Origin of the sequence: Caenimonas terrae, from assembly GCF_042655405.1 — a bacterium.
Taxonomy (GTDB): Bacteria; Pseudomonadota; Gammaproteobacteria; order Burkholderiales; family Burkholderiaceae_C; genus Ramlibacter; species Ramlibacter terrae_A.
On record NZ_JBHSMF010000009.1, the window covers coordinates 542,523 to 596,374 of the forward strand.

Below are 53,852 nucleotides of genomic sequence, written 5' to 3' on the forward strand. Positions count from 1 at the left end.
ACCGCCTCCCAGGGTGAAGTCCTTGGAGCGATCGTCCGCGCGCGAGTGTGTCGCAGCCGCGATCAACGCGCGGACTCCTGGTCCCAGGCTTTCTTCGTGGCGGATCGTGTCACTGTCGGTATCGCACCCCGCTGTGGCGCTGGGCAGGGATTGGGCGGCGGTACGGGTTCATGCGGGCAGTCAGGCGATTGCCGGCGCCCATGTTTCCGTTGGCCGGGGGCGCCCACCTAGTCTGCGCGGCGACGAGCGGTCCGGATGGCACAGCCGCATGCAAGCTGTGGGATGTGCATGCGCCGCGCGGGCTTACGAGGTTGAGCTGCTGCGCAGATGGCGCGCGTGTATCGGCTGATTCCGGCCGCGTGGCGTCCAGCAAGTTCCCCGTAATCGGTGCGCCCAACATTGATCGGCCAGAATGCCGGCACGTGCTCTCGCTTTCGAATGCGTCCGGCCCGACGAAGACCTTGGCAACAATCGTGCAGGATGTAGCGCAGACCACGTCTCGTTCACGCCAAGCCATGCCAAGGTATGTTTCGTTTGGTGCATACACGTCGGGCGGAAGGGCTCCGTGGCACCCGCTTATATCTCTGAACAGAGAGCGTGAACCGGCCGGCACATTGCCGGACAGCCCCTAAATCAGCGAGTTCACCGCGCTACGCCGCAGCTGCCCCGGCGGCGCGTTGAATGTCCGCACGAACGCGGAGGTCATGTGGCTCTGGCTCGCGAAGCCGCTCACGGATGCGATCACCGCAAGCGGCAGGTCACCGTTCAACACCAGCTCCTTGGCGTGCGCGAGGCGCTTCTTGAGCACGTATTGGTGAGGCGTGCATCCGGCCGTCTTCTTGAACAGCCGAACGAACTGCGGCGCGCTGAAGCCGGCGGCCGCGGCAAGTTCGGACAACGCGATGTCGCGGCCGATGTGGGAGCACACCAAATCTTCCACGCGTTGCATCTGGCTTGGCGTCAATTTGCCGCGCTCGCCGCCCGCGCAGCGCATACTGGCGCGTTGGTGGATCCGCATGGCAACCCCCAGCGACAAAGACTCCGCGAACAACCGCCCGTTCGGGCTACCCTGGGCGACCTCCGCTACGATGGTGCGCAAGACCGCGGTAAGCTCCGGATCGCGAAATTCGATCTCGGTGTGGCGCGGAAGGTAGCGTAGTGACTCCATGAGGTCATGGCCCCCTGGAATGTCGGTGTCGAGGTCCAGGTAGATGCGACGCGTCGACGTCCACCGCCACTGGCTCAGCTTCAGTTCGGTTCCTGCGGCGAAGAATCCGATCGAGCCCGGCGTGAATTCCCAGGACATCGACCGCTTGCCATACAGGAAGTCGGCCTGCGTCGAGCCGCAGTCGATCATCACCAGGCCATTGCGTTGCATTTCGATGTCGCTGCGCACCTGGTGAGGGCTGGCCTCGATGCACCCGACGCCGGCCCCGCTCCATCGCGCCAACTGATCGGCGGTGAGCAGGGAATGTTCATAGGACGGGTCGCCGCAAGCGTGTTCTTCCTGTTGCTGCATGCTGAATCCAAAAGAAACGAAGCGGATGGACAGGAACGTGGCTTCGTCCCGGCTCTCTCTGTGCGCAGCTTATCAGCGGCCACGACCGGTGTTCATGCCGGAACGGTATAGCTGATAGACGCAGGGATTGGTCATCGTTAACCCCAATAGGTCGTGGCGGGGTTGAAAAATGATCAGTTTCTGAAAGACCGGCGAAGCGCCATCCAGTGCAATGCAGGTCTTTACAGAGCAGAGGAGCAGTCTTGAATCAAAGTTCTTCATTCCAGAGAGCGCAGCAATCCATGCTGGGGTTGGCGACCGCTGCGATGCTGGTCGCTTGCGGCGGTGGCGGCGGCAATGACGCGGCGCAGTTGCCTCCCGTGGCCGAGAACGTGGCCATCGATCCGACCAGCGCGTGCACCATGCAGAGTTTCAGTGCCGCCAAGTTGACCGCGGACGCGGCGGTGACCGTGATGGACGTGAGCACGGGCACGACGACCGGGGCCAACCCCGTTTCCTACTGCCTGGTCAAGCTCAAGGTCGACCCGGCCATCAACATCAACGTCGCCATGCCGATGAAGGCGTGGAACGGCAGGTTCCGCGCCGAAGGCAACGGCGTGTACGCGGGCGGCGTGCCGGCGCTGCCGCAGGATTCGGTGCGCCAGAGCTTCGTCGGCGTCACGACCGACACGGGCCATTCGACGAACTTCCTGTCCGGTGCTTTCGGAATGGCCTCACCCGGCCAGCCGAACACGCAACTGCAGATCGATTTCGCCTACCGTTCCGAGCACCTGATGGCCGGCGTCGGCAAGCAGGTCGTCAAGGCCTTCTACAGCAAGGATCCGGTGCGCTCCTACTGGTACGGCTGCTCCACCGGCGGCCGCCAGGGCATGATGATGGCCCAGCGTTTCCCGGGCGACTACGACGCCATCCTCGCTGGCGCGCCCGCCATGCACTGGGACCGCTTCCAGGCCTACCAGATCTGGCCGCAGGTGGTCTACAAGGATGAGGGCGTCACGCCGCTGTCCGCCGGCAAGCGCACCCTGGTCACGAGTCGGGCGGTTGCCGCGTGCGACCCGGCCGACGGCGTCACCGACGGCGTCATCGACGATCCCCGTCAGTGCACTTACGACCCGCGCCGCGATACGACCATCACGAAGGCGGGATGCGCCGCGGCGGACGGCTCCTGCCTGAGCCCGAACGAGGCCAGTGCCGTGCAGCGCATCTGGGGCGGGGCCCGGACGGTGAACGGCAGCCTGCTGTGGCCCGGCGTGGAACGTGGTGCCGACCTGGGAGCGCTCGCGGGTTCGACGCCCACCGGTGGCGCCGCGCCCTTCCCGGTGCCGATCGAGCAGGCCCGCTACTGGGTTTACTTCGACCCGAACTGGGATTGGAACGTATTGACGGCGCAGAACTACGAAGGCTTCTTCAACGATAACATCCGCACGGTCGGGCCGTTGATGGCCACGGACACACCCGACATCTCCAGCTTCAAGGCACGCGGCGGCAAGCTGATCATGTACCACGGCTGGGCGGACATGCTGATCATGCCGCAGGGCACGGTCAACTACTACGACCGCATGACCAAGGCGGTGGCTGGCGCCGATGAGTTCTCGCGGCTGTATATGGTCCCGGGCATGGGCCACTGCAGCGGTGGTGCGGGAACGGATTCCTTCGGGCAGGGTGCGAGCGGGGCCGTTCCGCTCACGCCGGACCGCGACATCTTCCGCGCGCTGATGGCCTGGTCCGAGAAAGGGGTCGCGCCTGCGAGCATCACGGCGGCGCGCATCCAGAGTGGCGCGACGGTCCGCACCCGACCGCTGTGCCCCTACCCGCAGGTGGCTCGCTACAAGGGCGCCGGCAGCACCGACGACGCGGCGAACTTCAGCTGCGTCGCCGCGAACTAGCGGCGCCTGAAGGATGCGGTGGCCGCGCCACCGCATCTGTGCTCCGGCAGGAGCCTCCTCTTTCCGACTTGGATGCGCCCAATCGTGCGGATGCATCCTCCCCCTCTTCCAGCTCTGATAAAGAAGACCATGAAACGCAGAACCCTTATCGCGGTTGCAGTTGTCACCGCGTTCGGCATCACGGCGGCAGCGGCCCAGGACAACGCCTTCAAGATCGGGCTGATCCTGCCGATGACCGGCCAGCAGGCCACCACCGGCCGCCAGATCGAGGCGGCCGCCAAGCTCTACATGCAACTCAACGGCGACACGGTCGCCGGCAAGAAGGTGCAGCTGATCGTCAAGGACGACACCAGCCTGCCCGACGTGACCCGCCGCCTGGCGCAGGAACTGGTGGTCAACGAGAAGGTCAACGTGCTCGCCGGCTTCGGCATCACGCCGTCGGCCACCGCCACCGCGCCGATCGCCACCCAGTCCAAGACCCCCGAAGTGGTGATGGCCGCCGCGACCTCGAGCATCACCGAAGCCTCGCCCTACATCGTGCGCACCAGCTTCACGCTACCGCAGGCATCGGTGGCGCTGGCCGACTGGGCGCCCAAGAACGGCATCAAGAAGGTCGTGACGCTGGTCAGCGACTACGGCCCGGGCATCGACGCCGAGAAGTTCTTCAAGGAGCGCCTGCAGTTCAACGGCGGCCAGGTGGTGGAGTCGCTGCGGGTGCCGCTGCGCAACCCGGATTTCGCGCCCTTCCTGCAGAAGGTGCGCGACCTCAAGCCGGACGCGCTGTTCGTGTTCGTGCCCTCGGGCGCCGGCGCGGCCGTGATGAAGCAGTTCATCGAGCGCGGCATGGACAAGGCCGGCATCAAGATGATCGGCACCGGCGACGTGACCGACGACGACCAGCTCAACGACATCGGCGACGGCGCCCTGGGCGTGGTCACCTCGCACCACTATTCGGCGGCCCATCCGTCGGCGATGAACAAGAAGTTCGTGGCCGATTTCAAGAAGGCCAACAAGGGCCTGCGCCCCAACTTCATGGCCGTCGGCGGCTACGACGGCATGCGCGTGATCTACGAAGCGCTGAAGAAGACCGGCGGCAACGGCGGCGGCGACGCGCTGCTGGCCGCGATGAAGGGCCAGATCTTCGAGAGCCCGCGCGGCCCGGTCTACATCGACGCACAGACCCGCGACATCGTCCAGAACATCTACCTGCGCAAGGTGCAGCGCAAGGACGGCGAGCTGTACAACGTCGAGTTCGACGTCATCAAGGACGTCAAGGACCCCGGCAAGAGCAAGTGACAACGGCGTTGTCATCGCACGATGACAATGCGGTTGTCGTCCCGGCCTTGAGCCGGGAGCCATCGGTCGTACGAGACGTCGCCCGACGCTGCACATCTGTCCGGTGGGGTAGCTTATCGCTGCATAGAATGCGAGAATGATTCCTGAGTGACATGCGCGCGTGGCTATCGTTCGGTGAAGGGTGCGGCGACATCGGCCAGGGTCCGTAGTTGATCGTACCCAAATCGCACGGATGCGCGCCAAGCCGCAGCCGCACCAGTTAAGGGCCGCTCTCGGGTTCAATTCCCGCCAGCTCCGCCACACACCGGCGAAGGCTGCCAGCATCACAGCTGGCGGCCTTTTTCTTTTACGATGGGCCTCCGTTTCCCTGGAGCCCCCATGCGTTTTCCCCTTTGCCTGGCTGCCGCGGCCCTGCTGGCCGGATGTTCGACCGTCTCCGCCGTGCGGGACGCCTGGAACTGGGACCCGACCGTCGCGCAGCAGCGCCCGCGCGTCGCGCTCTCGCCCGAGCAGCTCGGGACACTGACCAACCGGCTGGCGGACCTGCAGATCCGCCGCAACGACATTCGCGCGCGCATCAGCGCCGAACCGGACGTGCGGGCACGCCAGGGCCTGTACGAGGAACTGCACGGGGTCGGGCGTCAGCTGTCGCCGCTGGAGCGCGAGCTGACCGCGGCGGGCGCCCGCTAGGCGCAGGGTCCCGGGCAGCGGGCAGCGGGCGGCGGGGGCGATTGCCGGGCCGTTTGCGATACTCGACCGGATGCAACTGCAGGACATCCTTTATTCCCAGGGCTTCGGCACCCGGCGGGTCTGCGCCGGGCTGGTCCAGCAGGGCCTGGTCGAGGTCGGCGGCGAGATTCGCCGCGATGCCAGTGCCGACTTCGACACCGCCGGCCTGCGCTTCCAGGTGCAGGGCCGCGACTGGGAGTTCCACGAGAAGGCCTACGTCATGCTGCACAAGCCGGCCGGCACCGAGTGCTCGCAGAAGCCTTCCACCTATCCCAGCATCTATACCTTGTTGCCGGCGCCCTTGCGCCAGCGGCCGCAGAAGGGGCCGGTGCAGGGCGTGCAGGCGGTTGGGCGGCTGGACCAGGACACGACCGGCCTGCTGTTGCTCACCGACGACGGGCAGTTCATCCACCGCATGAACTCGCCGCGGCACCACGTTCCCAAGGTCTACGAGGTGACGACCAAGCATCCGCTGGACGCCAGGCAGGTCGACAAGCTGCTGCAGGGAGTGGTGCTCGACGACGATCCGCAGCCGGTGCGCGCCGCCGCCTGCGAGATCGTGGACGACCATCACCTGCGGCTGACCCTGACCGAAGGCAAGTACCACCAGGTCAAGCGCATGCTGGCAGCGGTGAGCAACCGGGTGGAGGGGCTGCACCGCTCGCGCATCGGCGCGCTGGAGCTCCCCGCAGACCTGGCGCCGGGCCAGTGGCGCTGGCTGGGTGCGGGCGAGCTGGCGGCGCTGCGGGGCTGATCCTCAGGGCAGGGCCTGCAGGAACTGCGTCACCAGCCCGCAGGTGAGCTCGGGCTGGTCCTTGTGGGGCGAGTGGCCGCAGCCGGCGAGCTGTTCCATGCGGAAGCTGCCGCGGGTCGGGGCGATCTCCTCGATCTGCCGCATGCTGCCGTAGGGGTCGTCGCAGCCCTGGATCGCCAGCACCGGGGCCTCGATGCGGCGGCAGTCCTGGCGGATGTCGAAGGTGCGGAACGCAGGGCTGAGCCAGATGTCGTTCCATTGCCAGAACGCGACGTCGACGTCGGCGTGGTAGCGCTTCAGGCGCTCGCGCAGCGCCGCCGGGTAGGCGGCGCGCGCCGCTTCGATCGAGCGCACCGAGACGTCTTCGACGATCACGTGCGGCGCCATGACGACGCAGGCGGCCACCGGGTGCCGGCTGGCGTGGAGCAGGGCGATGCTGCCGCCGTCGGAGTGTCCCAGCAGCACCGGCCGCTCGATTCCCAGCGCCTGCAGCAATGCCGGCAGCACGTCCCAGGCTTCGCGATGCATGTAGTCGGGCGCCAGCCGGCCGGCACCGCGCACGTCCGGCACCGGATCGGAGTTGCCGTAGCCGCGGCGCGAATACACCACGCCGGCGCGCCCGGCCGCGTCGCACACCTGGCGCGGCCAGTCGCGCCACATGGCGACCGAGCCCAGGCCCTCGTGCAGGAACACGATGGGGGCGCGCTGTTGGCCTTCGGGGCCGGCCAGCCGCCGGACTTCGAGCGCGACGCCGTGGATCTGGATCGTTTCCATCGGCCCGATGTTACGCAAGCAGCGCCGCCGCCCGGCGGTCGCGCCGCGGGTAAGCTGCGCGCCATGAGCCTATTTCTCGACTCCTTCTGGCGCGCGGTCGCCTATTGCCTGCGGCCCCGCGTCATCGCGCTGTCGTTCCTGCCGCTGCTGATCATGGTCGTCCTGTCGCTGGCGATGGGCTACTTGTTCTGGGATGCCGCGGTCGACTGGGTGTTCCTGCGGCTGGAGTCCTGGGACCTGCTCAAGAGCGTCTGGGGCTGGCTGCAATCCATGGGCGCGGGCAACCTGAAGACGGTGGTCGCGCCGCTGGTCGTGATCTTCGCGGTCACGCCGGTCGTCGTCGTGCTCTCGCTGCTGGTCGTGGCCGTGCTGATGGCGCCGGCCCTGGTCCTGATGGTGGCCGAGCGCCGCTTCCCGCGGCTGGAGCGCAAGAAGGGCGGCTCGCTGCTGGCCAGCGCGCTGTGGTCGCTCGGCTCCGCGTTCTTGGCGCTGGTGGCATTGGTGATTTCGCTTCCGCTGTGGCTGGTGCCGCCGTTGATCCTGCTGCTGCCGCCGCTGATCTGGGGCTGGCTGACTTACCGCGTGATGGCCTTCGATGCGCTGGCCGCGCACGCCAGCACGCAGGAGCGGCGCGCGGTGTTCCGGCGCCACCGGATGTGGCTGCTCGGGATGGGAGTGGTCACCGGCTATCTCGGCGCCGCGCCGAGCCTGGTGTGGGCCTCCGGGGCTTTGTTCGCCGCGGCCTTCGTGCTGCTGGTGCCCGTGGCGATCTGGATCTACACGCTGGTCTTCGCGTTTTCGTCGCTCTGGTTCGCCCACTACTGCCTGGCGGCGCTGGAGCAGTTGCGCGCCGAGCAGGCCGCCGCCACGGCCGCGCCGCTCCCGGTAGCATCGGGGGATGGCCACATCCCCTCTCCCTGAGCGCCCTGCCTTCGGCCTCGTCATCGTCGGCGACGAGATCCTGTCGGGCAAGCGCGCCGACAAGCACATGCCCAAGCTGATCGAACTGCTGGCCGTGCGCGGCCTGCAGCTGGAATGGGCCGAATATGTCGGCGATTCGCCCGACCGCATCACCGCGACGCTCAAGCGGGCGTTCGCCTCGGGCGACGTCGTGTTTTCCTGCGGCGGCATCGGCGCCACGCCCGATGACCACACGCGCCAGTGCGCCGGGCGGGCGCTGGGCGTGGATATCGAACTGCATCCGCAGGCCGAAGCGCTGATCCGCGAGCGGATGCAGGACATGGCGAAGGAGCAGGGCATCCCCTACGAGCCGGACCGGCCCGACAACATCCACCGCCTGAACATGGGCGTGTTCCCCCGGGGCGCAGGGATCATCCCGAATCCGTACAACAAGATCCCGGGCTTCAGCGTCGGGCACGTCCATTTCGTCCCCGGCTTTCCGGTGATGGCCTGGCCGATGATGGAGTGGGTGCTGGACCACACCTATCCGCATCTCTTTCGCCAGCAGGCCTACCTCGAGAAATCGGTCATCGTGTTCGGTTCGATGGAAGCGACGCTGACGCCCCTGATGCAGGACATCGAGCAGGCGCACCCCGGGGTCAAGGTGTTCAGCCTGCCCAGCGTCGACCATCCGCAGTACGGCCGCCACATCGACCTGGGCGTCAAGGGCGAGCCGGCGGCGGTCGAGCCCGCCTACCTGGACCTGCTGGCCGGCCTGCGCCAGATCGGCGCCAAGCTGGGCCCCGAATTGGTGCGATAACGACAGCGCACCATTCAGGTGCAAAGGCTCCAGGCACTAAGCCGGGGCGTGCCTCATCATGCCGGGGCCGCGCCACCGCAGGAAAGGCCAAAATCTCGGCGACAATCGCCAGCTTTGCCGGCTTCGGCCATGCACCAGCTTTGGCACAAAAACTGCATTCAACGTTTCCGTTCAATTGATTCAACAACCATCCAACCAGGAGAACCTGATGGCAGCCAAGACCGTCGCCGACGTGATGAAGATGGTGAAGGAGAACGAAGTCAAGTTTGTCGACTTCCGCTTCACCGACACCCGCGGCAAGGAGCAACACGTCACCGTGCCGGTGTCGCATTTCGACGATGACAAGTTCAGCGCGGGCCACGCGTTCGACGGCTCGTCGATCGCCGGCTGGAAGGGCATCGAGGCGTCGGACATGCTGCTCATGCCCGATCCGAACACCGCCAACATCGACCCCTTCTTCGAGGAAACCACGCTGCTGCTGACATGCGACGTGCTCGAGCCGGGCGACGGCAAGGCCTATGACCGCGACCCGCGTTCGATCGCCCAGCGCGCCGAGGCGTACCTGAAGTCCTCGGGCCTGGGCGACACGGCCTACTTCGGCCCCGAGCCCGAGTTCTTCATCTTCGACGACGTGCGCTGGAACACCGACATGTCGGGCACGTTCTACAAGATCGACGAATACGAAGCGCCGTGGAACAGCGGCAAGAAGCTCGAAGGCGGCAACAAGGGCCACCGTCCCACGGTCAAGGGCGGCTACTTCCCGGTGCCCCCGGTGGACAGCATGCAGGACATGCGCGCCGAGATGTCGCTGATCCTGGAGTCGCTCGGCATCCCGGTGGAAGTGTTCCACCATGAGGTGGGCGGCGCCGGCCAGAACGAGATCGGCACCAAGTTCAGCACGCTGGTGCAGCGCGCCGACTGGACCCAGCTCCTGAAGTACGTGGTCCACAACGTCGCCAATGCGTACGGCAAGACGGCCACCTTCATGCCCAAGCCCCTGGTCGGCGACAACGGCTCCGGCATGCACGTGCACCAGTCGATCTGGAAAGACGGCAAGAACCTGTTCGCCGGCGACGGCTACGCCGGCCTGTCGGACTTCGCGCTGTACTACATCGGCGGCATCATCAAGCACGCCCGCGCGCTCAACGCCATCACCAACCCCGGCACCAACAGCTACAAGCGGCTGGTCCCGGGCTTCGAGGCGCCGGTCAAGCTGGCCTACTCGGCGAAGAACCGGTCGGCGTCGATCCGCATCCCGTACGTGGCCAACCCCAAGGGCCGCCGGATCGAGGCGCGCTTCCCGGATCCGCTGATGAACCCCTACATGGGCTTCGCGGCGCTGATGATGGCCGGCCTGGACGGCGTGGAAAACAAGATCCACCCGGGCGAAGCGGCCACCAAGGACCTGTACCACCTGCCGCCGGAAGAGGACGCGAAGGTGCCGACCGTCTGCCACAGCCTGGACCAGGCGCTGGACTACCTGGACAAGGGCCGCAGCTTCCTGACCAAGGGCGGCGTGTTCACCGACACCATGATCGATGCCTACATCGAGCTGAAGATGTCGGAAGTGACGCGTTTCCGCATGGCCACCCACCCCGTGGAATTCGACATGTACTACTCGCTGTAAGGCGGCTTCCCGGACTGTGATTTCCCACAGTCTGTGGCACGAAAAGGACGGCCCCGGCCGTCCTTTTCCTTTTTGAATCAATGGCTTAATTGGACTTTTGAAGGAAAAGCGCGATACTGCAAGGCCGTCCCTGCATCCCGATGCGAGGAGAACCAGTTCCCATGAAATACGCCTACCTCATTCCCCTCGCTGCCCTGGTGTTCGCTGCGAACAGCCACGCGCAGGCGCGGATCTTCCGCTGCGGCAACGCCTACACCAATGACGCCGCCGAAGCCAAGTCCAAGAACTGCAAGCTGGTCGAAGGCGGTTACATCACCGTCGTCGAAGGCACGCGCGTGCAGGGCGCACCCAGTGGCAGCGCCAGCAATGCGTCCACCAAGCTGGCGTCGGCCGGCACCCGGGTCGAGTCCGCAGACCAGAAGGCCCGCGATTCCGACGCCCGCCAGATCCTGGAATCCGAGCTGAAGAAGGCCGAGGTGCGCCAGGCCGAGCTGCTCAAGGAATTCAACAACGGCGAGCCGGACAAGCAGGGTTCCGAAGGCCGCAACTACCAGAAGTACCTGGACCGCGTGGCCGAACTGAAAGCCAGCATCGCCCGCAACCAGAACGACATCGCCGGCATCAAGCGCGAGCTCGATCGGGTTCCTGCGTCAAAATAGGCTGCTTGAGCAAGCCTCTTCCCCCGCACGCCCGCTTCCAGTCCTTCGATCTCCTGGCCACGCTGGTGGCCGTGGTCCGATCCGACGGCACCGTCCTGTTCGCCAACGCCGCCCTCGAGGACGCGCTTGGCACCTCGCGCCGCACCATCGAAGGTTCGGCCTTCGCGCATTGCTTCACCGAGCCGCACATCCTGCAGAACGCGCTCGAAGGCGCCGCCGGCAACGAGTTCGCCGCCCTGCGCTATGACGCGTTCCTCAACCGGCCGGCGCACGATCCGATTCCGGTCCATGTGATCGTGGCGCAGACCGACCAGGCCGGCGAGATCGTGGTGGAGCTGCTGCCGCTGGAGTCCCAGGCCAAGCAGGACCGGGAAGAGCGCCTGATCGACCAGGCGCAGGCCAACAAGGAACTGATCCGCAACCTCGCGCACGAGATCAAGAACCCGCTCGGCGGCATCCGCGGGGCGGCGCAGTTGCTGCAGATGGAGGTCGATTCGCGCGACCTGATCGAGTACACGCAGGTCATCATCCACGAGGCAGACCGGCTGCAGACGCTGGTGGACCGCCTGCTGGCGCCGCACCGGCGCCCGCATGTCGTCGGCGACGTCAACATCCACGAGGTGCTGGAGCGGGTCCGCTCGCTGATCCTGGCGGAGTTCCCCCGCGGCCTGCGGGTCGTACGCGAGTACGACACCTCGATTCCCGAATTCCGCGGCGACCGCGAGCAGCTGATCCAGGCCGTGTTGAACGTCGCGCACAACGCCTGCCAGGCGCTTGCGGACCGCATCGCGGCAGGCGATGCGCAGCTGGTTTTTCGCACGCGCATCGCCAGGCAGGTCACTTTCGGCAAGCAGCGCTACCGACTGGCACTGGAATTGCATGTCATCGACAACGGGCCCGGCGTGCCGGACTCGATCAGGGACCGCATCTTCTATCCCCTGGTATCAGGAAGGGAAGGCGGGTCGGGGCTGGGATTGACGCTGGCGCAAACCTTCGTGCAGCAGCATCATGGCCTGATCGAGTGCGACAGCGTTCCCGGCCGGACGGATTTCAAGATCCTGATTCCGTTGCCCTGATGTTCGTAGTCGATTGACCTGAGGTTGAAAAAATACATGAAGCCGATCTGGATCGTTGACGATGACCAATCCATCCGCTTCGTGCTGGAGAAGGCGCTGTTGCGCGAAGACCTTCCCACCCGCAGCTTCACCAACCCGCGCGAAGTCCTGGCCGCGCTGGACGACGCGGCCGACGACGAAGGCCCGCAGATCCTGGTCAGCGACATCCGAATGCCCGGCGGCTCGGGCCTGGACCTGCTGACCAAGGTCAAGGAGAAACATCCCGGCCTGCCGGTGATCATCATGACGGCGTTCTCCGACCTGGACAGCGCGGTCTCCGCCTTCCAGGGCGGCGCCTTCGAATACCTGCCCAAGCCCTTCGACCTGCCCAAGGCGGTGGAGCTGATCCGCCGCGCGGTGGAGGAGAGCCAGCGCGAGGAAGTGGCCGAAGAGCGGATGGCCGCGGCGCCCGAGATGCTCGGGCAGGCGCCGGCGATGCAGGACGTGTTCCGCGCCATCGGCCGCCTGTCGCAAAGCAACGTGACGGTGATGATCACCGGCGAATCGGGCTCGGGCAAGGAGCTGGTCGCGCGCGCCCTGCACAAGCATTCCCCGCGCGCCAGCGGCCCCTTCGTTGCGATCAACACCGCGGCGATTCCCAAGGACCTGCTCGAAAGCGAGTTGTTCGGCCACGAGCGCGGCGCCTTCACCGGCGCGCAGACGATGCGGCGCGGACGCTTCGAGCAGGCCGAGGGCGGCACGCTGTTCCTGGACGAGATCGGCGACATGCCCTTCGACCTGCAGACGCGGCTGCTGCGCGTGCTGTCGGACGGCCACTTCTACCGGGTGGGCGGCCACAACTCGGTCAAGGCCAACGTGCGCGTGATCGCCGCGACCCACCAGGACCTGGAACAGCGCGTCAAGGACGGCGCCTTCCGCGAAGACCTGTTCCACCGCCTGAACGTCATCCGCCTGCGGCTGCCGGCCCTGCGCGAGCGGCTGGAAGACATCCCGATGCTGACGCGCCATTTCCTGGGCGTCAGCGCCAAGCAGCTGGGGGTGGAGCCCAAGCGGATCTCGGATGCGTCGCTGGCCTACCTCACGCAGTTCGCCTTCCCGGGCAACGTGCGCCAGCTGGAGAACATCTGCCACTGGCTGACCGTGATGGCGCCGGCGCAGTTGATCGAGCCCAAGGACCTGCCGCCAGAGGTAGCGCCGCACCCGGCGGAAGCCGCGCGCAGCGCCGTGCCAGCGGGCGAACCCAAGGGCGTGGAAGCGGGCTCGGCCGAACCGCCAGCCGGCGTTGCTGCGCTGCCCGTGCGCGCGTCCGGCCCGCAGGCGTGGGAAGCAGGGCTGGAAGCCGAAGCGCTGGAACTGTTGGCCAGCGGCCGGCACGACGTGTGGGAAGAGCTGACCAGGCGCTTCGAATCCAGGCTGATCCTCACCGCGCTGTCCAACACCCGCGGCCGCCGGATCGAGGCGGCGCAGAAGCTGGGCATCGGCCGCAACACCATCACCCGCAAGATCCAGGAGCTGGGGCTGGAATAGGGCGGGAACGGATGGCCGGACGCAGAAGGCGCAGAAGAAGCGCAGCAGCCGCAGAAGGAAATCCTTCAGGTATTTTTCTGCGTCCTTGCCCCCGGTCCCGATTTCAGATTTCCACAGTCACCGGCGCATGGTCGCTGGGCTGCTTCCACTTGCGCGGAACCCGGTCGATGGTGCAGGCCTTGACGGCGGCGCGCAGCGGCTCGGTCACCAGGATGTGGTCGATGCGCAGGCCGCGGTTCTTCTGGTAGCCCAGCATGCGGTAGTCCCACCAGCTGAAGCTCTTCTCCGGCTGCTCGAACAGCCGGAAGCTGTCCACCAGGCCCAGCGCCAGCAACTGCCTGAAGTGGTCGCGTTCCTGGGTCGTGTGGTGGATGGTTTCCGCCAGGCCCACCGGGTCGAAGGAATCGCGGTCTTCCGGCGCGATGTTGAAGTCGCCCAGCAGCACCAGTCGGGGGTGGCTGGCGACTTCGTCGCGCAGGTAGGCCTGCAGGCCCCGCAGCCAGTTCATCTTGTAGTCGAACTTCTCCGTCCCCGGCGCCTGGCCGTTGACGAAGTAGCCGTTGACCAGGCGCAGCGCGCCGTCCGGCGTGTCCAGCGTGGCGGCGATCACGCGCGAATGGTCGTCCTCGAAGCCGGTGATGTTCTTCACCACGTCGCGCAGCGGCGTGCGGCTCATGATCGCCACGCCGTTGTAGGTCTTCTGGCCGAACACGGCGCAGTGGCCGTAGCCGATGCCGCGCAGCACGTCCAGCGGGAACTTGTCGTCGGTCAGCTTGAGTTCCTGCAGGCACAGCACGTCGACCGGATTGGCCGCCAGCCAGTCCTGCACGTGCTGCAGCCGCGCCGTCAGCGAGTTGACGTTCCAGGTCGTGATCTTCATCGGCCCCTCAGATGTGCAGCGCCGCCAGCACGCCGACCACCACGCCGGCGCCGGCCATCGCGAACATGCCGTATTCCAGCCACTTCTTGCGCGTGAGCAGCGCGATGGCCGCCAGCGCGATCGACACCTGCAGCACCGTGGTGGCCTGCGCCCAGCGGTGATGCTGGTGCATCTGCTCGTCGCTGCGCTTGTCCCAGTCCAGCGATTGCTTCTCGTAGCCCTCGGCCACGGTCTTGATCTCGTTCTTTTCCTTTTCGTAGCGGTCGATCTTGGCCTGGTAGACGCCCTTCTTGTCCTCCGGCGACAGGTCGCGCGAGACCTCGGCCAGCGACTGCTTGGTGCTCTTGGACTGGAAGTAGTTCCACTGGTTGGACGCCTCGGTCTTCTTGATCGCCGCGTTGTTCTTGAACAGGCTGGCGTTGGCCTGGGTCGCGCCGCCCATGTAGCCGAAGATGGCGCCGACGGTCGCGATGATGGCGGTGGACATCGCGATCTGGTTGATCATCCCGCCGCCGGCGCCGTGCGCGCCCTCGTGCGCACCCTGGGTGGCGTGCTCCAGTTCGTGCTCATGGGGTCCGTGCACGTGAAAGCCTGCTTCCGACATCTCAATCTCCTCGGGTTGTGTTCTCGTAGGTGACGAAGCTGAACGCCAGCCCGCTGGCCGCAGTATGGGGCTCGCGCGCGGCCTCGCGCCATTGCGGGCCGAACGACGGCGCGTGGGCGTCGCCTTCGAACTGCGCGTCGATCTCGGTGACGACGGCCGTGTGCGCCAGCGGCAGCGCCTGCCGGTAGATCTCGGCGCCGCCGATCACCCAGGCGTCGGCGCCGTCCGGACACAGGGCCACCGCATCGTCGAGCGAAGCGGCGCGCACGGCGCCCGCCGCTTGCCATTGCGGCTGGCGGGTGACCACGATGTTGGTGCGCCCGGGCAGCGGCCTGAACTTGGGCGGCAGCGAATCCCAGGTCTTGCGGCCCATGATGACCGGGTGGCCGCTGGTGAGGCGCCTGAAGTGCGCCATGTCTTCCGGCAGCTGCCACGGCAGGCCGCCGTCCTTGCCGATCACGCCGTTGGCGGCGCGGGCGAAGATCAGGTGCAGCCTCTTCACACCGCGACCGGCGCCTTGATCGCGCCGTGGGGGTCGTAGCCGTGCACCTCGAAGTCCTCGAACCTGTAGTCGGAGATCGAAGCGGGCTTGCGCTTGATCTCCAGCACCGGGTAGGGACGCGGCGCCCGGCTCAATTGCAGCTCCACCTGTTCATGGTGGTTGTTGTAGATGTGGCAATCGCCGCCGGTCCAGATGAAGTCGCCCACGCCCAGGTCGCATTGCTGCGCCATCATGTGCGTCAGCAGGGCATAACTGGCGATGTTGAACGGCACGCCCAGGAATATGTCGGCGCTGCGCTGGTACAGCTGGCACGAGAGCTTGCCGTCCGCCACGTAGAACTGGAAGAACGCGTGGCACGGGGCCAGCGCCATCTTCGGGATGTCCGCCACGTTCCAGGCGCTGACGATGATGCGGCGCGAATCCGGGTTGGTCCTGATGGTCCTGACCGCTTCCGCGATCTGGTCGATGGTGCCGCCGTCCGGTGTCGGCCAGCTGCGCCACTGGACGCCGTAGATCGGCCCGAGGTCGCCGTCCGGGCGCGCCCATTCGTCCCAGATGGTGACGCCGCGTTCGCGCAGCTTGTTGTTGTCGCTGGAGCCCTCCAGGAACCACAGCAGCTCGTGGATGATCGCCTTCAGGTGCACCTTCTTGGTCGTCACCAGCGGAAAACCCTCGTTCAGGTCGAAGCGCATCTGGTGGCCGAACACGCTGCGGGTGCCGGTGCCGGTGCGGTCGGTCTTGGGCGTGCCTTGCGTGTAGACATGGCGCATGAAGTCTTCGTACTGCGAGCGGATCGGGCGGTCGGCTGTCATGGGAAAGAATTATGCCGGGACGGAAAACAGGGACAAGGACACAGAAGAAGCAGAACCACACTGAAGACGCAGAAGGATTCAGGAATTCCTTTGAGGCTTTCCTTTCTGCGACTTCTGCGTTGTTTCTGCGTTGTTTCTGCGTATTCTGCGTCCGGCTGTCCGCTTCAGGCCTTCAACACCCGCCCGGGATTGAGCAGGTTGTGCGGATCGAGCGACTGCTTGATGGAGCGCATCAGGGCCAGGGCGACCGGGGACTTGTGCTTTTCCAGCTTCTCGCGCTTGAGCGTGCCGACGCCGTGCTCGGCGGAGATCGAGCCGTCGTAGCGCGACACGGCGTCGTAGACGATGGTATTGACCTGCGGCTCGCAATCGCGCAGGAAGGCCGCCATGTCGCCGCCTTCGGGCGCCTGCACGTTGTAGTGGAGGTTGCCGTCGCCCAGGTGGCCGAAATTGACCAGCCGCACCCCGGGGATGGCCTGCCGCAGCAAGGCGTCGGCTTCAGTGCAGAACTGGGGAATGCGCGAGACCGGAATCGAGATGTCGTGCTTGATGTTCAGCCCCTCTTCGGCCTGGGCCAGCGGGATGCTCTCGCGCACGTGCCACAGCTGGTGGGCCTGCGCGATGTTCTCGGCGACCACGGCGTCGGTGACGCAGCCGTCCTCCAGCGCGTTTTCCAGCAGCCGCTCGAACTGCGCGCGCGCATGCTCCTGCGACTCGTGGTCCGAGTTCTCCAGCAGCACACAGTACGGCGTCTGCTGGTAAAGCGGCACGCGCAGCTGCGGAAAATGCTTGGCCACCAGTTCCAGCGCGAACTGGCCCATCACCTCGAAGCCGGTGAGCCCGGCCCCCAGCCCCTTGTGGGCGAGCCCCAGCAGGGTGACGGCCGCTTCCAGCGAGGGCACGGCAGCCCACGCGGTCAGGCTGGCGGCCGGCAGCGGATACAGCTTCATCGTCGCGGCCGTGATGATGCCCAGCGTGCCCTCGCTGCCGATGAACAGGTCGCGCAGGTCGTAGCCGGTGTTGTCCTTGCGCAGTCCGCTCAGGCCTTCCCAGACCTCGCCCTGCGCCGTCACCACCTCCAGGCCCAGGCACAGCTCGCGCGCGTTGCCGTAGCGGACCACCTGCGTACCGCCGGCGTTGGTCCCGAGGTTGCCGCCGATGGTGCAGCTGCCTTCGGCCGCCAGGCTCAGGGGAAACAGCAGGCCCTGGCGCTCGGCCGTCTCCTGCAGCGTCTGCAGCACGCAGCCGGCTTCCACCGTCATCGTCAGGTTGGCCGCGTCGATGCCGCGCACCTTGTTCATCCGCTGCAGGCTCATGAGCACTTGCGTGCCCGAGCCGTCCGGCGTCGAGCCGCCGACCAGGCCGGTGTTGCCGCCCTGGGCGACGATGGCCGCGCCCGCTGCGGCGCAGGCCTTGACCACGGCGGCCACTTCGGCCGTCGAGCCGGGCCGCACCACCGCCAGCGCCTTGCCGCGTTCGCGCTTGCGCCAGTCCTGCTCCCAGGCGCTCAGGTCGCCTTCGGTCAGCACGTTGGCGGCGCCGACGGCGCCGCGCAGGGTTTCGATCAGGTTCACGACGCAGCGGCCTTTCCCAGCCGCGTGCGGACATGCATCACGCAGGCGGCGAACAACAGCAGGCAGAGGATCACTTCGGCGGCCGCCAGCCAGCGGCCCGGCCCGCGGTCGCTGGCGGCGCGCACCACGCCCTCGGTGAAATAGAGCCAGACCAGCAGGCTGACCCAGCGGTAGGTGTACATCCGGTTGCGCAGCAGGCCGGCGATGGGAAAGCACAGCGGCAGGACCTTCAGGGCCAGCCAGCTGCCGCCGCTGCGCACCGGGGCCAGCCACAGCTCCCACGCCAGGCCCAGCACGATCAGCGCCAGCACGCAGCCGACCGCCACCGCGCGCGTGATCGCGACAGCGGGGTTGGCGGGGGCGGGGGAGGCGGCGTCGGACGACAGCATGGGCGATGGCATCATAGCGGGCGATGAACCTGCGCCAACTTCTCACGGACCTGCGGCGTTTCCCCTGGATGTCCACGGCCCTGAAGCTGGCGGAGCGTTTTCGCGAAGACCGGCTCAGCCTGACGGCCAGCAGCCTGACCTTCACCACCACCATCGCGCTGGTGCCGTTCTTCACCGTGGCGCTTGCGGTCTTCACGGCCTTTCCGATGTTCAACAAGGTGCAGGGCGCGTTGCAGGCCTGGTTGATCCAGAGCCTGATCCCGGACACCATCGCGCAGCAGGTGCTGGGCTACCTCACGCAATTCGCCGGCAAGGCCAGCCGGCTCGGCACCGCGGGCCTGGTGGCGCTGTTCATTTCGGCCTTCGCGCTGATCCTGACCATCGACCGGACGCTGAACAACATCTGGCGGGTGCGGCGCCAGCGGCCGCTGGCGCGGCGGGTGCTGATCTACTGGACGGTGATGACCCTGGGGCCGCTGCTGCTCGGCGCCGTGCTGAGCATCTCGTCGTACGTGGTGCCGGGCTCGCGCGGCGTGTTCGGGCCGATGCCCGTCGGCGTGCGTGCCGGGCTTGGGCTGCTGGAATTCCTGCTGCTGGCGGCCGGCCTGGCCGCCCTTTACCGCTACGTGCCGCACACCCACGTGCGGCGCGGCCATGCCTGGGCCGGCGCGGTGTTCGCCGCCACCGGCATCGAGATCGCCAAGAAGCTGGTGACCGTCTACTTCGGCGTGGTGCCGACCTATTCGATGGTCTACGGCGTGTTCGCCGCGCTGCCCATCCTGCTGGTCTGGATCTACGTCGCCTGGCTGGTGGTGCTGCTTGGCGCAGTGATCGCCGCCTACCTGCCGGTGCTGATGATCGGCGGCGGCCGCGACGACGGCGGTCCCGGCTGGCCGCTGCAGCTGGCGCTCGAGGCGCTGCAGCAGTTGAACCGGGCTCGCACGTCGGGCAGCCATGGCCTCAGCCTGGCGGAGCTGGCGCAGCAACTGCGGATCGACCCGCTGCAACTGGAACCGGCGCTGGAGGTGCTGGTGGGCCTGGACTGGGTGGGCCGCATCAACGAGATCGAGGACGAGGAGCGCACCCGCTACGTGCTGCTGGCCGATCCTGCATCGACGCCGCTGGAGCCCTTGCTGCGCAAGCTGTTGCTGGGCGACAGCGCGGTGACGGCGCCGCTGTGGAAGGCCAGCAGGCTGTCGGCGCTGGCGCTGAAGGACGTCGTCTAGAACGGGATGCGGCCGGTCCAGATGTCCTTGTACATCACCCAGTCGCCCATGAAGCTGTAGAGCGGCCGCTTGAAGCTGGCCGGCTTGTTCTTCTCGAAGCCGAAATGGCCGATCCACGCGAAGCCGTAGCCCACCAGCAAGGCCGCCAGCAGCCACAGCGCGTTGCCGGTGGCCACCAGCAGGGCCAGGCAGGCCAGCGAGAGCGTGGAGCCGGCGAAGTGCAGCCGGCGGCAGGTGCGGTTGCCGTGCTCGCTCAGGTAGAAGGGATAGAACTGGGCGAAGCTCTGGAACGCCTTGGGGTCGCTCGCGGGTGCGATGTCCATGCTCATGCTCTTCTCCTGTGGTGATGCGGGCACTTTACGCCACGCTGAACGGCGCCTGCAAGAACCCGCGAAAGCGCGCGCGTCCGCCCCGGGTGGGACTGGCGCTCAGGCGGTAGGCCGGAAAGCGGCGCAGGAAGGCGCCGATCGCGATCCGTGCCTCCAGCCGGGCCAGGCTCAGGCCGGCGCACTGGTGGATGCCCAGGCCGAACGCGAGGTGGCGGTTGTCGGCGCGCGAGAAGTCCAGCCGGTCCGGATCGGCGAACTGCGCCGGATCGCGGTTGGCCGCGCCGATACCCAGCGTCACCAGCGCACCGTCGGGCAAGGCGACTCCGCCGATGGTCTGCGCACGGGTCGCGCGCCGGTTGCCCAGCTGGTTGGAGGATTCGAAGCGCAGGAACTCGTCCACCTCCGGCCCGAGGTCGGCACCCGGCTCCCGTTGCAGCTTGCCGAGCAGGGCCGCCCTGGCAGCGGGCCATTCCTGCAGGGCCACCAGGGCGTTGCCGATCAGGTTGGTGGTGGTCTCGTGGCCGGCGTTGAGGATGAACACGCAGTTGTGCAGCAGCTCCGATTCGCTCAATTGCTCGCCGGCTTCACCCTGAATCAGGCGGGTCAGCACGTCGTGGTCCGGATCGCCGGGAGCGCGGCGGCGCTGCGCCACCAGCTTGCGCAGATAGGCGGTGAACTCGGCGACGCTGCGGTTGCCCAGCGCCTCTTGCTGCGGCGTCAGCCTGGGTTCCAGCGCGCCAAGGATGGCCAGCGACCAGCCGCGCAGCGGTGCCCGGTCCGCGTGCGGGATGTCCAGCAGGTTGCCGATCACTTCCACCGGGATCGCGCAGGCGAAGTCCTCGATCAGGTCGCCGCCGCCGCGGCTGCCGATCGCATCGAGCAGCCGCTCCACCAGCGCCGCCAGGCCGGTTTCCATGCCCGCGATCGCGCGGCGGGTCAGCGCGCCCATGATCAGCTTGCGCACCCGCGTGTGCAGCGGCGGGTCGTTGAACACCAGGCTGGTCGTGTGGTGCTCCAGCAGGGGCGAGCACGGACCGCCGTTACCGTAAGGGCCATGGTTGTATTTGGGCGTGAACTCCACCTTCTTGTCGGAGCTGAAGGCAGTGGCGTCGCGGTACACGGCGACCAGGTCGGCGTAGCGGGTGAGGAAATACGAGCCGTCCGGCATGCGCCGCACCGGCTCGGTCTCGCGCAGCACCCGGTAGACCGGATAGGGGTTGGCGTAGAAGTCCGGCGGCAGCGCCCGCAGGTCGAAGCCGGCGGCGATCTCCTCGGCCCGCTGGCGCGTCATCGCCGGCGTGACGACCACGCTCATGGCTGCAGGAAGCCGACCAGCGCCGCCAGCACCGCATCGGGTGCTTCCACCATCATCTGGTGGCCCGCCTCGACCGTCACCACCTTCGCACCCGGCGCCTTGGCAATCAGCGGCTGCGCCATCCTCGGCAGCGTCATGGCGTCGCTCCGACCCAGGATGAACAGCACCGGGCACTTGACCTTCTCCATCGCCGCCTCGGCGCCGCGGTAGTCGTCGCAGGCCTTGAAGCCGCGGTGGAAGACATTGACCTCGCTGTTGCTGGCCAGCACCCGCTTCATCAGCGCCTTCGATCCGCCATAAAGCCAGGTGCCGGGGCCGAGCGCCGACGGCGGCGGCGCCAGCAGCGAGTGCGAGAACACGTTGACCATGTCGATGGCCTGCATCGGCGCATTCAGCGACGTGTCCAGCAGGGCCGGCGAGACCTTCATCGGGGATGCGGTGCCGAGCAGCGCCAGATGCGAGACGCGCCGCGGCGCCGTCGCCGCCGCCTGCAGGACGGCGAGCGAGCCGAAGCTGTGGCCCACCAGCGCCGCCTGCTGCACGCCGGCCGCATCGAGCAGGGCAAGCACGAAGGCGGCGGCGTCTTCCACCGTCCGCGGCGGGTCGCCGGCGCTGCGGCAATGGCCGGGAAGGTCGGGCGCCAGCACGTTCCAGCCATGGTGGGCGAAGTAGCGCGTCTGCAGGATCCAGACGCTGTGATCGTTCAGAACGCCGTGGATGAAGACCAGCGTCGGCTTGGCGGCGTCGAAGGGCTTGCCGCCGGTGTAGCAGAAGGTGTCGTGGCCGTTGACCGTGAGCTTCACGATGCCTTCTCCGCCGCCTTCAGTGCGCGCTTGAGGTCGTCGATCAGGTCGTCCGCATCCTCCAGCCCGATCGACAGCCGGATCGTGCCCTGGGTGATGCCGGCGCTGGCGAGCGCGTCGTCGGTCATGCGGAAGTGCGTGGTGCTGGCCGGGTGGATCACCAGCGAGCGGCAGTCGCCGACGTTGGCCAGGTGGCTGAACACCTTGAGCGTGTCGACGAACTTCTTGCCCTGCTCGCGGTTGCCCTTCATGTCGAAGCTGAACACCGAGCCGGCGCCCTTGGGCAGCAGCTTCTGAGCCAGCGCATGGCTGGGATGGGTTTCCAGCATCGGGTGGCCGACGCGCGAAACGAAGGAATGGGCGGCCAGGAACTCCACGATCCTGCGGGTATTGCCCATGTGCCGGTCCATCCGAAGCGACAGCGTCTCGATGCCTTGCAGGATCAGCCAGGCGGTGTGCGGGCTCATGCTGGCGCCGAAGTCGCGCAGGCCCTCGCGCCGCGCCCGCAGCAGGAAGGCGCCGACGGTGGATTCCTCGCTGAACACCATGTCGTGGAAGCCCTCGTAGGGCGCGGTGAGTTCGGTGAAACGGCCGGCGGCCTTCGGGCCGTCCCAGTCGAAGCTGCCGCCGTCCACCACCACGCCGCCGATGACGGTGCCGTGGCCGGACAGGAACTTGGTCGCCGAGTGATAGACCAGGTCGGCGCCCAGATCCAGCGGCTTCATCAGGTAGGGAGTTGTCAAAGTCGAATCCACCAGCAGCGGCACGCCGGCGTCGTGCGCGATGGCGCTCACCACCGGGATGTCCAGCACGTCGAGCCCCGGATTGCCGACGGTTTCGCCGAACAGCAGCTTGGTGTTAGGCCGGACGGCGGCGCGCCAGCCGTCGATGTCGCCCGGCTTGACGAAGGTGGTCTCGATGCCGAAGCGCCGCATCGTGTAATGCAGCAGATTCTGCGAGCCGCCGTACAGCGCGGTGGACGCGACGATGTGCGAGCCGGCGCCCATCAGCGTCGCGATCGACAGGTGCAGCGCCGCCTGGCCGCTGGCGGTGGCGATCGCGCCGATGCCGCCTTCCAGCGCCGCGACCCGCTGCTCGAACACCGCGTTGGTCGGGTTGCTGATGCGCGAATAGACGTGGCCGGCGCGCTCGAGATTGAACAGGGCGGCGGCGTGGTCGCTGGACTCGAACACGAACGACGTGGTCAGGTGGATCGGCACCGCGCGGGCCCCGGTGGCCGGGTCGGGCGCGGCGCCGGCATGCAGCGCCAGCGTGTCGAAACCGGGATCGGAATAGCCGGCCATGGAGCCTCCTCGGGGCCGGGCCCCTCGCGTTGTGACGCCCGTGATTGTGGGCTATATTCGTTCGACGGTACCCCCCAGCGGTGCCAGGGAGCATCCCATGAAAGTCAGCGACATCCTGCGCGTCAAGGGAAACACCTTGTACACCGTCACGCCGGACGAACCCCTGTCCCGGGCGATCGACGCGATGGCCGAGAAGGACATCGGCTCGCTGGTGGTGATGGAGCATGGCGACCTGGTGGGCATGCTCACCTTCCGCGAAGTGATCCTGTGCATCGTGAAGAACGGCGGCTCGGTCGGCAGCACGCTGGTGCGCAGCGCGATGGACGACCATCCGCTCACCTGCACCTCCGAAACCGACCTGGACGAGGTGCGCCGCATGATGCTGGACCGCCATGCGCGCTACATGCCGGTGATGGAGCGCCGCATGCTGATGGGCGTGATCAGCTTCTACGACGTCGCCAAGGCGGTGGTGGACAGCCAGAACTTCGAGAACAAGATGCTCAAGGCCTACATCCGCGACTGGCCCGGTGGCGAGGAAGAAGCGTCGCCCCCCTGAGGCGTCGCGGGACCGGGCTGACGGCCAGCGCCGGGTTGCCGGGCCGCCCTCTGGGATAATCGGCGCATGAGCGGAAACACCTTCGGCACCCTGTTCGCGGTCACCAATTTCGGCGAGTCGCACGGGCCGGCGATCGGCTGCGTGATCGACGGCTGCCCGCCTGGAATGGCGCTGTCCGAGGAGGACATCCAGCCCGACCTGGACCGCCGCCGCCCCGGCACCAGCCGCCACGTCACCCAGCGCCAGGAGGAAGACCGGGTCGAGATCCTGTCCGGCGTCTACGAGGGCCAGACCACCGGCACGCCGATCTGCCTGCTGATCCGCAACACCGACCAGCGCAGCAAGGACTACAGCGAGATCGCGCAGACCTTCCGGCCCGGCCACGCCGATTACAGCTACCTGCAGAAGTACGGCGTGCGCGATCCGCGCGGCGGCGGCCGTTCCTCGGCCCGGCTCACCGCGCCGATGGTGGCGGCTGGCGCGGTCGCCAAGAAGTGGCTGGCGCAGAAATACGGCATGCTGGTTCGCGGGTGCATGACGCAGATCGGCGAGATCGTCATCCCGTTCGAGAGCTGGGACCACGTGCCGAACAACCCGTTCTTCGCGCCGGTGGCGGACGTCTCGGCGCTGGAAAGCTACATGGACAGCCTGCGCAAGGCGGGCGACTCCTGCGGCGCCCGCATCCGCGTCACCGCGTCCGGCGTGCCGCCGGGCCTGGGCGAGCCGCTGTACGACAAGCTCGATGCCGACATCGCCTGGGCGATGATGGGCATCAATGCGGTCAAGGGTGTCGACATCGGCGCCGGCTTCGCCAGCGTGGCGCAGCGCGGCACCACCCACGGCGACTCGATGACCCCGCAGGGCTTTCGCAGCAACAACGCGGGCGGCGTGCTGGGCGGCATCAGCACCGGGCAGGACCTGGACGTCTCGATCGCGGTCAAGCCGACCAGTTCGATCATCAGCCCGCGCGAGACGATCAACATGCAGGGCCAGGCCACCGAGGTGGTGACCAAGGGCCGGCACGATCCCTGCGTCGGCATCCGCGCCACGCCGATCGCCGAGGCGATGCTGGCGCTGGTGGTGATGGAGCATGCCTTGCGCCAGCGCGCCCAGAACGCCGACGTCAATCCGCCGCTGGCGCCGATCCGGTCGTCATTCCTCTAGCCACCGCAACCGTCGCGCCGCGCCCCACAGTGACCAGCCGCAAGCAGGCGATCGCCATCGGGCTGTAGGCGGGTTCCCACGCCGCGCTTGCGCATTGGTGGACAGGGCAGGGCCGACGGCGCCGCGATAGTCGGGTCTTCACCAGAAGGAGGCCCCATGGCCAGACCGACCGCAAAGAACCCGCCGCGAGGCAGCGACGTTGAGGCCGTCGCCGACAAGCAGCGCGACCTGCAACTCGAACAGGACCGCAAGGACAAGGCCCAGCCGCCCAAGGCCAAGGAAAAGTCCACCAAGCCGGTGCAGGACGGCCCGCGCACCCATCCCGGCAACCCGCTGCCGGGCCAGCACCTGGCCAAGCCCGGCATCGAAGCGCAGATGGAGCTGCAGCCGCAGTACCAGGCGCCGCAGTACCGCGGCAGCGGCAAGCTCGAGGGCATGACGGCGCTGATCACGGGCGCCGACTCCGGCATCGGCCGCGCAGTGGCGGTGCTGTTCGCGCGCGAGGGCGCGGACGTCGCCATCGTGTATCTCAACGAGCACGAGGATGCCAAGCAGACCCAGCGCGACATCGAGAAGGAAGGGCGCAAGTGCCTGCTGATCTCCGGCGACGTCAAGGATTCGGCGTTCTGCAAGGCGGCGGTGGACCAGACCGTGGCCGGCTTCGGCAAGCTCGACGTGCTGGTCAACAATGCCGCCTTCCAGCTGCACGCCGAGTCGATCGAGGACATCACCGACGAGCGGATGGAAGAGACCTTCCACACCAACATCTTCGGCTACATGAAGATGGCGCGGGCGGCGGTGCCGCACCTGAAGAAGGGCTCCTGCATCATCAACACCGGCTCGGTCACCGGCCTGCAGGGCAGTGCCAAGCTGCTGGACTATTCGGCGACCAAGGGGGCGATCCACGCCTTCACGATGTCGCTGGCCAGCAATCTGGTCGACAAGGGCATCCGGGTCAATGCGGTGGCGCCGGGGCCGGTCTGGACGCCGCTGAACCCGGCCGACTCGCCGGCCGACAAGGTCAGGGACTTCGGCAAGGACACCGACATGAAGCGCCCGGCCCAGCCGGAAGAGCTGTCGCCGGCCTACGTCTTCCTGGCGTCGCCGGTCTGCTCCAGCTACATCACCGGCGTGATCCTGCCGGTGACGGGCAGCGTCGGCAGCTGAGCCCGGGTCCGCGACCAGGCCGGACGGCCCCGGCGGCACCATGGAAGCGGATTTGCGGAATATGATCGCCGGATGCGACTGCGCTTCGCATCCGGTGGGGATGTCCGAGGCCGCAGTGAAAGGCCATCCATGGAACCGAAGACCGCCCGGATCACCGTCCTGATCGATCCCGGAAAGAAGCTCGCGCTGGAAAAGCTCTGCGCCGAGCAGGACGTGACGCCATCGCAGGTGGTGCGCCGCCTGATCCGGGACTACCTGGTCGACAACGGGATTGCGGTGGCCAAGGCGCCGTCCGAGCAACCCCAGCAACGCACATGACGATGGAACCGGCTTCAATACCGCCGCCCGCTGCCGGCGCCCGCCTGTTCGGTGCCACCGGCCAGGAGTGGGTGGTGCTGCGCACGACCCACGCCGAGGAAGACCCCGAGATCTGGCTGGTCCACGTGATCAAGGCCGCCGACGCGCTGGCCGGCCAGCGCCACCTGTCGCTGGTGATGACGGGCGAGGAATTCTGCGAGTTCTGCCGCGCCGAAGGCATCACCTGAGCCGGCCCGCGCGTTTGCTAAGCTGGCGCGCCACAACCCTTTCCTTCCCATGAAAACTGCACTGGTCCTGAACGGCCCCAACCTCAACCTGCTGGGCATCCGCGAGCCGCAGGTCTACGGCTCGCAGACGCTGGCCGACGTCGAACGACTGTGCGCGGATGCCTGTGCGGCGCACGGCCTGAAGCTGGACTTCCGCCAGAGCAACCATGAAGGCGTGCTGGTGGACTGGATCCAGGAGGCCGGCCGCGGCCAGAAGGACGGCAGCGTCGCCGGCGTCGTCCTCAACGCCGGGGCGTACACCCACACCAGCGTCGCCTTGCACGACGCCATCAAGGGCGCCGGCGTGACGCTGATCGAACTGCACATCAGCAACGTCCACGCCCGCGAGGCGTTCCGCCACCACTCGTACATTTCTCCCGCAGCGCGCGCCGTGATGGCCGGCTTCGGCGTCCAGGGCTATTCCCTGGCCATTGCCGGCCTGGCCGGCTTCTGAAGGACCGGCGCATGGCATCCCGCCTCAAGATCGATTTCGTTTCCGACGTGTCCTGCCCCTGGTGCGCCATCGGGCTGGCGTCGCTGGAGCAGGCGCTGCGCAACCTGGACGGGGATGTGCAGGCGGAGCTGCACTTCCAGCCGTTCGAGCTCAATCCGCAGATGCCGCCCGGCGGCCAGGACGTGACCGAGCACCTCACGCAGAAATACGGCTCGACGCCGCAGCAGCAGGCCGGCTCGCGCGAAGCGATCCGCCAGCGCGGCGAGAGCGTGGGCTTCACCTTCCGGCCGGAAGGCCGCGGCCGCATCTACAACACCTTCAATGCGCACCGCCTGCTGCACTGGGCCGAGCTGCAGGACGCCGGCAGGCAGCACGCGCTGAAGAAGGCCTTGCTGCGCGCGTACTTCACGGACGGCAAGAGCATGGAAGACAAGGCCGTGCTGGTGGCTGCCGCGGCCGAGGCGGGGCTGGATGCCGGCGAGGCGGGCCGGATCCTGGAGGGCGACGACTACGCCAGCGAGGTGCGCGAGCGCGAGCAGTTCTACCTGGCCAACGGCATCCACGCGGTGCCGGCGGTCATCATCAACGAACGGCATTTGATCCAGGGCGGCCAGCCGGCCGAAGTGTTCGAGCAGGCGCTGCGGCAGATCGCCCAGGCCGCCTGAGCCGGCGGCTCAGACCGAGGAGCGGAAGCGCTCGTTGACGGTCACCCAGAAGTCGTGCACCTGGCGCATCTTGCGCCTGAGCTCGTCGTAGTCGGTTGCCTTGCGCACGTAGCTGTTGGCGCCGCTGGCGTAGCAGGCTGCGATGTCGGCCTTTTCGACCGAGGACGAATGCATGACCACCGGGATCGCCGAGGTGCGGGGGTCCTCCCGGATGGCGCGCAGCACCTGCACGCCGTTCAGGCGGATCAGTTTCATGTCCAGCAGCACCAGCGACGGCTGCTTGCGCACGTCCCGCCCCGCATGGATGCCGCGCCCGAACAGATAGTCCAGGGCGACGATGCCGTCGTCGGCGGTGGCGATCCGTTCCGGGTCGCAGCACTCGGCCAGCGCCATCACCGTCAGCTCGAGGTGATCGGGGTTGTCATCGACGACGAGAACTGCCGCGTCTTTCATGGTTTGGCCCAGGGTTGGCGCGATTTTCCCACACCGTCGGGCCAGGGGGCGATCAGCCGCCGCCTGACCGGCCCGGCAGGGCCTGGCAATACTCGATCAGGGCGTCGGTCTCGATCGATTTGTCGAACACGCCGTCGCTGCCGAGCGCCTCGCATTGCTTGCGCACGTCCGGGTTGGCGCTGCCGGTGAGCACCACCACCTTGCGTCCCGGCTTGCGGTTGCGGGTGGCGCTGAGCACGCCGAAGCCGCTGCCGCCGCGCTCCAGCGTCAGGTCCACGATGGCCACGTCCCATTCGTTGGCGGGGTTGCACAGCCATTCGATGGCGGACTTCTCGCTGCTGGCCACGCCGGCCGTGCCGACGTCGGCCAGTTCGGCCAGCGCCTCCACCAGGCTCTCGCGGATCGCCGCATTGTCCTCGACCACAAACGCCATCAACCTCAAACCAGTCTCCTCGCGCCGGTGGCGCCGGACGTGATGATCGCACGGCGAGGGGAGCCCCGGGCCGGCAGGGCCGCGCGGCGCGCCATTTCTCACAAAAAAAAAGGAGTTGACGTCGCGGCGACAATACCGGACCGCCGTGCCACCGGCTCTTCGCCCGCCTGCCTGCCGATGCTCCCTGACCGTCCGATCGACCGCACCAGCCGCCTGCTGCTGGCGGCCCTGCTGCTGCTGGGCCTGACGCGGCTGCTGTCGCTGGCCTTCTATCCCCTGATGGACATGACCGAGGCGCGCTATGCCGACATCGCCCGCCGGATGGCCGCGAGCGGCGACTGGGTGACGCCGACGCTGGTCGACCTGCGGGCCTTCTGGGGCAAGCCGGCGCTGTCGTTCTGGGCCACGGCCAGCGGCATCAAGCTGTTCGGCGCCACCGCCTGGGCAGCGCGCATGCCGCACTTCCTGATGGGCGTGGGCGTCGCCGTCCTGGTCTGGTTCCACGGGCGCGAACATTCGAGCCGGCTGGCCTGGCAGGCGGTCGCCTTGCTGGCGGGCTCGCTGCTGTTCCTGCTGTCGGCCGGGGCGGTGATGACCGACATGGCGCTGGCGCTGGGGACCACCATGGCGATGAGCGGCTTCTGGTGGTGCATGTCGGGCCGCGGCCGGCTGCTGCCGCCGGTGATCCTGTTCACCGGGCTGGCCATCGGGCTGCTGGCCAAGGGCCCGCTGACGCTGGTGCTGTGCGGCGCGCCGATCGGCGCATGGCTGCTATGGGAGCGGCAATGGGCGCAGGCGTGGCGGCGGGTGCCGTGGGTCTGGGGCCTGCTCGCCGTGGCGGTGATGGTGCTGCCCTGGTACCTGCTGGCGGAGAGCCGCAGCCCGGGCTTCCTCGAATACTTCATCGTCGGCGAGCACATCTACCGCTTCCTGGTGCGCGGCTGGAAGGGCGACCTGTACAGCAACGCCCACGGGATGCCGCTGGGCACGGTCTGGCTGTTCGCGCTGGCAGCGGCGCTGCCCTGGGTGCTGGTGCTGCCCGCGGCGCGGCTGGCCGGCGCGCTGCGGCATGGCAGCGTGCTGGAACGCCCGCATTTTCGCTACCTGCTGCTGTGGGCCTTGTGGCCCTGCGTGTTCTTCACGGTGGCGGGCAACATCCTGTGGACCTACGTGCTGCCTGCGATGCCGGCGCTGGCGCTGCTGGCCGCGGGCTGGACCGCGGCGGCCAGCCGTCCGCTGCGGATGGACCGGCTGCTGGCCACCGTGCTGCTGCTGCTGGCGCTGGCCGTTCCCGCGCTGCTGGCCGCCGGAACCCGGGCCGGCCTGTTCGACGAACATTCGCTGGTGCCGCTGGTGCGGGCCTACGAGCAAATGGCGCAGCCGGGCGACACGCTGATGGAAGTGCCCAGCGTGTCCTTTTCCACCGACTTCTACAGCCAGGGAAGGGCGCGTGGCCTGCGCTATGGCGAAGACCTGCCGGTGCTGGCCGGCAGCGGCGCAACCTACGTCATCATCGCCAACGACCGCTGGGAACTGCTGCCGCGGCAGCTGCGCGAGCAGGTAACTCAGGTGGCGGCCACGCCCTCGTACAAGCTGTTTCGCTGGAGCGGCGCCGGCGCTACGCCGGCAGGAAAGCCCAGCGACGACCCAGCAGGTAGGTGAGCACCGCGATGCCCACCAGCACCAGCGCCAGCGCCAGGTCGTAGCGCATGCCCGACAGGCGAAGCAGCAGGACGTAGGCGGCCTGGTTGGCCGCGAAGCCCAGCGCCGACACCGCGAAGAAGCGCCGCGCCGCCCGCCCCATCGGCGCCTGCGCGTCGCTGAAGGTGGTCAGGTGGTGGCCGAAGAAGGAGCAGACGAAGGCCACCAGCCAGCCCAGCACGTTGGCCAGTTCCGGCGCCCAGCCGCCCCAGCGCACCAGCGCGACGACGGTGCCCAGGTGGACAGCCGCCGCCGTGCTGCCGACCGCGATGAACCAGCCGATCCGGCGCACGCTCAAGGGCGGCTCCGGGCGGCGGAGGAGGCAGCGGACGGGGTGGTGGCGGGCAAGGTCATGCGCCGATTGTCCCCTGCCGGCAGGACAGTCTGTCGCGGCCATCCGCACTTTCGTTGGCCCGGACAGGCATCATCTGCAAGGCTGACGTCCTCCAGGAGCCAACATGCCCGGTCCCTCGCTTCCCGCGCTCTTTCTCTCGCACGGCGCACCGCTGTTCGCCATCGACGCCGGCACCAGCGGCCCCGCGCTGACCCGGCTGGGCCGGCAGCTGCGCGAGCTGGCCGGCCCCGGCCTGCGCGGCGTGGTGATCATGTCGCCGCACTGGATGGCCCGCACGCCCGCCGTCATGAGCAATCCCCAGCCCGAGACCTGGCACGACTTCGGCGGCTTTCCGCCGGAGCTGTACCGGCTGGCCTATCCGGCGCCGGGCGCGCCCGCGCTGGCGGCGGAGGTCGCGGGCCTGCTGCGCAAACAGGGGATCGAAGCGCAGGCCGACCCCAAGCGGCCGTTCGACCACGGCGCCTGGGTGCCGCTGATGCACCTGTTCCCCGAGGCGGACGTGCCGGTGGTGGAGCTGGCGCTGCCGGCCGGCTGGGGCCCGGCGCAGGTCTACGCGATGGGCCAGGCGCTGCAGCCGCTGCGCGAACGCGGCGTGCTGCTGGTGGGGACCGGCAGCATGACGCACAACCTGTCGGAGTTCTTCGGCGGCCAGCGCGAGCCCGCGCCCTATGTGGTGGAGTTCAGCCGCTGGGTCGAGGACGCATTGCAGCGCGGCGACCTCGACGCCCTGCTGGACTACCGCACGCGGGCCCCGCACGCGCAGCGCGCCCATCCCAGCGACGACCACTTCCTGCCGCTGTTCTTCGCGCTGGGCGCCGGCGGCCTGCGCCAGGGCGAGCCGGCCAGGGCCGGCTACGCCACGCGCGAAGTGATGTACGGCATCCTGGCGATGGATTCCTTCGCGCTGCCGGCGCTGGAACAAGCGGCCTAGGCTGCGGCGCGCACCTCGATGCGCCGTGGCCTGGCTTCCTCCGCCTTGGGAATCGCCAGGCGCAACACGCCGTCCTTCAGGCTGGCCTCGATCCGTCCCGGGTCCAGTTCGCGGCTGAGCGTGAACTGGCGCCGGTACGACGGGAACCGTGCCTCGCTGTAGATCAGCTCCATGTCCTTGGGCACGCTGATGCCGGTGGCGCTGGCCTCGATCACCAGCGTGTCGCCGTCCACCCGCACGCCGAGCTGCTCGCGCGAGACGCCCGGCAGGTCGGCCAGCACCGTGATGCTGGCGTCGTCTTCGTAGATGTCCACCGGCGGCACCACCTGCGGCTGCACGATGTCGGAGCGCGTGGCGGGGCTGGTCTGGGCAGTGGTCTGGAGTTCCGAGCTCATGATGATCCTCCTGGCGATTCAAGTGATCTCGATGCGGCGCGGCTTGGCCGACTCGCGCCGCGACAGGGTGACGCGCAGCACGCCGTCCTGGTAGCTGGCGTCCACCTTGGCCGGGTCGATGTCGTCCGGCAGGCTCAGCACCCGCCGGAAGGCGCCGGTGAAGCGCTCCTGCGCGTAGATGCCGGTCCGCTCGCTCGGTTCGGGCAGCGTGCTGAGCCGTTCGCCCGAAATGGTGAGCAGGCCGTGATCGATGGTCAGCTGGATGGCGGTCGGGTCGAGCCCCGGCGCCAGCGCCATCACCTCGACGGTGTCCGGCGTGCTGCCGACGTTGATGGCGGGAAAGTTGGCGCCGGCCAGCGCCCGGATGCTCGTTCCGGGGCTGAAGAACGCCTGGTCGAACTGGTTCTGCAGCCGGCTCAATTGCTCAAACAGGTCCGCAGAAGGTCTGAACAAACCATTCATGTCAGTCTCCTTTGCCATGGTTGAAGAAAATTGGCGAACCGCAAGTAGCGGCGGCCCGCGCCATTTCAAGAGGGCATGATCGAGAAAATTCCGGAACCGCCGCCATGACCCCATCCGAGCTGCCCTTGTCCTTCCTGCACCGCCCGGCCGCGGCCGGCACCGAGCCGAGCTGGCTGCTGGTGCTCATGCACGGCGTGGGGAGCAACGAGCAGGACCTGTTCGCTCTTGCCCCACAGGTGCCGCCGCAGTACCACGTGCTCAGCCTGCGCGGGCCGTTCGCGCTGGGCCCCGGCGCCTACGCCTGGTTCACCTTCGGCGTCGGCGCCGGCGGCGGCCGCGTGATCGATGCGGCGCAGGAGGCGGCCAGCCGGCCGCTGGTGGCGCAGGCGGTGCTGGCGGCGGCGGCCCGGCTTGGCGTGCCGGCGGAGCGGGTGGTGGTGGGCGGCTTCAGCCAGGGCGGGATCATGTCGCTGTCGCTGCTGCTGACCCGGCCGGAGCTGCTGCACGCGGCGATGGTGATGCACAGCAGGCTGCTGCCGGAGGTGCTGCCGCTGGTGGCGCCCGCGCAGCAGCTGCACGGCCGCGAGCTGTGGGTGAGCCATGGCACGCAGGACGGGGTGATCCCGCTGGCCAGCGCGCACCACGTCCGGGACGCCGTCGCGGCCTGGCCGATCGCGCTGACCTACAAGGAGTACCCCGGCGGCCACGAGCTGCGGCCGGCCGAACTGCGCGACGCCATGGGCTGGCTGCAGGGACTGACCGAGGAGGGCTGAGGTGCGGCACGTCCGCTCCGGGCGCGCGTGTGCACGGCAGTCATTCCAACCTGAGCCCGGCCATCCATACGGTTGAATGCAGGGAAAAGCCGATCAGGGAAGGCAAGCGGCTCCTCCTGCCGATCGACGGTCTTGGTTTTCGGCAGCGATGGGTCCCGGCTCGAGGCCGGGATGACAGGCAGTGCCTCACTCGTAGGCCGACATCGGCACGCAGCTGCAGAACAGGTTGCGGTCGCCGTAGACGTTGTCCACCCGGCCGACCGGCGGCCAGTACTTGGCGTGGCGGCGTTCGTCCAGGACGGCGGCGCCGGTCTCGCGCGGATAGGCATGCGGCCACTCGCCCTTGAGCAGCGCGGCGGCCGTGTGCGGGGCGTGCTTGAGCGGGTTGTCGTCCTGCGGCCACTCGCCTTGCTCGATGCGCCGGATCTCCTGGCGGATCGCGATCATCGCCTCGATGAAGCGGTCGATCTCCTCGAGCGTCTCGCTCTCGGTCGGCTCCACCATCAGCGTGCCCGGCACCGGGAAGCTCAGCGTCGGGGCGTGGAAGCCGTAATCGATCAGCCGCTTGGCGACGTCCTCGGCCGTCACGCCGCTCGTGTCCTTGAGCGGGCGCAGGTCCAGGATGCATTCGTGGGCGACGTGGCCGTTGGCGCTGGCGTACAGCGTCGGGTAGTGGTCGCGCAGGCGCGCGCTGATGTAGTTGGCCGACAGGATGGCCGTTTCGGTGGCCAGCTTCAGGCCCTCCGCGCCCATCATCCGGCAGTACATCCAGCTGATCGGCAGCACCGCGGCGTTGCCCAGCGGCGCGGCCGACACGGCGCCGACCTTGCCCGGCACCCCGCCCGCATGGTGGCCGGGCAGGAAGGGCACCAGGTCTTCCACCACGCAGACCGGTCCCACGCCCGGGCCGCCGCCGCCGTGCGGAATGCAGAAGGTCTTGTGCAGGTTCAGGTGGCTGACGTCGCCGCCGAACTCGCCGGGCGCGGCCACGCCGACCAGCGCGTTCATGTTGGCCCCGTCCACATAGACCCGGCCGCCGTGCTGGTGCACCAGCGCGCACAGCTCCTTGACCTGCATCTCGAACACGCCGTGGGTGCTGGGATAAGTGATCATCACGCAGGCCAGCTTGTCCGCGTGCTGCTCGCACTTGGCCTGCAGGTCCGCCAGGTCCACGTTGCCGCTGTCGTCGCAGGCCGTCACCACCACCTGCATGCCCGCCATCTGGGCGCTGGCCGGGTTGGTGCCGTGCGCCGACGAGGGGATCAGGCAGATGTTGCGGTGGCCTTCGCCCTTGCTTTCATGGAAGGCCCGGATCGCCAGCAGGCCGGCGTACTCGCCCTGCGATCCCGCGTTGGGCTGCAGGCTGATGCCGGCGTAGCCGGTCGCCTCGCACAGCCAGGCGCGCAGCTGCTGGTCCAGTTCCGCATAGCCCTCCAGCTGGTCGGACGGCGCGAAGGGATGGACGTGGGCGAATTCCGGCCAGGTGATGGGGATCATCTCGCTGGTGGCGTTGAGCTTCATGGTGCAGCTGCCCAGCGGGATCATGCTGCGGTCCAGCGCCAGGTCCTTGTCGGACAGCGCCCGGATGTAGCGCAGCATGCCGGTCTCGCTGTGGTGCGTGTTGAACACCGGATGGGTGAGGAACGCGCTGGTGCGGCGCAGCTGGGGCGGGATCATCGGCTCGATTCCCTTGTCGAAGGCCCCGAAGTCCGGCACGGCCTGGCCGTCGCCGGCGAACACCTTCCACAGCAGCGCGACGTCGTCGCGGGTGGTGGTCTCGTCCAGCGAGATGCAGATGTATTCCTTGAAGTAGACGCGCACGTTGGCATGCAGCGCCCGCGCCCGCCCGACGATCGATTCGGTGATGTCCTTCGTGTGCAGGCTGAGCGTGTCGAAGGCGCCGCCGGGACGCGGCTCGTGGCCCAGCTGCTCCAGCCCCTTGGCCAGGATCGCGGTGAAGCTGGCCACCCGCTGCGCGATGCGCTTCAGGCCCTGCGGCCCGTGGTAGACCGCGTACATGCTGGCGATCACCGCCGGCAGCACCTGCGCCGTGCAGATGTTGGAGGTCGCCTTCTCGCGCCGGATGTGCTGCTCGCGCGTCTGCAGCGCCAGCCGGTAGGCCGGATTGCCGTGCGTGTCCACGCTGACCCCGACCAGCCGGCCCGGCAGGTTGCGCTTGAACTCGTCGCGGCAGGCCATGTAGGCGGCGTGCGGGCCGCCGGCGCCCATCGGCATGCCGAAGCGCTGCGTGGTGCCCACCACGATGTCGGCGCCGAACTCCCCGGGCGGCACCAGCAAAGTGAGCGCGAGCAGGTCGGCGGCGACGACGAAGGCCGCCTGCCTGGCATGCACGGCCACCACGTCGGCGCGCAGGTCGTCGATCCGGCCGCTGGTGGCCGGGTATTGCGCCAGCACGGCGAAGTAGTCGCCTTCCAGCGCCCTGGCCCATTCGTCGGCGGAGTTGGCCATCAGCACCTTGATGCCCAGCGGCTCGGCGCGGGTGTGGATGACCTCGATGGTCTGCGGATGGCAGTCGCCCGCCACCACGAACACGTTGCTCCTGCTCTTGACGCTGCGCCTGGCCAGCGTCATGGCCTCGGCCGCCGCGGTGGCTTCGTCCAGCATCGAGGCGTTGGCGATCGGCATGGCCGTCAGGTCGCAGACCATGGTCTGGAAGTTCACCAGCGCTTCCATCCGTCCCTGCGAGATCTCGGCCTGGTAGGGCGTGTACGCGGTGTACCAGGCCGGGTTCTCCAGGACATTGCGCAGGATGACGCCCGGCGTGTGGGTGCCGTGGTAGCCCTGGCCGAGGAAGCTCTTGAACACCTTGTTCTTCGCCGCCATTGCCTTGAGTTCGCGCAGCGCCTCGGCCTCGCCGGCCGGCGGCGGCAGCTGCATCGGGGCGGCGCGGGCGATCGAGCGCGGCACGATGCTGTCGATCAGCGCACGCCTGGAGGCCTCGCCGATCACCGACAGCATGTGCTGCTCGCCGGCCTCGTCGATGCCGATGTGGCGGGCGATGAATTCGGCGTGGTTCTCGAGCTCGCCGAGCGGGCGAGCGGATTGCATCAGCATGGGCATGTCTTTCAAGGCCGTTCGCCCTGAGCTTGTGGAAGGGGCCGCGAGGGCTTCGACAGGCTCAGCCCGGACGGAGTTAGGCTTCTTTGGTCAGCTTGTCGTAGTCCGGCTTGTCCATCAGCAGGTCGAACTCGGCCATGTCCTTGATCAGGATCTTGAAGAACCAGCCGTTGCCCATCGGGTCGCTGTTGGCCAGCGAGGGATCGGCGCGCAGGTCTTCGTTCACCTCGGTGACCTCGCCGGCGATCGGCATGTAGATGTCGGCGGCGGCCTTGACCGACTCCACCACGCCGGCCACTTCGCCCTTTGCATAGCTGCGGCCGACCTCGGGCAGGTCGACGAACACCACGTCGCCCAGCGCGTCCTGCGCGTGCAGCGTGATGCCGACGACGGCGGCCTCGTGGTCTTCGAGCTGGATCCATTCGTGGTCGGACGTGTACTTGACGGTCATGGGTTTCTCCTGGTTGGGGGCTGCGGTCAGCCGCGGTGGTAGCGGGTGGGAACGAATGGCATGGTGCTCACTTCCATGGCGACGGGCTTGCCGCGCACCATGGCATTGAGGCGGGTGCCGATGGCGGCGTGCTGCGGGTCCACGTAAGCCATCGCCACCGGCTTGTCGATCGTCGGGCCGAGCAGGCCACTGGTCACTACGCCGACCTTGCGGCCGCCGGCATCCTGCAGCTCGGTGTGCTCGCGCACCGGGATGCGCTCCAGCGCCACCAGGCCGACCCGCTTGCGCTGCAGCGCAGCGGGATCCTGCAGCTGGGCCAGCACCTTGTCGGCGCCGGGAAAGCCGCCGGCGCGCTCGCCGCCGGTGCGCCGCACTTTCTGGATCGCCCAGTTCAGCGCCGCTTCCACCGGCGTGGTCGTGGTGTCGATGTCGTTGCCGTACAGGCACAGGCCGGCTTCCAGCCGCAGCGAGTTGCGCGCGCCCAGGCCGACCGGCTTCACCTCGGGCTGGGCCAGCAGGGCGCGCGCCAGCGCCTGCGCCTGGGAATCATGCACCGAGATCTCGAAGCCGTCCTCGCCGGTGTAGCCGCTGCGCGTGATGTACAGATTGCCGCCGTTCCACTGGAAGGCGCCGCCGGTCATGAACACCAGCTTCTCCACGCCCGGCACCAGCCGCGACAGCGCATCCACGGCTTTCGGGCCTTGCAGCGCCAGCAGGCCGCGCTCGGGCATGGGGATCACCTGGCAACGCTGGCCGATCCTGTCCTGGATGTGCGCGATGTCGCCCGCCTTGCAGGCGCCGTTGACGATGACGAACAGGTCGCTGCCGCGGTTGACCATCATCAGGTCGTCGATGATGGTGCCCTCGTCGGTGAGCAGCAGGCCGTAGCGCTGCTTGTCGACGCCCAGGCCCGCCACGTCCACCGGCACCAGGGTTTCGAAGGCGCGGGCGGCGTCGGGCCCGACCAGCCGCAGCTGGCCCATGTGGGAAACGTCGAACAAGCCGGCGGCGTCGCGCGTGTGCCGGTGTTCGGCCATCAGGCCGGCGGGATATTGCACCGGCATCGAATAGCCGGCGAAGGGGACCATGCGGGCGCCGAGCTCCACATGCAGTGCATGCAGCGGCGTCTTCAGCAGGTCGGACTCAGCGGTGGGGCTCAAGCGGATTCTCCAGGGGCAGCCGGCAAGCATGGACGATGCCATGGTGTGCCCCTGCTGTCCGCTCTACCTGAGAGATTCGCCCCGCGGCGGGGTTTGCTCCTTCGGTGGGCCCGCTCGCACGGCCGGGCCTCTCTCCAGCAGGGAAACGCCCCGCGACCGGGGCGCCTCGTCAGTCCTTGGTGCCTGAGCGTTCGGAATCGTCCTGCGCCTTCGGCGGCTCCCCTGCGGGAGCTCTCTCCTGACGCTTTTATTGTAGCGCGGAGGAAAGAGAAACAGCCGGACGCAGAAGACGCAGAAGCAACGCAGAAGACCCAGAAAGAAACCTTGACGGACTCTTCTCAGACTCTCTTGCGGGTTCTGCGTTTATTTCTGGGTCTTCTGCGTCCCTGTCCCCGCATTCATTTCTTGGAGTACACCAGGTCCCGCAACCCGAGCGAGAGCTGGGGCACGTAGGTGACGATCATCAGGCAGCCCAGGATCACCAGCACGAAGGGGATCAGGTCCTTGATGATGCGGTCCAGCGAGATCCGCGCCACGGTGCAGGCGGCGAACAGGTTGACGCCGAAGGGCGGCGTGATCATGCCCAGCGCGAGGTTCACCACCATGATCAGTCCGAAATGCACCGGGTCGATGCCGAAGTGCACCGCCACCGGCGCCAGGATCGGCGCCAGCACGATGATGGCGGCGCTGGTCTCGATGAACATGCCGATGATGAACAGCGCCGCGTTCACGCCCAGCAGGAACATGCCCGGGCTCTTGAGCACCTCCTGCAGCCAGTGGCCGATGGCGTCCGGCACGCCGGCGCGCGTGATCAGGAAGGCGAACAGCCCGGCGTTGGCGATGATGAACATGATCACCGCCGAGGAGATCACCGACTTGCGCAGGATCAGCGCCAGGTTCTTGAGGTTGATCTCGCGGTAGATCACCACCCCGACCACCAGCGCATAGAACACCGCGACCGCCGACGCCTCGGTCGGCGTGAACACGCCGCCGTAGATGCCGCCCAGGATGATCACGGGCATCAGCAGCGCCCAGCCGGCCTGCAGCGTCGCCGGGATGAACTTGAGCCGGCCGTCGCCGTCGTTCTTGCCCCAGCCCTTGTACTTGCACCAGGCCCAGACGAACAGCATCAGCGCGCCGCCGATCAGCAGGCCGGGGCCGAAGCCGGCGATGAACAGCTCGCCGATCGACACCTCGGCGCTGACGCCGTACAGGATCATCGGGATCGACGGCGGGATGATCACGCCCAGCTCCGCGCTGGTGGCCTGCAGCGCCGCCGCGTAGCTGGTGGGGTAGCCGTGCTTGATCAGCGCCGGGATCAGGATGGCGCCGATGGCGAAGGTGGTCGCCACCGAGGAGCCCGACACCGCCGCGAAGATCATGCAGGTCAGCACGCAGGTCATCGGCAGGCCGCCCTGCACGCCGCCGACGATGCTCTTGGCGAATTCGACCAGCCGGCGCGAGATGCCGCCGGTTTCCATCAGGTTGCCGGCCAGGATGAAGAAGGGAATGGCCGCCAGCGGAAACTTGTTGATGGCGTTGAACATCTCCTTGACGGAGATCAGCATGTTGGCGTGGGAAGCCTGGATGCCCAGCACCGAGGCCAGCCCGATCGACACCGCCACCGAGATGGTGAGCGCGAAGCACAGCACCATCGTCGAAATCATCACAGCGGTCATTGCGCCGTCTCCAGTTCCATCCGCTTCGGATCGATCAGGTTGCCGATGATGCCGACGATGCAGAACAGCGCGCCGACCGGCAGCGCCAGGTAGCCCCAGAACATCGAGATCGATTCCAGGCCGGCCATCGACTGCACCCGGCCGCGCTGGGCGTAGTCCCAGCCCCACCACAGGATGACGGTGATCAGGGCCAGCGCGGCGAAAGCCACCACCCAGTCCAGCACCCGCCGCACGCGCGGCGGGCTCCAGCGGTACAGCACGTCGACGCTGACCATGGCGCCCTGGCGGAACGCCGCCGGGATGCCCAGGAACACCATCCAGATCAGCGACAGCCGGATCAGGATCTCGCTCCACTCGGCCGGCTGCTCCAGCACGAAGCGGGTGATGATCTGGAACAGGCCCAGGCTGCTGGCGATCACCAGCATCAGGCAGGCGCCCAGCATGGCGGCCCCGCTGGTCCAGCGCTCGAAACGCAGGAAGGCGTCTTTCATGGAATTCCTCGTTCTATCGACGGAAAAGCCCGCTGGTGCGGGCTCCGGATCTCCGCGCGGCTGCGCGGAGAAAGTATGCATCCCCGCGCCCGTGGCGGGGCCCGCAGGTCACTTGTAGTTGCGGATGCGGTCGATGTTGGCCTTGCCGAATTCCTTCTCGAACTGCGCGTTCACCGGCGCCAGCGCCGCGACGAACTTCGCCTTGTCCAGGTTGTCGATCACGGTCATGCCCTTGGCGCGCAGGTCCGCCACGCCGCGGGCGTCATCCTCGTCGACGCGGGCGCGGTTGGCCTTGGCGCCTTCCTTGGCGGCATCCAGGAAGGCCTGCTTGTCGGCGCCGCTGAGCTTGTCGAAGGCGGCCTTGTTCATCAGGAAGATGCAGGGCGAGTAGACGTGGCCGGTGAGGGACAGGTGCTTCTGCACCTGGTCGAACTTGGCCGAGATGATCACCGACAGCGGGTTCTCCTGGCCGTCCACGGTGCCCTGCTGCAGGGCGGTGAACACTTCCGGGAACGCCATCGGCGTGGTGATGATGCCGAAGCCCTTGTAGGCGGCGATGTGGACCGGGTTCTCCATGGTGCGCATCTTCAGGCCCCGCAGGTCTTCCGGCACGCGCACGTCGCGCTTGCTGTTGGTCATGTGGCGGAAGCCGTTCTCGGCCCAGGCCAGCGCCTTGAAGCCCTTGGCGTCGAACTTGGTCAGCATCTCCTGGCCGATCGGGCCGTCCAGCACGGCGCGGGCGTGGGCCTTGTCGCGGAACAGGAAGGGCACGTCCAGGATCTTGGTCTCGGGCACGAAGTTGGGCACCGGCCCGGTGGAGGAGAAGGTCAGCTCCTGCGTGCCCAGCTGCACCGCCTCGATCGATTCGCGCTCGCCGCCCAGGGCGCCGTTGTAGAAGGTCTCGACCTTGTAGCGGCCGTTGGTGCGCTTGGCGACTTCGCGGGCGAAGGTGTCGATCGCCACGCCCTGGTGCGAATTCTGGGCCGTGGAGATGCTGATCTTCATCACGTTCTGGGCCAGGGAGGCGGAGCACATGACCAGGCCCAACGACAGGGCTGCGAACAAACGGGTTACTTTCACGAAATCTCCTGGAGGAATTGAAACTGCAAAGGCGCAACTATGCATGAGCCGCGCACCCGTGCGCCACGGGATTTCTACCGACGAACGAGAGAACAGGGCGGCGGGTCACATGCCCACGTAGGTGGGGCCGCCGCCGCCTTCGGGCGCGACCCAGACGATGTTCTGGGTCGGGTCCTTGATGTCGCAGGTCTTGCAGTGCACGCAGTTCTGAGCGTTGATCTGCAGCCGGTCGGTGTTGTCCTCGTTCTTGACGAATTCGTAGACCCCGGCCGGGCAATAGCGCGCTTCGGGACCGGCGTACTTGGCCAGGTTGATGTTCACCGGCACCGAAGGGTCCTTCAGCGTCAGGTGGGGCGGCTGGTTCTCCGCGTGGTTGGCGTTGGAGATGAACACCGAGCTGAGGCGGTCGAAGGTGAGCTTGCCGTCCGGCTTCGGGTAGGCGATCGGCTTGCACTCGGCTGCGGGCTTGAGGTACACGTGGTCCGGCTTGGCCCGGTGGATGGTCCAGGGCATGCGGCCGCCCAGCACGAACTGCTCGATGCCGGTCATCACGGTGGCGACCGTGCGGCCCTTCTTGAACCACTGCTTGAAGTTGCGCGACTTGTTCAGTTCGGCGCGCAGCCAGGATTTCTCGAACAGCTCCGGGTAGGCGCCCAGTTCGTCGTGCTGGCGGCCGCTGGTGACGGCTTCGTAGGCCGCCTGCGCTGCCAGCATGCCGGTCTTGATCGCCGCATGGATGCCCTTGATCCGCGACGCATTGAGGTAGCCGGCCTCGCAGCCCACCAGCGCGCCGCCGGGGAACACGGTCTTGGGCAGCGCGAGCAGGCCGCCGACGGTCAGCGAGCGGGCGCCGTAGGCGATGCGCTTGGCCGGCTTGCCGCTGCCCTCGAAATACCAGCGGATGTTGGGATGGGTCTTGAAGCGCTGGAATTCCTCGAAGGGGCTCAGGTACGGGTTCTTGTAGTCGAGGCCGACGACGTAGCCGATGGCGATCTGGTTGTTCTCCATGTGGTACATGAAGGAGCCGCCATACGTGTCGTTGTCCAGCGGCCAGCCGGCGCTGTGCAGCACCAGGCCGGGCGTGTGGCGCTCGGAGTCCACCTCCCACAGCTCCTTGATGCCGATGCTGTAGCTTTGCGGATCGCGGCCGTCGTCGAGCTTGAAGCGGCTGATCAGCTGGCGGCCCAGCTGGCCGCGCGAGCCCTCGGCGAAGATGGTGTACTTCGCATGCAGCTCCATTCCCAGCTGGAAGTTCTCGGTCGGCTCGCCGTCCTTGCCGATGCCCATGTTGCCGGTGGCGACGCCCTTGACCGAACCGTTCTCGTTGTAAAGGACTTCGGCCGCCGGAAAGCCCGGGAAGATCTCCACGCCCAGCGCCTCGGCCTGCTGCGCCAGCCAGCGCACCACGTTGCCCAGGCTGACGATGTAGTAGCCCTCGTTCTGGAAGCACTGCGGGAGCATGACATTGGGCGTTCGGCTGGCCCCGGTCTCGGTGGTGAAGAGGAAGACGTCCTCGGTCACCGGCTGGTTCAGCGGCGCGCCCATCGCCTTCCAGTTGGGGAACAGCTCGTACAGGGACCGCGGGTCCATCACGGCGCCGGACAGGATGTGGGCGCCGGGCTCGGAACCCTTCTCCAGCACCACGACCGAGATCTCCTTGCCGTGTTCGGCCGCCAGCTGCTTCAGGTGGATCGCGGTGGACAGTCCGGCCGGCCCGCCGCCGACCACCACCACGTCGTACTCCATCGCCTCGCGCGGCCCGAACTGGGCCAGGATTTGTTCTTGGTTCATGGGGCTCTCGCTGATAATGACCCGAACATTTTACGAGCCGATCCCGGCAGGAGAGTCCCGTGTCTTACAGCATCGATCTTTCGGGCCGCGTCGCCTTCATCACCGGCGCCTCGGGCGGGCTCGGAACGCAGTTCGCGCGCACGCTGTCGCGCGCCGGCGCCGCCGTCGTGCTGGCCAGCCGGCGGGTGGAGAAGCTCAAGGACCTGCGCGCGCAGATCGAGGCCGAAGGCGGCGACGCCCATGTGCTGGCGCTGGACGTCAACGACCTGGACAGCGTGCGGGCCGCGGTCGCCCACGCCGAGACCGAGGTCGGCGCGATCGACATCCTGGTGAACAACTCCGGCGTGAGCACCACGCAGCGGATCCAGGACGTGGCCGAGGAGGATTTCGACTACGTCTTCGACACCAATGTCAAAGGCGCGTTCTTCGTGGCGCAGGAGGTGGGCAAGCGCATGCTGGCGCGCGCGCGCGGCGCGGCGCCGGGCACCTACATCGGCGGACGCATCATCAACATCGCCTCGATGGCCGGCCTGAAGGTGCTGCCGCAGATCGGCGTCTATGCGATGAGCAAGGCGGCGGTGGTGCAGATGACCAAGGCGATGGCGCTGGAGTGGGGGCGCTTCGGCATCAACGTCAACGCCATCTGCCCGGGCTACATCGACACCGAGATCAACCACCACCACTGGCAGACCGAGCAGGGCGCCAAGCTGATCCAGATGCTGCCGCGCAAGCGCGTCGGCCAGCCGCAGGACCTGGATGCGCTGATCGTGCTGCTGGCCAGCAGCCAGAGCCATTTCATCAACGGCGCGGTGATCGCCGCCGACGACGGCTTCGGGGTGTGACGGTCGCTGCCGGATGATCCGCGGCATCGTCGCCGGCCTGGCGGCGGGCGGGCTCTGGGGGCTGGTGTTCGTCGCGCCGCGCATGGCGGCGGGCTTTTCGCCGGTGGACCTGACGGCCGGGCGCTTCCTGGCCTACGGGCTGGTGGCGCTGGCAGCGCTGCTGGCCGGTGCCGGGACGCGCCGGCTGCCGACCTTCCACCAGGCGTGTGCCGCCGCCGGCATGAGCCTGCCGGGATTCACCGGCTACTACCTGCTGCTGGTGCTGGCGATCCGGGATGCAGGCACGGAAGTGCCGGCCTTGGTCATCGGCACCATTCCGCTGTGGGTGATGCTGCTGGGCAAGCCCGGCGACTTGCGCTGGCGCGCGCTCGCGCCCGGCGTCGCACTCACGGCAACCGGGCTGGCGCTGATGATGGCGGCGCCCGCGTCGGGCCAGGCCGGCGCGCACTTCCTGCGCGGCGTCGCGCTGGCGATCGCCTCGCTGGCCTGCTGGACGGCCTTCGCGCTGCTGAATTCGGCGTGGCTCAAGCGCCATCCGCAAGTGAGCCTGACCGACTGGGCCAACTGGCTGGGCGTGGCGACCGGGCTCGGGGCGCTGGGGCTGTGGCTGGCCGCCGGTTCGGCGCCCGCCGCGCTGCTTGCGCAGCCGGGGCTGGGCCGGTTCGCGCTGCTGTGCGCAGCCACCGGCTTCGGCTCGGCCTGGCTGGCGACCATTCTCTGGAACATGGCCAGCCGCCGGCTGCCGGCCAGCCTGTGCGGCCAGCTGATCGTCAGCGAGACGCTGTTCGCCCTGCTTTATTCTTTCGCCTGGGACGGCCGCTGGCCGACCCAGGCACAAGCCGCCGCCTGCGTGCTGTTCACGCTCGGCATCCTCGCCTCAGTGAAAGCCCACCGATGAAATTCGAGATCCCGCAGGACAAGAAACTGGTATTCGAGATGCGCATCCCGATCCGCTGGGGCGACATGGATGCGATGAACCACGTCAACAACACCAGCTACTTCCGCTACCTGGAGATCGTGCGGATCGAGTGGATGCGTTCGATCGGTTGCCAGCCGGACCCGAAGGGCGAAGGGCCGGTGATCGTCAACGCCTTTTGCAACTTCTACCGGCAGCTCGAGTATCCGGGCGACGTGCTGATGAAGATGTACGTGAGCGACGTCGGCCGCAGCTCGTTCGAGAGCTGGGCCACGATGGAGCGCACCGACAACCCCGGCGTGGTGGATGCCGCGGGCGGAGCGACGACGGTGTGGGTGGACTTCCCGGCGCAGAAATCCAGGCCGCTGCCGGACTGGCTGCGCAAGATCGTGGAGTAGCCGGTGTCATGCCGGGCTTGACCCGGCATCCATTGGCAGCAAATTCAAAGACGGTCGGCTCGCCCGGCCGCATGCGTCACTTGGCCCGCGGCACCCGCCCCATCAGGTAGAACTCCGGGTTGGGCATCATGCTGGCGAAGCTGGCCATGCGGTTGGACAGGCCGAAGAAGGCGGTGATGGCGGCGATGTCCCAGGCGTCCTCGTCGGTGAAGCCGTGCGCGTACAGCGGGGCGAAGTCCTCGTCGCCGATCTCATCGGACTGCAGGCAGACCTTCATCGCGAAGTCCAGCATCGCCATCTGGCGCGGCGTGATGTCCGCCTTGCGGTAGTTCACCGCCACCTGGTCGGCCGCCAGCGGCTTCTTCTCGTAGATGCGCAGCAGCGCGCCGTGCGCCACCACGCAGTACAGGCACTTGTTGGCCGCGCTGGTGGCCGTGACGATCATCTCGCGGTCGCCCTTGCTGAGGCTGCCTTCCTCCCGCAGCATCAGCGCGTCGTGGTAGGCGAAGAAGGCGCGCCACTCGGCCGGCCGGCGCGCGAAGGCCAGGAACACGTTGGGAATGAAGCCGGCTTTCTCCTGCACTTCCAGCACCTTGGCGCGGATGTCCTCGGGCAGGTCCTTCAGTTCGGGGGCGGGGTAGCGTTGCGTGGCGTTCATGGCGGGTCTCCTTGGCGCTAGCGTAACGCCTGCCGGCGGCCGCGGGCTATGCTGGCGGCTTGTTTGTTCCAGGAGGCGACACCATGGATTCCCAGTACGACAAGGGGCTGGCGCTGCGGCGCAAGGCGATGGGCGACGAGTACGTCAGCAAGGCGCTGGCCGGCGCCACCGAATTCACCCGGCCGATCCAGGAGGCGATCACCCGCCGCGCCTGGGGCGAGACCTGGCAGCGCGACGGCCTGGACCTGCGCACCCGCAGCCTGGTGACGGTGGCGATGCTGATCGGGCAGGGCAACCAGCACGAACTCAAGGCCCATGTCCGCGGCGCGCTGAACAACGGCGCCACGGTCGCGGAGATCCAGGAAGTGCTGCTGCATTCAAGCACCTACCGCGGCTTCCCAGCGGCGGTCGACGCCTTCCGGGCCGCCGCCGAAGTGGTCGAGGCGCTGCCGCCGGCCCCCTAATGGTTTGACCCGATGGCGGGCCCGCCGCTGCCCGGACCACACTGCTTGCGCCCTTCAGGAAGCGAGTTGCATGGCCAGCGTCACCATCGAGGCAGTCAGGAAGAACTTCGGCGAAGTCCCGATCCTGCATGGGGTCGACATCGAGATCCCGGACGGTTCCTTCACCGTGCTGGTCGGCCCGTCGGGCTGCGGCAAGTCCACGCTGCTGCGGATGATCGCCGGCCTGGAGCAGATCAGCGCCGGCGAGGTGCGCATCGGCAACCGGCGCGTCAACGAACTGCAGCCCAAGGAGCGGGACATCGCGATGGTGTTCCAGAACTACGCGCTCTATCCGCACATGACGGTGCGCGAGAACATGGCCTTCGCCCTGCAGATGGCCAAGCAGGACAAGGCCACCATCGAGGCCAAGGTGGCGCGCGCCGCCGGCATCCTGGCGCTGGGCGAACTGCTGGACCGCTATCCGCGCCAGCTGTCGGGCGGCCAGCGCCAGCGGGTGGCGATGGGGCGTGCCATCGTGCGCGACCCGCAGGTGTTCCTGTTCGACGAACCGCTGTCGAACCTGGACGCCAAGCTGCGGGTGGCGATGCGCGCCGAGATCAAGGAGCTGCACCTGCGGCTGAAGACCACGTCCATCTACGTCACCCACGACCAGATCGAGGCGATGACCATGGGCGACCAGATCGTGGTGATGCGCGACGGCCGGATCGAGCAGACCGGCGACCCGCTGGAGCTGTACGACCATCCGGCCAACCAGTTCGTGGCCGGCTTCATCGGCTCGCCGGCGATGAATTTCCTGCCCGCCACCCTGCGGCGCGGCGGCGGCGCTGCGCAGGTGGAACTGCACGACGGCACCCGGCTCGATGCGCCGCCCCTGGCCGACGGCAGCGACGGCCAGCCGGTGATCTTCGGCACCCGGCCCGAGCACCTGACGCTCACCGACGGCGCCGGCATCCCGGCGCGCGTCGTGGTGATGGAGCCCACCGGCATGGACACCTTCGTGGCCTGCCGCCACGAGGGGGTGGAGCTGTCGGCGGTGTTCCGCGAGCGCCATGACTTCGCGCCCGGCAGCACCATCCACCTGCTGCCCGACCGCCAGCGCGCCCACCTGTTCGACGCCGAGACCGGCCGCCGGCTGGCGGCCTGACGGCGCGAATCGATTCCCCGCTGCCCTTTCCAACGTCAACACCAGATCAGACAAGGAGACAAGCCATGACCGATTTCAACCGCCGCAAGTTCATCGAGGGGTCCGCCAGCGTCGCCGCCGCGGCCACGCTGGGCACCGGCGCCGCCGTGTTCGCGCCGGCCGTGCATGCGCAGAACATCGCCTTCAAGCCGGAGAAGGGCGCCAAGCTGCGGGTGCTGCGCTGGAGCCGCTTCGTGCAGGGCGACATCGACGCGTACATGGTCAACGTCAAGAAGTTCACCGAGAAGACCGGCATCGAGGTGCGGGTGGACAACGAGGGCTGGGAAGACGTGCGGCCCAAGGCGGCGGTGGCGGCCAACACCGGCGCCGGCCCGGACATCATCCTGTCGACCAACGACGACGCCAACCTCTATCCCGACAAGCTGCTGGACGTGACCGACCTGGCCGAGTACCTGGGCAGGAAATACGGCGGCTGGTATCCCTCGGTGCAGGCCTACCTCAAGCCCGACGGCAAGAAGTGGATCGGCCTGGGCCTGGGCGCCGCCGGCTCGATGATGGTCTATCGCACCAGCATGCTCAAGGCCGCCGGCTTCGACAGCTTCCCGAAGGACACCGACGGCTTCCTGAAGATGCTGCAGGCGCTGCATGCCAAGGGCACGCCGGGCGGCTTCGCGCTGGGCAACGCCACCGGCGACGGCCTGTGGTGCAACTGGCTGATGTGGGCCTTCGGCGGCAAGCTGGTGGACCAGCACAACAAGGTGGTGATCGACAGCCCGGAAACGCTCAAGGCGCTGGAATACGGCAAGCAGCTCTATGCCACCTTCATCCCGGGCACGCTGTCGTGGCTGGACCCGAACAACAACAAGGCCTTCCTGGACAACCAGATCAGCGTCACCAACAACGGCATCTCGATCTACTACGCCGCCCGGACCTCGCCCGAGCCCAAGCTCAAGGAGATGGCGGCCGACATCAACCATGCGTCGTTCCCGGTCGGGCCGGTGGGCCAGCCGACCGAATCCCACCTGTTCTTCAACCAGATGGTCATGAAGTACACCAAGTACCCGCAGGCGGCCAAGGAGTTCCTGCGCTTCATGATGGAATGGGACCAGTTCGACCCCTGGCTGACCGGCGCCGGCGGCTACGTCGCGGCGCCGCTGGCCGCCTACGAGAAGAGCTCGATCTGGACGGTGGACCCGAAGAACACGCCGTACCGCGACGCCGTGAAGAACATGCGGCCGGCCGGCTATGCCGGCAAGCTGGGCTATGCCTCGGCGGGCGCCGGCGCCGACTTCATCGTGGTCAACATGGTGGCGGAGGCCATCAGCGGCTCCAAGCCGGTGAAGGAGGCGATGGAGCGGGCCCAGAAACGGGCCGAGCGTTACTACAAGGTTTGAGCGGACACCGAAGGTGCCGCTCAACTTGCCGCCTGATTCGACACGCACACGCGGCCTGGCGGCGCGTGGCGGTCAATCTGGCGGAAAGGGTGAGCGAAGGCTGACGGCGTCCGGTGGTCCCCATGCTCGATAAACTTCAAAACAGCCGCAACGCGCTCGGCTTCATCTTCATGCTGCCCGCGGCGGTGCTGCTGCTGCTGTTCCTGACCTATCCGCTCGGGCTGGGCGTCTGGCTGGGCTTCACCGACGCCAAGGTCGGCCGGCCCGGCCAGTGGATCGGGCTGGAGAACTACGTGTTCATCGCGCAGGACGCGGTGACGCAACTGGCCCTGTTCAACACGCTGTTCTACACCACGGTGGCCAGCGTGGTGAAGTTCTTCCTGGGCCTGTGGCTGGCGCTGCTGTTGAACAAGAACATCCGGTTCAAGACCTTCTTCCGGGCCGTGATCCTGCTGCCCTACATCGTGCCCACCGCGCTGTCGGCGATCGCCTTCTGGTGGCTGTACGACGCGCAGTTCTCCATCATCAGCTGGGCGCTGATGAAGATGGGGCTGATCGACCAGTACATCGACTTCCTGGGCATGCCCTGGAACGCGCGCTTCTCGGTGATCGCGGCCAACATCTGGCGCGGCGTGCCCTTCGTGGCCATCACGCTGCTGGCCGGCCTGCAGACCATCTCGCCGTCGTACTACGAGGCGTCCGCCATCGACGGCGCCTCGCCCTGGCAGCAGTTCCGCCACGTGACGCTGCCGCTGCTGACGCCCATCATCGCGGTGGTGATGACCTTCTCGGTGCTGTTCACCTTCACCGACTTCCAGTTGATCTACGTCATCACGCGCGGCGGGCCGCTGAACGCGACCCACCTGATGGCGACGCTGTCGTTCCAGCGCGCGATCTCCGGCGGCGCGCTGGGCGAAGGGGCGGCGATCTCGATCGCGATGGTGCCGTTCCTGCTGGCGGCCATCATGTTCAGCTACTTCGGCCTGCAGCGCCGCGCATGGCAACAAGGCGGGGCCGACAAATGAGCACCGACCCCACCACGCCCGCCGCCACTGCGGCGCAGGGCACCACCACGGACATGGGCGGCATGGGCTTCCTGGACACGCGTGCCCGCAAGCTCACCACCGTCTACCTGCCGCTGTGCATCTTCCTGTTCGTGCTGCTGTTCCCGTTCTACTGGATGGCGATCACCGCCTTCAAGCCGAACAACGAGCTGCTCTCGCGCGAGGGCAACCCGTTCTGGATCATTGCGCCGACGCTGGCGCACGTGAAGAAGCTGCTGTTCGAGACCTCCTATCCGCAGTGGATGTGGAACACGGTGCTGGTGTCGGTGGTCTCCACCGTCTTCTCGCTGGCCGCCTCGGTGTTCGCCGCCTATGCGATCGAGCGGCTGCGCTTCTCGGGCGCCAAGCACGTGGGGCTGGCGATCTTCCTGGCCTACCTGGTGCCGCCGTCGATCCTGTTCATCCCGCTGGCCTCGGTGGTGTTCCAGCTCGGGCTGTTCGACACCCGCCTGGCGCTGATCCTGACCTATCCGACCTTCCTGATCCCGTTCTGCACCTGGCTGCTGATGGGGTACTTCCGCTCGATCCCGTTCGAGCTGGAGGAGTGCGCGCTGATCGACGGTGCCACCCGCTGGCAGATCCTGGTGAAGATCGTGCTGCCGCTGTCGGTGCCCGGCCTGATCTCGGCCGGCATCTTCGCCTTCACGCTGTCGTGGAACGAGTTCATCTACGCACTGACCTTCGTCTCCTCCAGCGAGATCAAGACGATCCCGATCGGCGTGGTCACCGAACTGGTGGAAGGCGACGTCTACCACTGGGGCTCGCTGATGGCCGGCGCCCTGTTCGGCTCGCTGCCGGTGGCCTTCATCTACTCGTTCTTCGTCGAGTACTACGTCTCGGGGATGACGGGGTCGGTGAAGGAGTGAAGCGTCTGGATCCCGGCTCGAGGCCGGATGACATGCGCGGCATGTCAATTCCCCGCCATCAGCCGGTGCACCAGGTCGGCGGTGGTGCTGGCCTTGTACTTGCGCATCAGGCGGGCCCGGTAGATCTCCACCGTGCGGTGGCTGATCGCGAGCGTCTTGCCGATCTCCTTGGAGGTCATGCCATCGAGCAGGCGCGCGGCCACTTCGCGCTCGCGCGCCGTCAGTTCGGCCTTCACCGGCCGGCGTGAACTGAGGTCCTCGAAGCTCCAGATCCCCGATGCATGCGGCTGCTCGCGGTTCAGCGCACGGCCGGTGACGTGGCACCAGAACACTTCGCCGCTGGCCCGCTTCATGATGCGGTCGTCGGCGTAATGGCCCTTGGCATTGAGGATCGGCTCCATCCGGGCGCCGAGCCGCTCGTACTCGTCGGCGCTCGGGTAGAGCACCATGAACGACTGGCCGATCAACAGCTCGCGCGAGGCCCCGAACATCTCGCACAGCTGCTGGTTGCAGTCCACAATGGACCGGTTTCGCGACAGCACGAGACCCACTGGCGCGAGGTTGAACGCAAGCCGGTAGTCGACGTCCATCGGGCTAACCTTTACGAGGAACTACGTAACGACATAGGTAGTATCGTAGCGGCGATCGGGGCCCGCGCGAACCGGCCATTCATCTCATCAGGAGACACTCGTGAACAAGATTTTCCCCTCGGCGGAGGCGGCACTCCAGGGCGTCGTCAAGGACGGCCAGCTGATGGCCGTCGGCGGCTTCGGCCTGTGCGGCATTCCGGAGGCGCTGATCGAGGCGCTCAAGGCCAGCGGCACCAAGAACCTGACCGTCATTTCCAACAACGCCGGGGTCGACGATTTCGGCCTGGGCAAGCTGCTGCAGACCCGCCAGATCAAGCGGATGATCTCCAGCTACGTCGGCGAGAACAAGGAGTTCGAGCGCCAGTACCTGGCCGGCGAACTGGAACTGGAGTTCACGCCGCAGGGCACGCTGGCCGAGAAGCTGCGCGCCGGCGGCGCCGGCATCCCGGCCTTCTTCACCAGGACCGGCGTCGGCACCCTGGTGGCCGAGGGCAAGGAACTGCGCGAGTTCGACGGCGAGACCTACGTGATGGAGCGCTCGCTGGTGCCGGACGTGTCGCTGGTCAAGGCCGACGTGGCGGACCGCTCGGGCAACCTGCGCTTCAACCTGACGGCGCGCAACTTCAATCCCGCCGCCGCGATGGCCGGCAAGGTCTGCATCGTGGAAGTGGAGCGCATCGTGGCCACCGGCGAGATCGAGCCGGACGATGTCCACCTGCCGGGCATCTACGTGCACCGCATCGTGCTGAACGCCAACCCCGAGAAGCGCATCGAGAAGCGCACGCTTCGCGACCGTAAAGTCTGAGACCTTGGGGACAGATCTTCAGCTTTGTCCCAAACTGATTAGAGGAGCACGAACATGCCTTGGACCCAAGACCAGATGGCCGCCCGCGCGGCCCAGGAACTCGAAGACGGCTTCTACGTCAACCTCGGAATCGGCATCCCCACGCTGGTGGCGAACTTCGTGCCGGACCACGTGGAGGTCTGGCTGCAGAGCGAGAACGGCATGCTGGGCATCGGGCCGTTCCCCTATGAAGACGAGGTGGACGCCGACCTGATCAATGCCGGCAAGCAGACCGTCACCACCATCAAGGGCTCGGCGATCTTCGGCAGCCACGACAGCTTCGCCATGATCCGCGGCGGCAAGATCAACCTCTCGATCCTGGGCGCGATGCAGGTCAGCGAGAAGGGCGACCTGGCCAACTGGATGATCCCCGGCAAGATGGTCAAGGGCATGGGCGGCGCGATGGACCTGGTGGCCGGCGTGCCGCGCGTGATCGTGCTGATGGAGCACGTCGCCAGGAAGAAGGACGGCACCGAGGACATGAAGATCCTGCCGCAATGCACTCTGCCGCTGACCGGAGTCGGCGTGGTGGACCGCATCATCACCGACCTGGGCGTGATCGACGTGACGCCGCAGGGCCTGAAGATCGTGGAACTCGCCCCCGGCGTGACGCGCGAAGCCATGCAGGCCAAGACCGGCGTCAAGCTGGTGTGAGCCCGGCCGCGGTGCTGGACAGCCTGTGGGAGCGCGCCGGGCTGCCCGGCGCGGCGCTCGCCTTCGCCCGGCTCACCGGCAGCGAGCCGGTCTTTCCTTCCTCCTTTTGCGTCGGCACGGCGGCCCAGGCCACGATTGCCGCGGCTGCGCTCGCGGCCTGCGAGCTGGGCCACCAGCGCGGCGCGCCGCGCCAACGGGTCGGCGTGGCGATGGAGCACGCGGCGGTGGAATGCACCGGCTGGTTCGCCATCGACGGCCGCACGCCCGATCCCTGGGACAAGTTCTCCGGCCTGTACCGCAGCGCCGACGGCTGGGTCCGCATCCACGCCAATTTCGCCCACCACCGCGACGGCGCGCTGCGCCTCCTGGGGCTGAATCCGGCCACCGCAACGCGCGCGGACGCCGAGGCGGCGATGCTGCGCTGGAACGCGGTCGACTTCGAAAGCGCTGCCGCCGAGGCCGGCCTGGTCGCCACCGCGCTGCGCAGCTTCCAGCAATGGGACGCAACCCCGCAGGCGCTGGCGGTCGCCCAGCAACCGCTGTTTTCGATCGACCGCATCGGCGACGCGCCGCCGCTGGCGTTGCAGCCGCTCTCCCTAGAACAACGGCCGCTGGAAGGCGTGCGGGTGCTGGAGCTCACGCGGATCCTGGCCGGCCCGGTGGCCGGCCGCGCGCTGGCCTCGCACGGCTCCGACGTGATGCTGGTCAACTCGCCGCAGCTGCCCAACATCGCCGCGATCGCGGACACCAGCCGCGGCAAGCGCTCCACCCACATCGACCTGCATGAGGCGGCCGGCCGCTCCGCAATGGATCGCCTGGTGCAGGGCGCGCATGTCTTCGTGCAGGGCTACCGCCCCGGCGGGCTCGAGGCGCTGGGCTACGGCGCGCCG

General features: G+C 67.7%; 58 protein-coding genes and 2 riboswitches (1 of these 60 only partly in view). Of the genes, 32 read left to right on the forward strand and 26 right to left on the reverse strand.

Annotated features, from left to right (window positions below):
• Nucleotides 1–628 precede the first annotated feature (628 nt).
• Entirely contained in the window at nt 629–1,519 is an 891-nt protein-coding gene (locus tag ACFPOE_RS16430) for a helix-turn-helix domain-containing protein (protein WP_376851268.1), read from the reverse strand.
• Nucleotides 1,520–1,761: 242 nt separating this feature from the next.
• Between ACFPOE_RS16430 and ACFPOE_RS16435 the strand changes: the two genes are divergently transcribed.
• From ACFPOE_RS16435 to ACFPOE_RS16450, 4 genes are all read left to right on the forward strand, one after another.
• Nucleotides 1,762–3,405, forward strand: coding sequence for a tannase/feruloyl esterase family alpha/beta hydrolase (locus tag ACFPOE_RS16435; protein ID WP_376851269.1), 1,644 nt, complete (start codon nt 1,762–1,764; stop codon nt 3,403–3,405).
• Nucleotides 3,406–3,534: 129 nt separating this feature from the next.
• Nucleotides 3,535–4,701: an ABC transporter substrate-binding protein gene (locus ACFPOE_RS16440; RefSeq protein ID WP_376851271.1), complete on the forward strand. Its 1,167-nt coding sequence runs from the start codon at nt 3,535–3,537 to the stop codon at nt 4,699–4,701.
• A 378-nt stretch (nt 4,702–5,079) separates the two neighbouring features.
• Nucleotides 5,080–5,391: a hypothetical protein gene (locus ACFPOE_RS16445; protein ID WP_376851273.1), complete on the forward strand. Its 312-nt coding sequence runs from the start codon at nt 5,080–5,082 to the stop codon at nt 5,389–5,391.
• Nucleotides 5,392–5,461: 70 nt separating this feature from the next.
• Nucleotides 5,462–6,184: a 16S rRNA pseudouridine(516) synthase gene (locus tag ACFPOE_RS16450; protein ID WP_376851274.1), complete on the forward strand. Its 723-nt coding sequence runs from the start codon at nt 5,462–5,464 to the stop codon at nt 6,182–6,184.
• Nucleotides 6,185–6,187: 3 nt separating this feature from the next.
• Here the strand turns inward: ACFPOE_RS16450 and ACFPOE_RS16455 are convergent, their stop codons facing one another.
• The gene (locus ACFPOE_RS16455) at nt 6,188–6,958 is read right to left on the reverse strand and encodes an alpha/beta fold hydrolase (RefSeq protein WP_376851276.1); all 771 of its coding nucleotides are present in this window, start codon (nt 6,956–6,958) and stop codon (nt 6,188–6,190) included.
• Between the two features lie 63 nt (nt 6,959–7,021).
• Between ACFPOE_RS16455 and ACFPOE_RS16460 the strand changes: the two genes are divergently transcribed.
• The 6 genes from ACFPOE_RS16460 (at nt 7,022) to ntrC (ending at nt 13,567) form a co-directional block, all read left to right on the forward strand.
• Complete coding sequence (locus ACFPOE_RS16460; RefSeq protein ID WP_376851278.1) at nt 7,022–7,879, forward strand: EI24 domain-containing protein; 858 nt, start codon at nt 7,022–7,024, stop codon at nt 7,877–7,879.
• A complete protein-coding gene (locus ACFPOE_RS16465; protein WP_376851280.1) occupies nt 7,857–8,678 on the forward strand; it encodes a competence/damage-inducible protein A in 822 nt (273 codons plus the stop codon). The genes ACFPOE_RS16460 and ACFPOE_RS16465 overlap by 23 nt, the downstream gene beginning before the upstream one ends.
• Before the next feature lie 208 nt (nt 8,679–8,886).
• Entirely contained in the window at nt 8,887–10,305 is a 1,419-nt protein-coding gene (gene glnA / locus ACFPOE_RS16470) for a type I glutamate--ammonia ligase (RefSeq protein ID WP_376851281.1), read from the forward strand.
• 161 nt (nt 10,306–10,466) lie between these two features.
• On the forward strand, nt 10,467–10,964 hold the full coding sequence (locus ACFPOE_RS16475) for a hypothetical protein (RefSeq protein ID WP_376851282.1): 498 nt from the start codon (nt 10,467–10,469) through the stop codon (nt 10,962–10,964).
• Nucleotides 10,965–10,969: 5 nt separating this feature from the next.
• A complete protein-coding gene (gene glnL, locus ACFPOE_RS16480; RefSeq protein ID WP_376851284.1) occupies nt 10,970–12,040 on the forward strand; it encodes a nitrogen regulation protein NR(II) in 1,071 nt (356 codons plus the stop codon).
• 36 nt (nt 12,041–12,076) lie between these two features.
• Nucleotides 12,077–13,567, forward strand: coding sequence for a nitrogen regulation protein NR(I) (ntrC, locus tag ACFPOE_RS16485; protein WP_376851285.1), 1,491 nt, complete (start codon nt 12,077–12,079; stop codon nt 13,565–13,567).
• Nucleotides 13,568–13,670: 103 nt separating this feature from the next.
• On the opposite strand, the gene xth is transcribed toward ntrC, so the two are convergent.
• The 6 genes from xth to ACFPOE_RS16515 form a co-directional block, all read right to left on the reverse strand.
• Nucleotides 13,671–14,447, reverse strand: coding sequence for an exodeoxyribonuclease III (gene xth / locus ACFPOE_RS16490; RefSeq protein WP_376851287.1), 777 nt, complete (start codon nt 14,445–14,447; stop codon nt 13,671–13,673).
• 7 nt (nt 14,448–14,454) lie between these two features.
• Nucleotides 14,455–15,051, reverse strand: coding sequence for a DUF4337 domain-containing protein (locus ACFPOE_RS16495; protein WP_376851289.1), 597 nt, complete (start codon nt 15,049–15,051; stop codon nt 14,455–14,457).
• A gap of 1 nt (nt 15,052) precedes the next feature.
• The gene (locus tag ACFPOE_RS16500; RefSeq protein ID WP_376851290.1) at nt 15,053–15,553 is read right to left on the reverse strand and encodes a dihydrofolate reductase; all 501 of its coding nucleotides are present in this window, start codon (nt 15,551–15,553) and stop codon (nt 15,053–15,055) included.
• Nucleotides 15,550–16,365 (reverse strand): thymidylate synthase, encoded by an 816-nt coding sequence (locus ACFPOE_RS16505; RefSeq protein WP_376851292.1) that lies wholly within the window; start codon nt 16,363–16,365, stop codon nt 15,550–15,552. The genes ACFPOE_RS16500 and ACFPOE_RS16505 overlap by 4 nt, the downstream gene beginning before the upstream one ends.
• 164 nt (nt 16,366–16,529) lie before the next feature.
• The gene (locus ACFPOE_RS16510; RefSeq protein ID WP_376851293.1) at nt 16,530–17,939 is read right to left on the reverse strand and encodes an FAD-binding oxidoreductase; all 1,410 of its coding nucleotides are present in this window, start codon (nt 17,937–17,939) and stop codon (nt 16,530–16,532) included.
• Entirely contained in the window at nt 17,936–18,328 is a 393-nt protein-coding gene (locus ACFPOE_RS16515) for a DUF2069 domain-containing protein (protein WP_376851295.1), read from the reverse strand. Before ACFPOE_RS16515 ends, ACFPOE_RS16510 begins: the two co-directional genes overlap by 4 nt.
• A gap of 23 nt (nt 18,329–18,351) precedes the next feature.
• Between ACFPOE_RS16515 and ACFPOE_RS16520 the strand changes: the two genes are divergently transcribed.
• Nucleotides 18,352–19,554 (forward strand): YihY family inner membrane protein, encoded by a 1,203-nt coding sequence (locus tag ACFPOE_RS16520; protein WP_376851296.1) that lies wholly within the window; start codon nt 18,352–18,354, stop codon nt 19,552–19,554.
• Here ACFPOE_RS16520 and ACFPOE_RS16525 read toward each other — a convergent pair.
• The 4 genes from ACFPOE_RS16525 to ACFPOE_RS16540 are packed head-to-tail and all read right to left on the reverse strand — an operon-like array spanning nt 19,551 to nt 23,305.
• The gene (locus ACFPOE_RS16525) at nt 19,551–19,883 is read right to left on the reverse strand and encodes an Mpo1-like protein (protein ID WP_376851297.1); all 333 of its coding nucleotides are present in this window, start codon (nt 19,881–19,883) and stop codon (nt 19,551–19,553) included. The two genes, ACFPOE_RS16520 and ACFPOE_RS16525, sit on opposite strands and share 4 nt — an antisense overlap.
• A gap of 28 nt (nt 19,884–19,911) precedes the next feature.
• Nucleotides 19,912–21,198, reverse strand: coding sequence for a cytochrome P450 (locus tag ACFPOE_RS16530; protein ID WP_376851299.1), 1,287 nt, complete (start codon nt 21,196–21,198; stop codon nt 19,912–19,914).
• Nucleotides 21,195–22,001 (reverse strand): alpha/beta fold hydrolase, encoded by an 807-nt coding sequence (locus tag ACFPOE_RS16535; RefSeq protein WP_376851301.1) that lies wholly within the window; start codon nt 21,999–22,001, stop codon nt 21,195–21,197. The genes ACFPOE_RS16530 and ACFPOE_RS16535 overlap by 4 nt, the downstream gene beginning before the upstream one ends.
• Nucleotides 21,998–23,305, reverse strand: a complete 1,308-nt coding sequence (locus ACFPOE_RS16540; protein ID WP_376851302.1) for an O-acetylhomoserine aminocarboxypropyltransferase — start codon at nt 23,303–23,305, stop codon at nt 21,998–22,000. The genes ACFPOE_RS16535 and ACFPOE_RS16540 overlap by 4 nt, the downstream gene beginning before the upstream one ends.
• A gap of 97 nt (nt 23,306–23,402) precedes the next feature.
• Between ACFPOE_RS16540 and ACFPOE_RS16545 the strand changes: the two genes are divergently transcribed.
• The 7 genes from ACFPOE_RS16545 (at nt 23,403) to ACFPOE_RS16575 (ending at nt 27,895) form a co-directional block, all read left to right on the forward strand.
• Nucleotides 23,403–23,861: a CBS domain-containing protein gene (locus ACFPOE_RS16545; protein ID WP_376851304.1), complete on the forward strand. Its 459-nt coding sequence runs from the start codon at nt 23,403–23,405 to the stop codon at nt 23,859–23,861.
• Between the two features lie 66 nt (nt 23,862–23,927).
• Nucleotides 23,928–25,025 carry a chorismate synthase gene (gene aroC, locus ACFPOE_RS16550; protein WP_376851306.1) on the forward strand — a complete coding sequence of 366 codons (1,098 nt, stop codon included), beginning with the start codon at nt 23,928–23,930 and terminating at the stop codon, nt 25,023–25,025.
• A 156-nt stretch (nt 25,026–25,181) separates the two neighbouring features.
• Nucleotides 25,182–26,192, forward strand: a complete 1,011-nt coding sequence (locus ACFPOE_RS16555; RefSeq protein WP_376851307.1) for an SDR family oxidoreductase — start codon at nt 25,182–25,184, stop codon at nt 26,190–26,192.
• A 129-nt stretch (nt 26,193–26,321) separates the two neighbouring features.
• Entirely contained in the window at nt 26,322–26,510 is a 189-nt protein-coding gene (locus tag ACFPOE_RS16560; protein WP_376851308.1) for a CopG family transcriptional regulator, read from the forward strand.
• Complete coding sequence (locus ACFPOE_RS16565) at nt 26,507–26,737, forward strand: hypothetical protein (protein ID WP_376851310.1); 231 nt, start codon at nt 26,507–26,509, stop codon at nt 26,735–26,737. The genes ACFPOE_RS16560 and ACFPOE_RS16565 overlap by 4 nt, the downstream gene beginning before the upstream one ends.
• Nucleotides 26,738–26,786: 49 nt before the next feature.
• On the forward strand, nt 26,787–27,230 hold the full coding sequence (gene aroQ / locus ACFPOE_RS16570) for a type II 3-dehydroquinate dehydratase (RefSeq protein ID WP_376851311.1): 444 nt from the start codon (nt 26,787–26,789) through the stop codon (nt 27,228–27,230).
• Between the two features lie 11 nt (nt 27,231–27,241).
• Complete coding sequence (locus tag ACFPOE_RS16575) at nt 27,242–27,895, forward strand: DsbA family oxidoreductase (protein WP_376851313.1); 654 nt, start codon at nt 27,242–27,244, stop codon at nt 27,893–27,895.
• 9 nt (nt 27,896–27,904) lie between these two features.
• Here the strand turns inward: ACFPOE_RS16575 and ACFPOE_RS16580 are convergent, their stop codons facing one another.
• Together ACFPOE_RS16580 and ACFPOE_RS16585 are read right to left on the reverse strand one after the other, a co-directional pair.
• Complete coding sequence (locus tag ACFPOE_RS16580) at nt 27,905–28,348, reverse strand: response regulator (RefSeq protein WP_376851315.1); 444 nt, start codon at nt 28,346–28,348, stop codon at nt 27,905–27,907.
• 52 nt (nt 28,349–28,400) lie between these two features.
• Nucleotides 28,401–28,781: a response regulator gene (locus ACFPOE_RS16585; RefSeq protein ID WP_376851317.1), complete on the reverse strand. Its 381-nt coding sequence runs from the start codon at nt 28,779–28,781 to the stop codon at nt 28,401–28,403.
• 177 nt (nt 28,782–28,958) lie between these two features.
• Between ACFPOE_RS16585 and ACFPOE_RS16590 the strand changes: the two genes are divergently transcribed.
• On the forward strand, nt 28,959–30,443 hold the full coding sequence (locus ACFPOE_RS16590; protein WP_376851319.1) for an ArnT family glycosyltransferase: 1,485 nt from the start codon (nt 28,959–28,961) through the stop codon (nt 30,441–30,443).
• On the opposite strand, the gene ACFPOE_RS16595 is transcribed toward ACFPOE_RS16590, so the two are convergent.
• Nucleotides 30,400–30,774 (reverse strand): GtrA family protein, encoded by a 375-nt coding sequence (locus tag ACFPOE_RS16595; protein WP_376851914.1) that lies wholly within the window; start codon nt 30,772–30,774, stop codon nt 30,400–30,402. The genes ACFPOE_RS16590 and ACFPOE_RS16595 overlap by 44 nt on opposite strands.
• 166 nt (nt 30,775–30,940) lie before the next feature.
• Here ACFPOE_RS16595 and ACFPOE_RS16600 point away from each other — a divergent pair, with 166 nt between their 5' ends.
• Nucleotides 30,941–31,768, forward strand: coding sequence for a DODA-type extradiol aromatic ring-opening family dioxygenase (locus ACFPOE_RS16600; RefSeq protein ID WP_376851320.1), 828 nt, complete (start codon nt 30,941–30,943; stop codon nt 31,766–31,768).
• On the opposite strand, the gene ACFPOE_RS16605 is transcribed toward ACFPOE_RS16600, so the two are convergent.
• Together ACFPOE_RS16605 and ACFPOE_RS16610 are read right to left on the reverse strand one after the other, a co-directional pair.
• Nucleotides 31,765–32,163, reverse strand: coding sequence for an Hsp20/alpha crystallin family protein (locus ACFPOE_RS16605; protein WP_376851321.1), 399 nt, complete (start codon nt 32,161–32,163; stop codon nt 31,765–31,767). The genes ACFPOE_RS16600 and ACFPOE_RS16605 overlap by 4 nt on opposite strands.
• A gap of 18 nt (nt 32,164–32,181) precedes the next feature.
• On the reverse strand, nt 32,182–32,625 hold the full coding sequence (locus ACFPOE_RS16610; protein ID WP_376851323.1) for an Hsp20/alpha crystallin family protein: 444 nt from the start codon (nt 32,623–32,625) through the stop codon (nt 32,182–32,184).
• A 104-nt stretch (nt 32,626–32,729) separates the two neighbouring features.
• Between ACFPOE_RS16610 and ACFPOE_RS16615 the strand changes: the two genes are divergently transcribed.
• The gene (locus tag ACFPOE_RS16615; RefSeq protein WP_376851324.1) at nt 32,730–33,398 is read left to right on the forward strand and encodes an alpha/beta hydrolase; all 669 of its coding nucleotides are present in this window, start codon (nt 32,730–32,732) and stop codon (nt 33,396–33,398) included.
• Between the two features lie 186 nt (nt 33,399–33,584).
• On the opposite strand, the gene gcvP is transcribed toward ACFPOE_RS16615, so the two are convergent.
• The 7 genes from gcvP to ACFPOE_RS16650 all read right to left on the reverse strand — a co-directional run bounded on the left by gcvP (nt 33,585) and on the right by ACFPOE_RS16650 (nt 43,128).
• Nucleotides 33,585–36,473 carry an aminomethyl-transferring glycine dehydrogenase gene (gene gcvP, locus ACFPOE_RS16620; protein WP_376851326.1) on the reverse strand — a complete coding sequence of 963 codons (2,889 nt, stop codon included), beginning with the start codon at nt 36,471–36,473 and terminating at the stop codon, nt 33,585–33,587.
• A gap of 79 nt (nt 36,474–36,552) precedes the next feature.
• A complete protein-coding gene (gene gcvH / locus ACFPOE_RS16625) occupies nt 36,553–36,927 on the reverse strand; it encodes a glycine cleavage system protein GcvH (RefSeq protein WP_376851328.1) in 375 nt (124 codons plus the stop codon).
• Between the two features lie 26 nt (nt 36,928–36,953).
• The gene (gene gcvT, locus ACFPOE_RS16630) at nt 36,954–38,087 is read right to left on the reverse strand and encodes a glycine cleavage system aminomethyltransferase GcvT (RefSeq protein ID WP_465251312.1); all 1,134 of its coding nucleotides are present in this window, start codon (nt 38,085–38,087) and stop codon (nt 36,954–36,956) included.
• A 44-nt stretch (nt 38,088–38,131) separates the two neighbouring features.
• Nucleotides 38,132–38,235: riboswitch (glycine riboswitch) on the reverse strand.
• A gap of 12 nt (nt 38,236–38,247) precedes the next feature.
• Nucleotides 38,248–38,338, reverse strand: a riboswitch (glycine riboswitch).
• Nucleotides 38,339–38,485: 147 nt separating this feature from the next.
• Entirely contained in the window at nt 38,486–39,766 is a 1,281-nt protein-coding gene (locus ACFPOE_RS16635) for a TRAP transporter large permease (RefSeq protein ID WP_376851329.1), read from the reverse strand.
• Complete coding sequence (locus tag ACFPOE_RS16640) at nt 39,763–40,257, reverse strand: TRAP transporter small permease (RefSeq protein ID WP_376851330.1); 495 nt, start codon at nt 40,255–40,257, stop codon at nt 39,763–39,765. The genes ACFPOE_RS16635 and ACFPOE_RS16640 overlap by 4 nt, the downstream gene beginning before the upstream one ends.
• Nucleotides 40,258–40,365: 108 nt before the next feature.
• On the reverse strand, nt 40,366–41,292 hold the full coding sequence (locus ACFPOE_RS16645; protein WP_376851916.1) for a TRAP transporter substrate-binding protein: 927 nt from the start codon (nt 41,290–41,292) through the stop codon (nt 40,366–40,368).
• Nucleotides 41,293–41,442: 150 nt separating this feature from the next.
• Nucleotides 41,443–43,128: an electron transfer flavoprotein-ubiquinone oxidoreductase gene (locus ACFPOE_RS16650; protein ID WP_376851332.1), complete on the reverse strand. Its 1,686-nt coding sequence runs from the start codon at nt 43,126–43,128 to the stop codon at nt 41,443–41,445.
• 59 nt (nt 43,129–43,187) lie between these two features.
• Between ACFPOE_RS16650 and ACFPOE_RS16655 the strand changes: the two genes are divergently transcribed.
• From ACFPOE_RS16655 to ACFPOE_RS16665, 3 genes are read left to right on the forward strand one after another with little or no spacing between them, the layout of a single operon-like run.
• Nucleotides 43,188–43,970, forward strand: coding sequence for an SDR family oxidoreductase (locus tag ACFPOE_RS16655; protein ID WP_376851333.1), 783 nt, complete (start codon nt 43,188–43,190; stop codon nt 43,968–43,970).
• A gap of 13 nt (nt 43,971–43,983) precedes the next feature.
• Nucleotides 43,984–44,868, forward strand: a complete 885-nt coding sequence (locus ACFPOE_RS16660) for a DMT family transporter (RefSeq protein WP_376851335.1) — start codon at nt 43,984–43,986, stop codon at nt 44,866–44,868.
• Nucleotides 44,865–45,284: an acyl-CoA thioesterase gene (locus ACFPOE_RS16665; protein WP_376851337.1), complete on the forward strand. Its 420-nt coding sequence runs from the start codon at nt 44,865–44,867 to the stop codon at nt 45,282–45,284. Before ACFPOE_RS16660 ends, ACFPOE_RS16665 begins: the two co-directional genes overlap by 4 nt.
• Before the next feature lie 76 nt (nt 45,285–45,360).
• Here ACFPOE_RS16665 and ACFPOE_RS16670 read toward each other — a convergent pair whose 3' ends face one another.
• Complete coding sequence (locus tag ACFPOE_RS16670; RefSeq protein WP_376851338.1) at nt 45,361–45,942, reverse strand: peroxidase-related enzyme; 582 nt, start codon at nt 45,940–45,942, stop codon at nt 45,361–45,363.
• A gap of 83 nt (nt 45,943–46,025) precedes the next feature.
• Between ACFPOE_RS16670 and ACFPOE_RS16675 the strand changes: the two genes are divergently transcribed.
• From ACFPOE_RS16675 to ACFPOE_RS16695, 5 genes are all read left to right on the forward strand, one after another.
• Entirely contained in the window at nt 46,026–46,406 is a 381-nt protein-coding gene (locus ACFPOE_RS16675; RefSeq protein WP_376851340.1) for a carboxymuconolactone decarboxylase family protein, read from the forward strand.
• A 70-nt stretch (nt 46,407–46,476) separates the two neighbouring features.
• Nucleotides 46,477–47,550 carry an ABC transporter ATP-binding protein gene (locus tag ACFPOE_RS16680; RefSeq protein ID WP_376851342.1) on the forward strand — a complete coding sequence of 358 codons (1,074 nt, stop codon included), beginning with the start codon at nt 46,477–46,479 and terminating at the stop codon, nt 47,548–47,550.
• Nucleotides 47,551–47,615: 65 nt separating this feature from the next.
• Complete coding sequence (locus ACFPOE_RS16685) at nt 47,616–48,944, forward strand: ABC transporter substrate-binding protein (RefSeq protein WP_376851343.1); 1,329 nt, start codon at nt 47,616–47,618, stop codon at nt 48,942–48,944.
• 122 nt (nt 48,945–49,066) lie between these two features.
• On the forward strand, nt 49,067–49,969 hold the full coding sequence (locus ACFPOE_RS16690) for a carbohydrate ABC transporter permease (protein ID WP_376851345.1): 903 nt from the start codon (nt 49,067–49,069) through the stop codon (nt 49,967–49,969).
• Between the two features lie 53 nt (nt 49,970–50,022).
• The gene (locus ACFPOE_RS16695) at nt 50,023–50,874 is read left to right on the forward strand and encodes a carbohydrate ABC transporter permease (protein ID WP_376851917.1); all 852 of its coding nucleotides are present in this window, start codon (nt 50,023–50,025) and stop codon (nt 50,872–50,874) included.
• A 44-nt stretch (nt 50,875–50,918) separates the two neighbouring features.
• Here the strand turns inward: ACFPOE_RS16695 and ACFPOE_RS16700 are convergent, their stop codons facing one another.
• Nucleotides 50,919–51,464, reverse strand: coding sequence for a LuxR C-terminal-related transcriptional regulator (locus ACFPOE_RS16700; protein WP_376851347.1), 546 nt, complete (start codon nt 51,462–51,464; stop codon nt 50,919–50,921).
• A gap of 100 nt (nt 51,465–51,564) precedes the next feature.
• On the opposite strand from ACFPOE_RS16700, the gene ACFPOE_RS16705 reads away from it, so the two are divergent.
• The 3 genes in view from ACFPOE_RS16705 to ACFPOE_RS16715 are tightly spaced (at most 54 nt apart) and all read left to right on the forward strand, a layout consistent with a single transcriptional unit that may run on beyond the window.
• Nucleotides 51,565–52,269 carry a CoA transferase subunit A gene (locus tag ACFPOE_RS16705; RefSeq protein WP_376851349.1) on the forward strand — a complete coding sequence of 235 codons (705 nt, stop codon included), beginning with the start codon at nt 51,565–51,567 and terminating at the stop codon, nt 52,267–52,269.
• A gap of 54 nt (nt 52,270–52,323) precedes the next feature.
• Entirely contained in the window at nt 52,324–52,962 is a 639-nt protein-coding gene (locus tag ACFPOE_RS16710; RefSeq protein ID WP_376851350.1) for a 3-oxoacid CoA-transferase subunit B, read from the forward strand.
• Nucleotides 52,959–53,852, forward strand: the 5' portion of a protein-coding gene (locus ACFPOE_RS16715; RefSeq protein ID WP_376851352.1) for a CoA transferase. 483 nt of this gene lie beyond the right edge of the window; only the first 894 of its 1,377 coding nucleotides appear in the window; the start codon lies at nt 52,959–52,961; its stop codon lies off the right edge, out of view. The genes ACFPOE_RS16710 and ACFPOE_RS16715 overlap by 4 nt, the downstream gene beginning before the upstream one ends.

Bases quoted from the DNA above. Each gene is read 5' to 3' on its own strand.
- ACFPOE_RS16690 (WP_376851345.1), top strand. From the start codon at position 49,067: ATGCTCGATAAACTTCAAAACAGCCGCAACGCGCTCGGCTTCATCTTC.
- ACFPOE_RS16680 (WP_376851342.1), top strand. From the start codon at position 46,477: ATGGCCAGCGTCACCATCGAGGCAGTCAGGAAGAACTTCGGCGAAGTC.
- ACFPOE_RS16505 (WP_376851292.1), bottom strand. From the start codon at position 16,365: ATGACAGCCGACCGCCCGATCCGCTCGCAGTACGAAGACTTCATGCGC.
- ACFPOE_RS16675 (WP_376851340.1), top strand. From the start codon at position 46,026: ATGGATTCCCAGTACGACAAGGGGCTGGCGCTGCGGCGCAAGGCGATG.
- ACFPOE_RS16515 (WP_376851295.1), bottom strand. From the start codon at position 18,328: ATGCTGTCGTCCGACGCCGCCTCCCCCGCCCCCGCCAACCCCGCTGTC.
- ACFPOE_RS16525 (WP_376851297.1), bottom strand. From the start codon at position 19,883: ATGAGCATGGACATCGCACCCGCGAGCGACCCCAAGGCGTTCCAGAGC.
- ACFPOE_RS16430 (WP_376851268.1), bottom strand. From the start codon at position 1,519: ATGCAGCAACAGGAAGAACACGCTTGCGGCGACCCGTCCTATGAACAT.
- ACFPOE_RS16640 (WP_376851330.1), bottom strand. From the start codon at position 40,257: ATGAAAGACGCCTTCCTGCGTTTCGAGCGCTGGACCAGCGGGGCCGCC.
- ntrC (WP_376851285.1), top strand. From the start codon at position 12,077: ATGAAGCCGATCTGGATCGTTGACGATGACCAATCCATCCGCTTCGTG.
- ACFPOE_RS16700 (WP_376851347.1), bottom strand. From the start codon at position 51,464: ATGGACGTCGACTACCGGCTTGCGTTCAACCTCGCGCCAGTGGGTCTC.
- aroC (WP_376851306.1), top strand. From the start codon at position 23,928: ATGAGCGGAAACACCTTCGGCACCCTGTTCGCGGTCACCAATTTCGGC.
- ACFPOE_RS16575 (WP_376851313.1), top strand. From the start codon at position 27,242: ATGGCATCCCGCCTCAAGATCGATTTCGTTTCCGACGTGTCCTGCCCC.
- ACFPOE_RS16590 (WP_376851319.1), top strand. From the start codon at position 28,959: ATGCTCCCTGACCGTCCGATCGACCGCACCAGCCGCCTGCTGCTGGCG.
- ACFPOE_RS16710 (WP_376851350.1), top strand. From the start codon at position 52,324: ATGCCTTGGACCCAAGACCAGATGGCCGCCCGCGCGGCCCAGGAACTC.
- ACFPOE_RS16445 (WP_376851273.1), top strand. From the start codon at position 5,080: ATGCGTTTTCCCCTTTGCCTGGCTGCCGCGGCCCTGCTGGCCGGATGT.
- ACFPOE_RS16645 (WP_376851916.1), bottom strand. From the start codon at position 41,292: ATGTGCTCCGCCTCCCTGGCCCAGAACGTGATGAAGATCAGCATCTCC.
- ACFPOE_RS16565 (WP_376851310.1), top strand. From the start codon at position 26,507: ATGACGATGGAACCGGCTTCAATACCGCCGCCCGCTGCCGGCGCCCGC.
- ACFPOE_RS16555 (WP_376851307.1), top strand. From the start codon at position 25,182: ATGGCCAGACCGACCGCAAAGAACCCGCCGCGAGGCAGCGACGTTGAG.
- gcvP (WP_376851326.1), bottom strand. From the start codon at position 36,473: ATGCTGATGCAATCCGCTCGCCCGCTCGGCGAGCTCGAGAACCACGCC.
- ACFPOE_RS16610 (WP_376851323.1), bottom strand. From the start codon at position 32,625: ATGAATGGTTTGTTCAGACCTTCTGCGGACCTGTTTGAGCAATTGAGC.
- ACFPOE_RS16670 (WP_376851338.1), bottom strand. From the start codon at position 45,942: ATGAACGCCACGCAACGCTACCCCGCCCCCGAACTGAAGGACCTGCCC.
- ACFPOE_RS16685 (WP_376851343.1), top strand. From the start codon at position 47,616: ATGACCGATTTCAACCGCCGCAAGTTCATCGAGGGGTCCGCCAGCGTC.
- ACFPOE_RS16440 (WP_376851271.1), top strand. From the start codon at position 3,535: ATGAAACGCAGAACCCTTATCGCGGTTGCAGTTGTCACCGCGTTCGGC.
- ACFPOE_RS16585 (WP_376851317.1), bottom strand. From the start codon at position 28,781: ATGGCGTTTGTGGTCGAGGACAATGCGGCGATCCGCGAGAGCCTGGTG.
- ACFPOE_RS16495 (WP_376851289.1), bottom strand. From the start codon at position 15,051: ATGTCGGAAGCAGGCTTTCACGTGCACGGACCCCATGAGCACGAACTG.
- glnA (WP_376851281.1), top strand. From the start codon at position 8,887: ATGGCAGCCAAGACCGTCGCCGACGTGATGAAGATGGTGAAGGAGAAC.
- ACFPOE_RS16665 (WP_376851337.1), top strand. From the start codon at position 44,865: ATGAAATTCGAGATCCCGCAGGACAAGAAACTGGTATTCGAGATGCGC.
- ACFPOE_RS16465 (WP_376851280.1), top strand. From the start codon at position 7,857: ATGGCCACATCCCCTCTCCCTGAGCGCCCTGCCTTCGGCCTCGTCATC.
- ACFPOE_RS16560 (WP_376851308.1), top strand. From the start codon at position 26,322: ATGGAACCGAAGACCGCCCGGATCACCGTCCTGATCGATCCCGGAAAG.
- ACFPOE_RS16660 (WP_376851335.1), top strand. From the start codon at position 43,984: ATGATCCGCGGCATCGTCGCCGGCCTGGCGGCGGGCGGGCTCTGGGGG.
- ACFPOE_RS16605 (WP_376851321.1), bottom strand. From the start codon at position 32,163: ATGAGCTCGGAACTCCAGACCACTGCCCAGACCAGCCCCGCCACGCGC.
- ACFPOE_RS16695 (WP_376851917.1), top strand. From the start codon at position 50,023: ATGGGCGGCATGGGCTTCCTGGACACGCGTGCCCGCAAGCTCACCACC.
- ACFPOE_RS16450 (WP_376851274.1), top strand. From the start codon at position 5,462: ATGCAACTGCAGGACATCCTTTATTCCCAGGGCTTCGGCACCCGGCGG.
- aroQ (WP_376851311.1), top strand. From the start codon at position 26,787: ATGAAAACTGCACTGGTCCTGAACGGCCCCAACCTCAACCTGCTGGGC.
- ACFPOE_RS16580 (WP_376851315.1), bottom strand. From the start codon at position 28,348: ATGAAAGACGCGGCAGTTCTCGTCGTCGATGACAACCCCGATCACCTC.
- ACFPOE_RS16460 (WP_376851278.1), top strand. From the start codon at position 7,022: ATGAGCCTATTTCTCGACTCCTTCTGGCGCGCGGTCGCCTATTGCCTG.
- ACFPOE_RS16520 (WP_376851296.1), top strand. From the start codon at position 18,352: ATGAACCTGCGCCAACTTCTCACGGACCTGCGGCGTTTCCCCTGGATG.
- ACFPOE_RS16475 (WP_376851282.1), top strand. From the start codon at position 10,467: ATGAAATACGCCTACCTCATTCCCCTCGCTGCCCTGGTGTTCGCTGCG.
- ACFPOE_RS16635 (WP_376851329.1), bottom strand. From the start codon at position 39,766: ATGACCGCTGTGATGATTTCGACGATGGTGCTGTGCTTCGCGCTCACC.
- ACFPOE_RS16600 (WP_376851320.1), top strand. From the start codon at position 30,941: ATGCCCGGTCCCTCGCTTCCCGCGCTCTTTCTCTCGCACGGCGCACCG.
- gcvH (WP_376851328.1), bottom strand. From the start codon at position 36,927: ATGACCGTCAAGTACACGTCCGACCACGAATGGATCCAGCTCGAAGAC.
- ACFPOE_RS16540 (WP_376851302.1), bottom strand. From the start codon at position 23,305: ATGGCCGGCTATTCCGATCCCGGTTTCGACACGCTGGCGCTGCATGCC.
- ACFPOE_RS16545 (WP_376851304.1), top strand. From the start codon at position 23,403: ATGAAAGTCAGCGACATCCTGCGCGTCAAGGGAAACACCTTGTACACC.
- ACFPOE_RS16455 (WP_376851276.1), bottom strand. From the start codon at position 6,958: ATGGAAACGATCCAGATCCACGGCGTCGCGCTCGAAGTCCGGCGGCTG.
- ACFPOE_RS16615 (WP_376851324.1), top strand. From the start codon at position 32,730: ATGACCCCATCCGAGCTGCCCTTGTCCTTCCTGCACCGCCCGGCCGCG.
- xth (WP_376851287.1), bottom strand. From the start codon at position 14,447: ATGAAGATCACGACCTGGAACGTCAACTCGCTGACGGCGCGGCTGCAG.
- ACFPOE_RS16650 (WP_376851332.1), bottom strand. From the start codon at position 43,128: ATGAACCAAGAACAAATCCTGGCCCAGTTCGGGCCGCGCGAGGCGATG.
- ACFPOE_RS16530 (WP_376851299.1), bottom strand. From the start codon at position 21,198: ATGAGCGTGGTCGTCACGCCGGCGATGACGCGCCAGCGGGCCGAGGAG.